The organism is Paracoccus rhizosphaerae, assembly GCF_026162645.1.
Classification (GTDB): domain Bacteria; phylum Pseudomonadota; class Alphaproteobacteria; order Rhodobacterales; family Rhodobacteraceae; genus Paracoccus; species Paracoccus rhizosphaerae.
This window is the reverse complement of sequence record NZ_JAOTBE010000017.1, coordinates 1-54817: the sequence shown is the minus strand read 5'-3', so window position 1 is coordinate 54817 and position 54817 is coordinate 1. Positions and strand designations below refer to the sequence as shown.

Annotated in this window: 57 protein-coding genes (1 of these 57 cut by a window edge); 32 read left to right on the top strand and 25 right to left on the bottom strand. The window is 68.6% G+C overall.

Annotation, left to right across the window (positions count from 1 at the left end):
* The 4 genes from OC184_RS08565 to OC184_RS08550 all read left to right on the top strand — a co-directional run.
* Positions 1-1171 carry the 3' portion of an MFS transporter gene (locus OC184_RS08565; RefSeq protein ID WP_265506786.1) on the top strand. The gene continues 212 nt to the left of window position 1, outside the view, so 1171 of the gene's 1383 nt are visible here — the last part of the coding sequence; its start codon lies beyond the left edge, outside the window; it ends in the stop codon at positions 1169-1171.
* The gene (gene mepA, locus OC184_RS08560) at positions 1168-2031 is read left to right on the top strand and encodes a penicillin-insensitive murein endopeptidase (protein ID WP_265506785.1); all 864 of its coding nucleotides are present in this window, start codon (positions 1168-1170) and stop codon (positions 2029-2031) included. The genes OC184_RS08565 and mepA overlap by 4 nt, the downstream gene beginning before the upstream one ends.
* On the top strand, positions 2004-2921 hold the full coding sequence (locus tag OC184_RS08555; protein WP_265506784.1) for an esterase-like activity of phytase family protein: 918 nt from the start codon (positions 2004-2006) through the stop codon (positions 2919-2921). Before mepA ends, OC184_RS08555 begins: the two co-directional genes overlap by 28 nt.
* An 85-nt stretch (positions 2922-3006) precedes the next feature.
* Positions 3007-3609, top strand: a complete 603-nt coding sequence (locus OC184_RS08550) for a queuosine precursor transporter (RefSeq protein ID WP_265506783.1) — start codon at positions 3007-3009, stop codon at positions 3607-3609.
* Between the two features lie 279 nt (positions 3610-3888).
* Here the strand turns inward: OC184_RS08550 and OC184_RS08545 are convergent, their stop codons facing one another.
* The gene (locus tag OC184_RS08545; RefSeq protein WP_265506782.1) at positions 3889-5067 is read right to left on the bottom strand and encodes an acetyl-CoA C-acyltransferase family protein; all 1179 of its coding nucleotides are present in this window, start codon (positions 5065-5067) and stop codon (positions 3889-3891) included.
* Between the two features lie 138 nt (positions 5068-5205).
* Between OC184_RS08545 and OC184_RS08540 the strand changes: the two genes are divergently transcribed.
* From OC184_RS08540 to OC184_RS08530, 3 genes are all read left to right on the top strand, one after another.
* Positions 5206-5580, top strand: a complete 375-nt coding sequence (locus tag OC184_RS08540) for a winged helix-turn-helix domain-containing protein (protein WP_265506781.1) — start codon at positions 5206-5208, stop codon at positions 5578-5580.
* Positions 5581-5678: 98 nt separating this feature from the next.
* Positions 5679-6260, top strand: a complete 582-nt coding sequence (locus OC184_RS08535; RefSeq protein ID WP_265506780.1) for a transglycosylase SLT domain-containing protein — start codon at positions 5679-5681, stop codon at positions 6258-6260.
* A gap of 52 nt (positions 6261-6312) precedes the next feature.
* Positions 6313-6900 carry a glutathione S-transferase family protein gene (locus tag OC184_RS08530; RefSeq protein ID WP_265506779.1) on the top strand — a complete coding sequence of 196 codons (588 nt, stop codon included), beginning with the start codon at positions 6313-6315 and terminating at the stop codon, positions 6898-6900.
* Here the strand turns inward: OC184_RS08530 and OC184_RS08525 are convergent.
* From OC184_RS08525 to OC184_RS08505, 5 genes are all read right to left on the bottom strand, one after another.
* Positions 6897-8060 (bottom strand): TIGR03862 family flavoprotein, encoded by a 1164-nt coding sequence (locus OC184_RS08525; protein WP_265506778.1) that lies wholly within the window; start codon positions 8058-8060, stop codon positions 6897-6899. The genes OC184_RS08530 and OC184_RS08525 overlap by 4 nt on opposite strands.
* On the bottom strand, positions 8057-9085 hold the full coding sequence (gene holA, locus OC184_RS08520) for a DNA polymerase III subunit delta (protein WP_265506777.1): 1029 nt from the start codon (positions 9083-9085) through the stop codon (positions 8057-8059). Before holA ends, OC184_RS08525 begins: the two co-directional genes overlap by 4 nt.
* Positions 9086-9092: 7 nt before the next feature.
* Positions 9093-9578: an LPS assembly lipoprotein LptE gene (gene lptE, locus OC184_RS08515; protein WP_265506776.1), complete on the bottom strand. Its 486-nt coding sequence runs from the start codon at positions 9576-9578 to the stop codon at positions 9093-9095.
* Positions 9565-12102: a leucine--tRNA ligase gene (leuS, locus tag OC184_RS08510; RefSeq protein ID WP_265506775.1), complete on the bottom strand. Its 2538-nt coding sequence runs from the start codon at positions 12100-12102 to the stop codon at positions 9565-9567. Before leuS ends, lptE begins: the two co-directional genes overlap by 14 nt.
* A gap of 102 nt (positions 12103-12204) precedes the next feature.
* Positions 12205-12669, bottom strand: a complete 465-nt coding sequence (locus OC184_RS08505; RefSeq protein ID WP_265506774.1) for a DUF3576 domain-containing protein — start codon at positions 12667-12669, stop codon at positions 12205-12207.
* 275 nt (positions 12670-12944) lie between these two features.
* Here OC184_RS08505 and OC184_RS08500 point away from each other — a divergent pair, with 275 nt between their 5' ends.
* Together OC184_RS08500 and OC184_RS08495 are read left to right on the top strand one after the other, a co-directional pair.
* Complete coding sequence (locus tag OC184_RS08500; RefSeq protein WP_265506773.1) at positions 12945-13991, top strand: porin; 1047 nt, start codon at positions 12945-12947, stop codon at positions 13989-13991.
* A 69-nt stretch (positions 13992-14060) separates the two neighbouring features.
* Complete coding sequence (locus OC184_RS08495) at positions 14061-14723, top strand: YggS family pyridoxal phosphate-dependent enzyme (protein WP_265506772.1); 663 nt, start codon at positions 14061-14063, stop codon at positions 14721-14723.
* Here the strand turns inward: OC184_RS08495 and OC184_RS08490 are convergent.
* Both OC184_RS08490 and ribA read right to left on the bottom strand, forming a co-directional pair.
* Positions 14720-15208 carry a L,D-transpeptidase family protein gene (locus OC184_RS08490; protein ID WP_265506771.1) on the bottom strand — a complete coding sequence of 163 codons (489 nt, stop codon included), beginning with the start codon at positions 15206-15208 and terminating at the stop codon, positions 14720-14722. The genes OC184_RS08495 and OC184_RS08490 overlap by 4 nt on opposite strands.
* A gap of 11 nt (positions 15209-15219) precedes the next feature.
* Positions 15220-16278 (bottom strand): GTP cyclohydrolase II, encoded by a 1059-nt coding sequence (gene ribA, locus OC184_RS08485; RefSeq protein ID WP_265506770.1) that lies wholly within the window; start codon positions 16276-16278, stop codon positions 15220-15222.
* Positions 16279-16412: 134 nt separating this feature from the next.
* On the opposite strand from ribA, the gene OC184_RS08480 reads away from it, so the two are divergent.
* Positions 16413-17099 carry a response regulator transcription factor gene (locus OC184_RS08480; RefSeq protein ID WP_265506769.1) on the top strand — a complete coding sequence of 229 codons (687 nt, stop codon included), beginning with the start codon at positions 16413-16415 and terminating at the stop codon, positions 17097-17099.
* Positions 17100-17455: 356 nt separating this feature from the next.
* Here OC184_RS08480 and OC184_RS08475 read toward each other — a convergent pair whose 3' ends face one another.
* Both OC184_RS08475 and OC184_RS08470 read right to left on the bottom strand, forming a co-directional pair.
* Positions 17456-18430, bottom strand: a complete 975-nt coding sequence (locus OC184_RS08475) for a glutathione S-transferase family protein (RefSeq protein ID WP_265506768.1) — start codon at positions 18428-18430, stop codon at positions 17456-17458.
* A 65-nt stretch (positions 18431-18495) separates the two neighbouring features.
* Positions 18496-19812: an MFS transporter gene (locus tag OC184_RS08470; RefSeq protein WP_265506767.1), complete on the bottom strand. Its 1317-nt coding sequence runs from the start codon at positions 19810-19812 to the stop codon at positions 18496-18498.
* Positions 19813-19924: 112 nt separating this feature from the next.
* Here OC184_RS08470 and OC184_RS08465 point away from each other — a divergent pair, with 112 nt between their 5' ends.
* The 5 genes from OC184_RS08465 to OC184_RS08445 all read left to right on the top strand — a co-directional run bounded on the left by OC184_RS08465 (position 19925) and on the right by OC184_RS08445 (position 23186).
* Positions 19925-20710, top strand: a complete 786-nt coding sequence (locus OC184_RS08465; RefSeq protein ID WP_265506766.1) for an exodeoxyribonuclease III — start codon at positions 19925-19927, stop codon at positions 20708-20710.
* Between the two features lie 91 nt (positions 20711-20801).
* Complete coding sequence (gene trxA / locus OC184_RS08460) at positions 20802-21707, top strand: thioredoxin (protein WP_378926704.1); 906 nt, start codon at positions 20802-20804, stop codon at positions 21705-21707.
* A gap of 3 nt (positions 21708-21710) precedes the next feature.
* Positions 21711-22337 carry an LON peptidase substrate-binding domain-containing protein gene (locus OC184_RS08455; RefSeq protein WP_265506764.1) on the top strand — a complete coding sequence of 209 codons (627 nt, stop codon included), beginning with the start codon at positions 21711-21713 and terminating at the stop codon, positions 22335-22337.
* Positions 22334-22528 (top strand): Trm112 family protein, encoded by a 195-nt coding sequence (locus OC184_RS08450; protein WP_265506763.1) that lies wholly within the window; start codon positions 22334-22336, stop codon positions 22526-22528. The genes OC184_RS08455 and OC184_RS08450 overlap by 4 nt, the downstream gene beginning before the upstream one ends.
* Positions 22521-23186: a rhomboid family intramembrane serine protease gene (locus tag OC184_RS08445; RefSeq protein ID WP_265506762.1), complete on the top strand. Its 666-nt coding sequence runs from the start codon at positions 22521-22523 to the stop codon at positions 23184-23186. The genes OC184_RS08450 and OC184_RS08445 overlap by 8 nt, the downstream gene beginning before the upstream one ends.
* Positions 23187-23201: 15 nt before the next feature.
* Here OC184_RS08445 and OC184_RS08440 read toward each other — a convergent pair whose 3' ends face one another.
* The 5 genes from OC184_RS08440 to OC184_RS08420 all read right to left on the bottom strand — a co-directional run bounded on the left by OC184_RS08440 (position 23202) and on the right by OC184_RS08420 (position 29350).
* On the bottom strand, positions 23202-23915 hold the full coding sequence (locus OC184_RS08440) for a DUF2268 domain-containing putative Zn-dependent protease (protein ID WP_265506761.1): 714 nt from the start codon (positions 23913-23915) through the stop codon (positions 23202-23204).
* A gap of 38 nt (positions 23916-23953) precedes the next feature.
* A complete protein-coding gene (locus tag OC184_RS08435) occupies positions 23954-26530 on the bottom strand; it encodes a DNA translocase FtsK (RefSeq protein ID WP_265506760.1) in 2577 nt (858 codons plus the stop codon).
* 4 nt (positions 26531-26534) lie between these two features.
* Complete coding sequence (locus tag OC184_RS08430; RefSeq protein WP_265506759.1) at positions 26535-27737, bottom strand: aminotransferase class I/II-fold pyridoxal phosphate-dependent enzyme; 1203 nt, start codon at positions 27735-27737, stop codon at positions 26535-26537.
* 86 nt (positions 27738-27823) lie between these two features.
* Positions 27824-29155 (bottom strand): amidase, encoded by a 1332-nt coding sequence (locus OC184_RS08425; RefSeq protein ID WP_265506758.1) that lies wholly within the window; start codon positions 29153-29155, stop codon positions 27824-27826.
* A gap of 18 nt (positions 29156-29173) precedes the next feature.
* The gene (locus OC184_RS08420; RefSeq protein ID WP_265506757.1) at positions 29174-29350 is read right to left on the bottom strand and encodes a DUF1674 domain-containing protein; all 177 of its coding nucleotides are present in this window, start codon (positions 29348-29350) and stop codon (positions 29174-29176) included.
* A 70-nt stretch (positions 29351-29420) separates the two neighbouring features.
* On the opposite strand from OC184_RS08420, the gene OC184_RS08415 reads away from it, so the two are divergent.
* The 7 genes from OC184_RS08415 to mutL all read left to right on the top strand — a co-directional run bounded on the left by OC184_RS08415 (position 29421) and on the right by mutL (position 38491).
* Positions 29421-30683, top strand: a complete 1263-nt coding sequence (locus OC184_RS08415; RefSeq protein ID WP_265506756.1) for an RsmB/NOP family class I SAM-dependent RNA methyltransferase — start codon at positions 29421-29423, stop codon at positions 30681-30683.
* A 184-nt stretch (positions 30684-30867) separates the two neighbouring features.
* Positions 30868-32469: a bifunctional phosphoribosylaminoimidazolecarboxamide formyltransferase/IMP cyclohydrolase gene (gene purH, locus OC184_RS08410; RefSeq protein WP_265506755.1), complete on the top strand. Its 1602-nt coding sequence runs from the start codon at positions 30868-30870 to the stop codon at positions 32467-32469.
* 80 nt (positions 32470-32549) lie between these two features.
* A complete protein-coding gene (gene lspA / locus OC184_RS08405) occupies positions 32550-33143 on the top strand; it encodes a signal peptidase II (RefSeq protein WP_265506754.1) in 594 nt (197 codons plus the stop codon).
* 29 nt (positions 33144-33172) lie between these two features.
* Positions 33173-33697, top strand: coding sequence for a DUF3035 domain-containing protein (locus OC184_RS08400; protein ID WP_265506753.1), 525 nt, complete (start codon positions 33173-33175; stop codon positions 33695-33697).
* Between the two features lie 102 nt (positions 33698-33799).
* Positions 33800-35221 (top strand): M16 family metallopeptidase, encoded by a 1422-nt coding sequence (locus OC184_RS08395; protein WP_265506752.1) that lies wholly within the window; start codon positions 33800-33802, stop codon positions 35219-35221.
* The gene (locus OC184_RS08390) at positions 35218-36537 is read left to right on the top strand and encodes a M16 family metallopeptidase (protein WP_265506751.1); all 1320 of its coding nucleotides are present in this window, start codon (positions 35218-35220) and stop codon (positions 36535-36537) included. Before OC184_RS08395 ends, OC184_RS08390 begins: the two co-directional genes overlap by 4 nt.
* Before the next feature lie 118 nt (positions 36538-36655).
* Positions 36656-38491, top strand: a complete 1836-nt coding sequence (gene mutL / locus OC184_RS08385; protein WP_265506750.1) for a DNA mismatch repair endonuclease MutL — start codon at positions 36656-36658, stop codon at positions 38489-38491.
* Positions 38492-38535: 44 nt separating this feature from the next.
* On the opposite strand, the gene OC184_RS08380 is transcribed toward mutL, so the two are convergent.
* From OC184_RS08380 to OC184_RS08370, 3 genes are all read right to left on the bottom strand, one after another.
* Positions 38536-39744: a PQQ-dependent sugar dehydrogenase gene (locus OC184_RS08380; protein WP_265506749.1), complete on the bottom strand. Its 1209-nt coding sequence runs from the start codon at positions 39742-39744 to the stop codon at positions 38536-38538.
* A 106-nt stretch (positions 39745-39850) separates the two neighbouring features.
* On the bottom strand, positions 39851-40987 hold the full coding sequence (locus OC184_RS08375; protein ID WP_265506748.1) for a saccharopine dehydrogenase family protein: 1137 nt from the start codon (positions 40985-40987) through the stop codon (positions 39851-39853).
* A gap of 1 nt (position 40988) precedes the next feature.
* Positions 40989-42044: a saccharopine dehydrogenase gene (locus tag OC184_RS08370; protein WP_265506747.1), complete on the bottom strand. Its 1056-nt coding sequence runs from the start codon at positions 42042-42044 to the stop codon at positions 40989-40991.
* Between the two features lie 125 nt (positions 42045-42169).
* Here OC184_RS08370 and OC184_RS08365 point away from each other — a divergent pair, with 125 nt between their 5' ends.
* Both OC184_RS08365 and OC184_RS08360 read left to right on the top strand, forming a co-directional pair.
* Positions 42170-42937, top strand: coding sequence for an MBL fold metallo-hydrolase (locus OC184_RS08365; RefSeq protein ID WP_265506746.1), 768 nt, complete (start codon positions 42170-42172; stop codon positions 42935-42937).
* Positions 42938-42945: 8 nt separating this feature from the next.
* Positions 42946-43650, top strand: coding sequence for a TVP38/TMEM64 family protein (locus tag OC184_RS08360; RefSeq protein ID WP_265506745.1), 705 nt, complete (start codon positions 42946-42948; stop codon positions 43648-43650).
* 9 nt (positions 43651-43659) lie between these two features.
* Here OC184_RS08360 and OC184_RS08355 read toward each other — a convergent pair whose 3' ends face one another.
* The 4 genes from OC184_RS08355 to OC184_RS08340 are packed head-to-tail and all read right to left on the bottom strand — an operon-like array spanning position 43660 to position 45761.
* Positions 43660-44310, bottom strand: a complete 651-nt coding sequence (locus tag OC184_RS08355; protein ID WP_265506744.1) for a pseudouridine synthase — start codon at positions 44308-44310, stop codon at positions 43660-43662.
* Positions 44307-44933, bottom strand: a complete 627-nt coding sequence (locus OC184_RS08350) for a LysE family translocator (RefSeq protein WP_265506743.1) — start codon at positions 44931-44933, stop codon at positions 44307-44309. Before OC184_RS08350 ends, OC184_RS08355 begins: the two co-directional genes overlap by 4 nt.
* Positions 44930-45319, bottom strand: a complete 390-nt coding sequence (locus OC184_RS08345) for a GFA family protein (RefSeq protein WP_265506742.1) — start codon at positions 45317-45319, stop codon at positions 44930-44932. Before OC184_RS08345 ends, OC184_RS08350 begins: the two co-directional genes overlap by 4 nt.
* Positions 45309-45761 (bottom strand): GAF domain-containing protein, encoded by a 453-nt coding sequence (locus tag OC184_RS08340; protein WP_265506741.1) that lies wholly within the window; start codon positions 45759-45761, stop codon positions 45309-45311. Before OC184_RS08340 ends, OC184_RS08345 begins: the two co-directional genes overlap by 11 nt.
* Before the next feature lie 114 nt (positions 45762-45875).
* Here OC184_RS08340 and OC184_RS08335 point away from each other — a divergent pair, with 114 nt between their 5' ends.
* The 6 genes from OC184_RS08335 to OC184_RS08310 are packed head-to-tail and all read left to right on the top strand — an operon-like array spanning position 45876 to position 50583.
* Entirely contained in the window at positions 45876-47216 is a 1341-nt protein-coding gene (locus OC184_RS08335; protein ID WP_265506740.1) for a histidine kinase, read from the top strand.
* On the top strand, positions 47213-47839 hold the full coding sequence (locus OC184_RS08330) for a response regulator (protein WP_265506739.1): 627 nt from the start codon (positions 47213-47215) through the stop codon (positions 47837-47839). The genes OC184_RS08335 and OC184_RS08330 overlap by 4 nt, the downstream gene beginning before the upstream one ends.
* Before the next feature lie 9 nt (positions 47840-47848).
* A complete protein-coding gene (locus OC184_RS08325) occupies positions 47849-48361 on the top strand; it encodes a DUF2478 domain-containing protein (RefSeq protein WP_265506738.1) in 513 nt (170 codons plus the stop codon).
* Positions 48358-48633 (top strand): sulfurtransferase TusA family protein, encoded by a 276-nt coding sequence (locus OC184_RS08320; RefSeq protein WP_265506737.1) that lies wholly within the window; start codon positions 48358-48360, stop codon positions 48631-48633. Before OC184_RS08325 ends, OC184_RS08320 begins: the two co-directional genes overlap by 4 nt.
* Before the next feature lie 15 nt (positions 48634-48648).
* Positions 48649-49623 carry an iron exporter MbfA gene (mbfA, locus tag OC184_RS08315; RefSeq protein ID WP_265506792.1) on the top strand — a complete coding sequence of 325 codons (975 nt, stop codon included), beginning with the start codon at positions 48649-48651 and terminating at the stop codon, positions 49621-49623.
* A gap of 39 nt (positions 49624-49662) precedes the next feature.
* Complete coding sequence (locus OC184_RS08310; RefSeq protein ID WP_265506736.1) at positions 49663-50583, top strand: AEC family transporter; 921 nt, start codon at positions 49663-49665, stop codon at positions 50581-50583.
* A 432-nt stretch (positions 50584-51015) separates the two neighbouring features.
* Here OC184_RS08310 and OC184_RS08305 read toward each other — a convergent pair whose 3' ends face one another.
* Both OC184_RS08305 and dapD read right to left on the bottom strand, forming a co-directional pair.
* Positions 51016-51468, bottom strand: a complete 453-nt coding sequence (locus tag OC184_RS08305; protein ID WP_265506735.1) for a YaiI/YqxD family protein — start codon at positions 51466-51468, stop codon at positions 51016-51018.
* On the bottom strand, positions 51468-52289 hold the full coding sequence (dapD, locus tag OC184_RS08300; RefSeq protein WP_265506734.1) for a 2,3,4,5-tetrahydropyridine-2,6-dicarboxylate N-succinyltransferase: 822 nt from the start codon (positions 52287-52289) through the stop codon (positions 51468-51470). The genes OC184_RS08305 and dapD overlap by 1 nt, the downstream gene beginning before the upstream one ends.
* Before the next feature lie 105 nt (positions 52290-52394).
* Here dapD and OC184_RS08295 point away from each other — a divergent pair, with 105 nt between their 5' ends.
* Positions 52395-53228 (top strand): LOG family protein, encoded by an 834-nt coding sequence (locus OC184_RS08295; protein WP_265506733.1) that lies wholly within the window; start codon positions 52395-52397, stop codon positions 53226-53228.
* Positions 53229-53241: 13 nt separating this feature from the next.
* Here OC184_RS08295 and OC184_RS08290 read toward each other — a convergent pair whose 3' ends face one another.
* Positions 53242-54144 carry a hypothetical protein gene (locus OC184_RS08290; protein WP_265506732.1) on the bottom strand — a complete coding sequence of 301 codons (903 nt, stop codon included), beginning with the start codon at positions 54142-54144 and terminating at the stop codon, positions 53242-53244.
* A 61-nt stretch (positions 54145-54205) separates the two neighbouring features.
* On the opposite strand from OC184_RS08290, the gene OC184_RS08285 reads away from it, so the two are divergent.
* Positions 54206-54694 carry a MarR family winged helix-turn-helix transcriptional regulator gene (locus tag OC184_RS08285; RefSeq protein ID WP_265506731.1) on the top strand — a complete coding sequence of 163 codons (489 nt, stop codon included), beginning with the start codon at positions 54206-54208 and terminating at the stop codon, positions 54692-54694.
* Positions 54695-54817: the final 123 nt, after the last annotated feature.

Genomic DNA, 54817 nt, shown 5'->3' with positions numbered 1-54817 from the left:
GGTCATCGCGGTCTTCGCACCCATCCTCGGCGCCATCGCCGACAGCTCGGGTCGCCGGCTTCCCTGGGTGTGGTTCTTCTCGCTTCTCTATGTCGTCAGCGCGGCGGGACTCTGGTCGCTGATGCCGGACCAGCCCGCGCTTGTGCAGGCGGTGGTCCTGTTCGGCATTGCCCTGATCGGCGTCGAATTCGCGACCATCTTCACCAACGCCATGCTTCCGGGACTGGCCCCTAGGGCCGAGATCGGCCGCATCTCGGGGTCGGGCTATGCCTTCGGCTATCTGGGCGGCGTCGTGGCGCTGGCGGTGATGCTGGCGCTGTTTGCGGAAACCCCGTCGGGCCGCACGCTGGCCGGGATCCCGCCGCTCTTCGGCCTCGACCCGGCGCTGCGCGAAGGGACGCGCTTCGTCGGCCCCTTTTCGGCCATTTGGTATGTTGTCTTCATGGTGCCGTTCTTCCTGTGGGTCAGGGAACCGCGCCAGCAGCGCAGGCCCCTTCGCGTGGGCCGGTCGCTGGCCGAGCTGTGGGCGCTGATCCGCAGCCTGCGGCACCGCCGCAGCCTGGCCTTCTGGCTGGTCTCGTCGATGTTTTCCCGTGATGCGCTGAACGCGCTCTATGGTTTCGGCGGGGTCTATGCCGGCACCGTCCTTGGCTGGCCGGTGTTCCTGGCCGGCGTCTTCGGCGTCGTAACTGCGATCTCGGCGGCGATCATCAGCTGGCTGGGGGGACGGGCCGACCGGGCGTTCGGGCCAAGGGCGGTCATCGCGGCCTGCATTCTGGCGCTGACGACGGTCTGCGTGCTGCTGGTCGGCATGGACCGCGACACGGTCTTCGGCGTCGCCGTACCGGCCGAGCCGCTCTTGGCCGGGCTGCGGCTGCCCGACCTGATCTTCTTCGCCTGCGGCACCGTCATCGGCGGCGCGGGTGGCGCGCTGCAGGCCGCCAGCCGCACCATGATGGTCCGCCACACGACCGAGGAACGCGCCACCGAAGGCTTCGGGCTCTATGCGCTATCCGGCAAGGCAACCGCCTTCCTGACACCATTCCTGATTGCGCTGGTCACCGATCTCAGCGGCAGCCAGCGTATCGGCCTGCTTCCGCTGATCGTGATCTTTCTTGTCGCGCTGGTTCTGCTAGGGTGGGTCGACCCGGAAGGAGAAACCCCGACGTGATCAAGAAGACACTGACCGCCGCCGCCCTGATGCTGGGCCTGGCGCTGCCCGCCGCCGCCGACCCGCTGGCCAAGGACGTGTTCGGCAGCTTCCGCAGCCCATCGCAGGGCCCCGCCGTGTCGATCGGCAACTATTCCCAAGGCTGCGCCCAAGGCCTGGTGCAACTGCCCGAAAGCGGACCCAGCTGGCAGGCGATGCGCCTGTCGCGGAACCGCAACTGGGGCCATCCGGTGATGATCGACTTCCTGGTCGGCCTGTCGCGCGCGGCCCAGCAGGCGGGATGGCAAGGGCTTTACATCGGCGACATCGGCCAGCCGCGCGGCGGTCCCGTCACCTCGGGCCATGCCAGCCACCAGATCGGGCTGGACGCCGACATCTGGATGCTGCCGCCCTCGTCATTGCGCCTGTCGCCCCAGCAGCGGGAGAGCCTTTCGTCGGCCTCCGTCGTGACCGGGCGCGGCACGGCGCTGTCGGGGGCATGGACGCCCCAGCACATGTCGATCCTGCGCGCCGCCGCCCGCGACAGCCGGGTCGAGCGGATCTTCACCGACCCCGTCGTCAAGGTTGCGATGTGCCAGATGGAGACCGGCGACCGCAGCTGGCTGCGCAAGGTCCGGCCGCTGAACAACCACGATTATCACTTCCATGTCCGGCTGAACTGCCCGGCAGGGTCGATCTGCCCGCGCCAGACGCCGATCCCGGCAGGCGACGGCTGTGCCGACGCCGCAGAATGGGTCGCGATCCGCATCGACCCCAGCCGGGCCAAGCCGTCCCGACCCGACCCGAACTATCGCCACCCGCGCACCTACCGGATGAGCGAGATGCCCGCACAATGCTCGACCGTCGCCGCAGCGCCCTGATCGGCGTCGCCATCGCGTTCCTGACTGGCACCGCACCGGCCCATGCCGATGCGGTGCTGGACCATGTGGGCACCTATGTCTGGGAACGGGACGAAGCGCCCTTCGGCGGCTTTTCCGGGATCGAGATCGCCCCTGACGGCGCGTCGTTCCACGCCCTGACCGACCGATCTCATCTTTACTGGGGCAGCGTCCAGCGGGACGATCTGGGCATCGTGCGCGGCATGACCGTTGCCGGACGCGCGCATCTGAAGGACAGTTCCGGCAATCCGCTGCCGCCGGGCTATACCGGCGACAGCGAGGGGCTGGCGGTCGGCGCCGACGGCCGCATCCATGTCAGCTTCGAGGGGCTGGACCGGGTCGTCACCTATGACGACCCCGACACCGCCGGAGCGCCCCTGCCCCGCCCGCCGCAAGTGCCCGGCATGGGCCAGAACGCCGGGCTCGAGGCGCTGGCCATCCGCGACGACGGCACGCTGATCGCGGTTCCCGAACGCTCGGCCAATGAAACCATACCCTTCACGGCGCTTGCCTTCGACGGTGCCTGGACGCAGTTGGCCCGGATCCGCCGCGACCCGCGCTGGCGGGCGGTTGGCGCCGACTTTGGCCCCGACGGCTGGTTCTATCTGCTCGAGCGGGATTTTCGCGGCGTCCTGGGTTTCACCTCTCGGGTGCGGCGGATGCGGCTGACCGCAGACGGCGTGCAGGACGACGAGATCCTGCTGGAAACGCGGCCACTGCAATACGACAACCTTGAAGGCATCTCGGTCTGGCACGACGGGACTGACATCCGGGTGACGCTGATCTCGGACGACAACTTCATCTTCCTGCAGCGGACCGAGATCGTGGAATACCGCCTGCGGCAGACACAGGCGCAGGCGCTGCGGAATTGACAAGGCCGTCCCGGTGGGCGTAAGGCCCGCGCTGCCCCGTCGCGGGGCCGAGTTCTTCCGCCACCTTGTAAAACGGAAAATATCCATGACCCGCTTTCTGCCCGGCATCCTTGCCATGGCCGCCATCGTGGCGGCATCGAACGTCCTTGTGCAGTTCACCGTGGGCGACTGGCTGACCTGGGGCGCCTTCACCTATCCCGTAGCCTTCCTGGTGACGGACGTGATGAACCGCGTCTATGGCGCCCGGGCCGCGCGGCAGGTCGTGCTGGCGGGATTTGTCGCGGGCATCGCCTGTTCGCTGGTCGCGGCGGGCCTGCAGGCCACGACGCTGCGAATCGCCCTGGCCTCGGGGACGGCGTTCCTGGTCGCGCAGATGGCCGATGTCGTGGTGTTTGACGCGCTTCGGGGCGGGCGCTGGTGGCGGGCGCCGCTGGCCTCGACGCTGGTCGGGTCAGCACTGGACACGGCGCTGTTCTTCGGCATCGCCTTTTCCGCCGCCCTTCCCACCGACGCCAACACGGGCTGGGCGAACGAGGCCGTTCCGCTGATTGGTCAGGGTCCGGTCACGGCGCTGTGGGTTTCGTTGGCACTTGCCGACTGGCTGGTCAAACTGTGTCTGGCCCTACTGGCGCTTGTGCCCTTTCGGATGATAGTCCGCAATTTGTTGAGAGGTCGTGCCGAATGCTGATTGACAGATTTCCGATCTGTGTCAGCCTGACCCCATAACGGCAATCTTTTGAAAGGAGGTGGTCCAGTGTCGAGAGTGATAGTGGAGAGAGGTGTCGGAACAGTCAGGGGGGCCGTGACCTGAGGGCAGCCCCGAGGGTCGTAAACCCTGGTTGGGACCGGATCTGATCCGCCCCTAACCGGACCATCTCCTTGGATCTCGCGGGCCGCCTCTATCTGGGCGGCCCGTTCCATTTGTGCCAGGTGGAGGCGATCAGGAGACGCCCCCAAGCGTTCGGCGTCAATCGCGACGGATAGCGATGGCGATGCCCTGGCCGCCGCCAATGCACATGGTGATCAGGGCGGTCCGACCGCCGGTACGTTCCAGCTCGTGAACCGCCTTGACGGTCAGGATGGCGCCGGTCGCCCCCACGGGATGACCCAGTGCGATCGCCCCGCCGTTCGGGTTCACGCGCGCCGGATCGAATCCCAGCCCCTTGTTGACCGCCAGTGCCTGCGCCGCAAAGGCCTCGTTCGATTCGATCACGTCGAAGTCGCCGGCCTTCAGCCCAGTCCGCTCCATCAGCATCTGCACGGCGGGGATCGGGCCGATGCCCATGACCTCGGGGCGGACGCCCGCCACCGCATAGCCGAGGATCCGCGCCCTGGGCGTCAGCCCTGCCTTTTCGGCCGCGTCGGCCCGCGCCAGCACAAGCGCCGCCGCACCGTCGTTGATGCCGCTGGCATTGCCCGCCGTCACGCTGCCGCCCTTCTGGAAGACCGGCTTCAGCCCAGCCAGCTTGTCCAGGCTGGTCTCCTTCGGATGCTCGTCGGTGTCGAAGGCGATCATGCCCTTGCGGGTCTTCACCTCGACCGGGACGATCTGGTCGCGGAAATGCCCCGCCGCGATGGCAGCCGCCGCACGGCGCTGCGATTCCATCGCGAACTCGTCCTGCTGCTCTCGGGTGATGCCATGCTCTGCCGCGACATTCTCGGCGGTGACGCCCATGTGGCCGGTGCCCATCGGGCAGGTCAGGGCGCCGGTCATCATGTCCAGCATCACCTGGTCGCCCATCTTGGCGCCGAAGCGCGCGGACGGCACCGCATAGGGGGCGCGGCTCATGCTCTCGGCGCCGCCGGCGATGGCGAAGTCCGCGTCGCCCAGCATCAGCGCCTGCGCGGCCGAGACGATGGCCTGCGCGCCGGACCCGCACAGGCGGTTCACGTTCATCGCCGGCACGGTGTCGGGAATCCCTGCCTCCAGCATGGCCACGCGGGACAGGTACATGTCGCGCGGCTCGGTGTTGATGACATGGCCGAAGACAACTTGGCCCACGCGCTCCGGCGCAAGGCCCGCACGCTCCAGCGCGGCGCGGGTGACGGTGCTGGCCAGCGCGATGGGCGGGATCGCTGCCAGGCTGCCGCCGAAGGTGCCGATGGCGGTTCGGGCGCCGGACAGGATGACGATATCTGCGGACATGGGTGACCTCCTCTTGCTGCGCGGGAAGAATAGGCCAAGGGCGCGGTCGGGCAACCCAGCTGCCCCTGTGCCGTCGCGGCAAATTGCAGCCACCGGCCGAAGGCGCTATGCTTCCGGGGAATAACGAAAGGCGCCGCCATGACCCAGACCGCCAACGGCCCCCGGCTGCGCATCAAGCTGCGGCTGGAATACGATTCGCCGCTGATCCTGGGACCGGGCAAGGCCGAGCTTCTGGCGCGGATCGACCGGCTGGGCTCGATCTCGGCCGCTGCGCGGGAAATGGGCATGAGCTACAAGCGCGCCTGGACCCTGGTCGAGGAGATGAACGTGGCCTTCGCCGAACCCGTCATCGACAGCGCGCGGGGCGGGCCCGGCGGCGGCGGCGCGCGCGTCACGCCTACCGGCCAGTCGGTGCTGCGCCACTATCGCGCGCTCGAGGCGCTGCTGCGAGAGGCGGGGGCCGAGGATCTGCACGCCCTAAACGCGCTTCTGCGTCCCCAGGGAAGCACCTGAGGGCGGATCGCTGCCATTCTTCCGGCTTTGTGATTTCACCGCCGCGTGAATTTCCGTAAGATGGCCGAAAACAGAAGACCGAGCAGAACGAGGGCAAGATGAACAGGCTTCTCAAGCTGGCGATTGTCGGGCTGGTGGCCTCGTGCGGGGGCGGCAACTACAGCGCCCCGCGCGAGCTGAACAACGCATGCGCCATCGCAGCCGAACGGCCCGCCTACATGCGCGCCATGAAACGGACCGAGCGCAAGTGGGGCGTGCCGGTGCATGTGCAGATGGCGACCATGTACCAGGAGTCGAAGTTCATCGGCGATGCCCGGACCCCGCACCAGTTCGCGCTTGGGGTCATCCCCATCGGCCGGCAGAGCAGCGCCTTCGGCTATTCCCAGGCACTGGACGGCACGTGGGAGGAATACCAGCGCGCCACCCGCAATCGCAGCGCCCGGCGGGACAACATCCGCGACGCGTCGGACTTCATGGGCTGGTACATGCATGGCAGCCAGGAACGGCTGGGCCTGTCCAAGCACGACGCGACCTCCCAGTATCTGGCCTATCATGAAGGTCGCGGCGGCTTCGCCCGCGGCAGCCACCGTCAGAAAGCCTGGCTGATGCGCGTCGCCGCCCAGGTCGGCCAGCGGTCCGAGATGTACCGCCAGCAGCTGATCTCCTGCCGTCGCGGCTGAGGCGCTTGACGCGCCCCGTTGCCTGGGGCCTTCTGGCCGTCAGGAGGACACCATGTATCGCGTCATCGGCACCGCCAAGTCCCGTTCCTTCCGCGTCCTGTGGATGCTGGAGGAGCTGGGCCAGCCCTACGAGCATATCCCCGCCAACCCCCGCAGCGAAGGCGTCGCGCAATTCAACCCGGCCGGCAAGGTGCCCGTCCTGATCGACGACGGCACGCCGATCACGGATTCGACGGCGATCCTGACCTATCTGGCCGACCGCCACGGCGGGCTGACGCACCCCGCAGGCACGCTCGACCGTGCCCGCCAGGACAGCCTGACGCAGTTCCTGCTGGACGAATTCGACGCGGCCCTGTGGCTAGCCGCCCGCCACAGCTTCATTCTGCCCGAAGAGCTGCGCCTCAGCGCGATCAAGAACACCCTGCGATGGGAATTCGAGGCCAGCCAGAGGACCCTGGTCCACCGCATGGGTGAAGGCCCGTTCCTGATGGGCGAGGTGATGACCGTCCCCGACATCATCCTGGCGCACTGCCTGGACTGGGCGCTGATCGCCAGGTTCCCGGTGGTCGAAACGCGCCTGTCCGAATACCTCGACCGGATGCGCCAGCGTCCCGCCTATCGCCGCGCAGCCGCGGGCTAAGCCAGGGCGAGCGCCGCCGCCTGACCGGCCCGCAGGCCCGTCGCCATGCAGGCCGTCAGAAGGTAGCCGCCCGTCGGCGCCTCCCAGTCCAGCATTTCTCCGGCGGCGAAGACACCCGGCAGCGCCCGCAGCTCCAGCGCTTCGGTCAGCGCCTCGGCCGCGATGCCCCCGGCCGACGAAATCGCGCGGTCGAGGCCCATCGGACCTTGGTGCCGCAACGGCAGGGCCTTGGCCAGCGCCGCCCATTCGGCCGCATTAGCAGGGCGCCCGCCCCATTCCAGCAGCAGCGCGACCTTCACCGGGTCGCCCAGCACCCGCCGCAGCCAATTGCCAAGCGAAAGCTTGCCGCGCCCCTGCCCGAACCGCCCGGCCAGCGCCGCATGGGAGAGATCCGGCGCCAAGTCGATCGTGGCGGCGGCGCCGTCCCGCATCGCCGCCGACACGGCATAGATGCCGCCACCCTCGACCCCGTGACGAGAAATCACCCATTCGCCACGGCTGACATGCGTGCCAACATGAATCGCGACGCCTTTGACCGCTTGGCCGAAGAACCGCGACATTGCCGGCGTCCAGGCGATCAGGAACCCCATGTTGGCGGGCCGGAACGGTGCAATCCTGACACCCGCCCGATCAAGGATCGGAACCCAGGCGGCGTCCGATCCCAAGCGTGGCCAACTGGCGCCGCCCAAGGCCAGAACCGTCACCCGCGGGGCCAACTCGACCGCGCCCTGCGGCGTGCTGAACAGGAACGACCGGTCCAGCCCCGTCCACCGCCACCGCGTCCGCAGATCGACGCCGCCCACCCGCAGCCGCGTCAGCCATTCCCGCAGTAGGGGCGAGGCCTTCATGCCCACCGGAAACACCCGACCGGTCGAGCCGGTGAACAGCTCGATGCCCAGCCCCTCAGCCCAGGCCATGACCTCGGCGGGACCGAGCGGTCCCTGCGCCAACGTGGGCCGGTCGTATCGGGTCATGAAGCTGATCAGCGGCTCGTCGCGGGTCAGGTTCAAACCGGACTTGCCCGCCATCAGGAACTTGCGCGCCGGCGTGGGCATCGCCTCGGCCACCACGACCGTCCTGCCGGGCGCCATCAGCGCCTCGGCCGCCATCAGGCCCGTAGGGCCCGCGCCAATCACCAGCGCATCGACGGCTTCGGTCACCGCCGCCCCCGCGGCTTCATGGCAAGGCGCAGAAGCGTGCGTTCGACCAGGGGCATCTGTGGCGCGCGGCTGGTCGAACGCAGCGTCATGTCGGTTTCCAGAAGTTGCGAGACCGCCTCCTCCAGCGGACCCATGCCCCAAGCCTGCGCCTGGCGCGCCATGCGGTCCCGACGCGGACCGAAGACCGGCGGCCGGGCCCGCGCCAGCGCCACGCCCGGCCCCGCCGGGTCGGCGGCGGCCAGATGCAGCGTCCGGAAATGTCGCAGCGCGGCGATGCACAGCGTCACCGGCGCCAGCCCCTGCTGTTCGATCCGCCGCATCAGGGGGCCGAACTCGGCCTCGCGACGCTCGGCCACGACATGGATCAGCTCGTCCAGGTCGGCCTCGATGGTGGCGGGGGCCAGAAGGGCAATTTCCTCGACCGTCAGGGGGGTGGGGTCATCATATTTGTAAAGCCCGATCTTCTCGACCGTCTGGCGCAGGTCGCCCGGGTCCAGCGCCCGCGCCAGGATCGCCAGTTCGCGCATCGCATCGGCCGGAACCTGACGCAGGCCGGCGTCGGACATCCAGCGCGCGATCTCCTCCTCGCCCGGCGGATCGTCATAGATGGGGGCCGTCACGGCCTGCCCATGTGTTTCGAACAGCTTGCGCAGTGCCGAGGATTTCGACAGCGACCCCGCCGTCACCACGATCACCGCATCGCCCTGCCGCCATCCCGACAGCGCCTCGCGGATGGCGTCGGCGGCGGTGTCGGGCGCGTCGTCGACCAGCACCACGCGCTGCCCAGGGAAGAACCCGATCTCTCGCACGGCATCGACCAGCTGGGCAGGGTCCTTCTTCAGGCCCGCGCCGGGCATCCGGGTCAGGCGCATCTCCTCGTCCGCCTTTTCACCAACCAGGGCGCGCACCGCCTCGGCCCGCTTCAGCGACACGCGCATGGCGTCCTGGCCATAGATCAGCAGCGCCGGCCGCGACGGGTCGGGCCGCGACAGGTAACGCGCAATCTCGCCGCCTTTCAGCAGCATCCGCGCCTCATCCCGAAAGCGAGGATGCGGCCGCCAGCAGGCGCGTGACCACCTGATCAGCCAGCATGACGGCCAGCCGTTCGCGGGCGTCACCCTCGGCCGCCAGCGTCGAGATCGTCGTCCCGGTCGTCGAATAGGAGGTGAAGCTGCTGACGCTGCCCTGCGTCACGACCGCGCCGCCGGGGCCGGTCAGCGCGAAGTCCGCAGTGCCGTTCAGCGAATAGCGCGTTGTCACCTCGTCAGTGGTGATCGCCTGCGGCACGACACCGACGTTGATGCGATAGTCGAGGTCATAGAGGGCGCTGTCCTCGGGGCCCAGACGCTCGGTCAAGCGGCGGTTGAAGATGAAGTCGATCGGCGTGTCAGGGTCGCGCGGACGCACCCGGCCCCACAGACGCGACCCCCCGCCCCCCGGCCCATAGACCGGAGTGAGGCCGCAGCCTCCCAGGGCCAGCAGCCCCAGAAGGGCCGCGCGGCGATCAGGCGACCACATTGACGATCCGCCCGGGCACGACGATCAGCTTCTTGGGCGCGGCCCCTTCCAGGAAGCGCTGCACCGTTTCGTCGGCCATGACCATCGCTTCGATCTGGTCCTTGGGCATGTCCTTGGGGACCTGGATCTCGGCCCGGCGCTTGCCGTTGATCTGGATCGGCAGGATGACGCTGTCGTCCTGCAGCAGCGCCGGATCGGCCACGGGCCAGCCCGCGTCGACGACCATTCCCCGACCGCCTGCGGCCGCCCAGACTTCCTCGGACAGATGCGGCACCATCGGCGCCATCAGCTGCGCCATGATGCGCAGAACGGCGCGCCGTGCCTCGCCACCGGCCTGCGACCGGCCGACGGCATTTGCCAGCTCATAGAGCTTGGCGACCGCCTTGTTGAAGGCGAAACCCTCGATGGCTCGGGTGACGTCGGCGATGGCGCGATGGGCGGCACGGGTCAGATCGGGATCGTCGCCGCCCTCTGGTGCATCCTCGGCCAGGCGGAAGACGCGCGCCAGGAACTTGTAGGCGGCCTCGGCCCCCGCGGCGGTCCACTCGACGTCACGCTCGGGCGGGCTGTCGGACAGCATGAACCAGCGCGCGGTATCGGCACCGAAGCTTTCGACGATGTTGACCGGGTCGACGACGTTCTTCTTCGACTTCGACATCTTGGCCGAGGGAATGACCTCCACCACTGTCCCGTCGGCCAGCTTGCCGTCCGTCACATCCTCGGGCAGGTGATAGACGGGGCGCCCGCGTTCGTCACGGGTCATGTAGATCTCGTGCGTGACCATGCCCTGCGTGAACAGCGCGTCGAACGGCTCTTTCGCCTTTTCCGGCAGGTGACCTGTCCTGACCATCGCCCGGGCGAAGAAGCGCGAATACAGCAGGTGCAGGATCGCATGCTCGATGCCGCCGATATACTGGTCGACGTTCATCCAGTAATCCGCATCCGCCTGCACCGTCGGCGTCTCCGCCCACGGAGAGGTGAAGCGGGCATAGTACCAAGAACTGTCCACAAAGGTGTCCATCGTGTCAGTCTCGCGCCGGGCTTCGCCGCCGCATTTCGGACAGACAGCCTGACGCCAGGTCGGGTGGCGGTCCAGCGGGTTGCCCGGCACGTCGAAGGTCACGTCCTGCGGCAGCAGCACGGGCAGGTTCGCCTTGGCCTCGGGGACCGTACCGCAGCTGTCGCAATGAACGACCGGGATCGGACAGCCCCAATAGCGCTGCCGCGAGATGCCCCAGTCGCGCAGGCGGAACTTGGTCACACCTTCGCCATAGCCCTCGGCCTCGGCATGGGCGATGGCGGCGTCCACCGCGGCCTCTCCGGTCTGGTCGGCTGCGCCGCTGAAGCCGCGGACATAGGTCACGGTTTCGGTCTTGGAGGGCACGAAGGGCGCGTCAGCAACCAGCGCATCGGCCTGGGCCAGATCCATGCCCTGCTGCCCGAAAGTCGCGCGGATCGGCAGCCCATATTTCGCGGCGAACTCGTGGTCGCGCTCGTCATGCGCGGGGCTGCCGAAGATCGCGCCGGTGCCGTAGTCCATCAGCACGAAGTTCGCGATCCAGATCGGCAGATGCCAATCGGCGTCCAGCGGGTGCCGCACGGTCAGGCCGGTGTCAAAGCCCAGCTTCGGCGCGGTCTCGATGGCCTCCTCGGTGGTGCCGATGCGGCGGCATTCCTCGCGGAAGGCCTCGATTTCGGGGCGGGTCGCCGCCAGTTCCTTGACCAGCGGATGGTCCGGCGACAACGCGACGAAGCTGGCGCCCATCAGCGTGTCGGGCCGGGTCGTATAGACCTCGATGGTGTCGTGCCCCGCCGGCGCATCGACCGTCTGGAAGCGGAACTGCAAGCCCCGCGACTTGCCAATCCAGTTGGCCTGCATCAGGCGCACCTTCTCGGGCCAGCCCTTGAGGCCATCTAGCGCCTCCAGCAACTCGTCGCTGTAATCGCTGATCTTGAAGAACCACTGCGTCAGCTCGCGCCGCTCGACCGTCGCGCCCGACCGCCATCCCTTGCCGTCGATCACCTGCTCGTTGGCCAGAACGGTCATGTCGACCGGATCCCAGTTCACCTGCGCCGACTTGCGGGTGATCAGGCCCGCGTCCAGCATGTCCAGGAACAGCGCCTGCTGCTGCGCCACATAGGCGTCGTCGCAGGTCGCGAACTCGCGGCTCCAGTCGATCGACAGGCCCAGGGGCTTCAGCTGGTCGCGCATGGTCGCGATGTTGGCATAGGTCCAGTCGCGCGGATGGCCGCCCTCCTGCATCGCGGCGTTTTCGGCCGGCATGCCGAAGGCGTCCCAGCCCATCGGGTGCAGCACGCTGAAGCCCTGCGCGCGCTTGAACCGCGCCACCACGTCGCCCATCGTATAGTTGCGCACATGCCCCATGTGGATGCGCCCCGAGGGATAGGGGAACATCTCCAGCACGTAATACTTCGGGCGGTCGTCGCGGACGGCGGTGAAGCTGCCGGCATCGGCCCAGGCCTTCTGCCAGTGGGCTTCGCTTGTCGCGGGATCATAGGGCATGGGGAACCTCGGGCATGTCAGTTGCCCGCAGGGTTTATACGCCCTGCCGGGGCGGGTCCAGTGCCCGGCCCCACCAGGGGCCGCGCCATCCCGCCGCCGGGATCAGAGACCGCCGTCCCGGATGCGCATCTGCCGGGCGCGGGTCAGGATCGCATCCTCGACCGCGCGAACCGTCCCGGGCTCGACCGCGGCGCCCCCCGGCCCCTGCAGCGACAGCCGCAGGCTGCGGGCGTCCAGTGCGGGGTCGCTGACTTGGATGGTCGCGCGATAGGACCGGCCGCCGCCCGGAGGGGTGCCATAGCCGGTCTGGATGACCCCGGTGAACGGGTCAATCGTCTGGACGGGCAGGAAGTTCAGCACGTCCAGGCTGGCGTTCCAGAGGTACTTGTTGACACCTACGGCCCGGTTCGGATTTTCCGACCGCAGCAGGACGTCCTGAATCCGGGTGGTGCTTTCATCCGGCCGCGTGCGGGAATAGTCGGCGCCGGGATCGGCGTCACCGCAAGCCGCCAGGCCAGCGCAAAGCGTCGCGACGATCGTCAGGCGCGCAGCGCGTGCAAAGTTCATGCCATCCCCCGTGAGTTCCGTCAGCGCCAGCATTAGCGCGAATGCACGCACCGAAACAAGCGCATTGGGCGTCCCGCGGCGGCCGGATCGGCGGCAAGCGACGGCCGCGGCGGCGCCCACGGCGAAACTGTGGCCCAAGTGCATCACGGAAAGAGGCAAAGAAAACAGCCCTCATCTGATTCCGTTGCATCACGAGTTCGAAACGGTGAAACAAATCGGCATACCCAGGGCGGGATCGCCGGCTTGGGCATCAGAGAGACAAGAGGGAAAACCACATGAAAAAGGCTCTTATCGCCTCCACCGCGCTGGTGCTGACCGCCGGCGTGGCTGCTGCCGACGTGACGATCTCGGGTTATGGCCGCACCGGCGTCATCTATTATGAAGACTCGGTCCTGACCGGCACTGATCCTCTCACCCTCTCCGAGGGCAGCGATAGCCAAGTCATCTCGCGCCTGCGGATGAACCTGGACGCGTCGACCTCCACCGACGCTGGCGTCGATTTCGGTGCTCGCTTCCGCCTCCAGTGGGACCAGGGCAGCGGCAGCCGCGGCGATGACGCCTCGACCAATGCTGGCAAGCTGTTCGTGACTGCCAGCGGCCTGACCGTTGAAGTCGGCAACGTCGACACCGCGCTCGACTCGGCTGGCCTGCTCTACGCATCGGAACTGGGTTCGTACGACCGTTCGGTTGGCGGCAACGCTCTCGGCGCCTTCTTTGCCTATGAATCCTCGCCCTACTCGAACGTCGATCGCCTTGGCGTCGCCGTGAAGTATTCGGTCGACAACCTGACGGTTCGCGCTTCGTACGTCGACCCCGACCAGTCTGGTCTCGTTGAAGATACCGCGGTGTTTGGTGACGTGAAGGAAGAGTACAGCGTCTCGGCCGACTACACCTGGAACGACCGTCTGGAACTGTCGGGCGGCGTCGCGCTCAACGGCGCAGGCAACGACGACCACGACGTCTACTTCGTCGGCGCCCGCTACGCAGTGCTCGAGAACGCACGCATCGGTCTGAACTGGATCGACAACGGCGATGCTGGCAGCCCGGTGGGCCTGTCCTCGACCGATGCTGAGTTCGACGGTCTGGTCGATGATCTGGGCAGCACCGTTGCTCTCTACGGCGACTACACCCTGGCTGATGGCCTGACCAACATCGAAGCCTATGTTGCCAACAACAGCGGCGACTGGGCAGCCAAGGAAACCGACAACTCGTTCGGCGTCGGCGTGAACTATGACCTGGGCGGTGCCCGTCTGGGTGCGTCGCTGCAGCGCGACTACCAAGAGCGTGTGACGGCCGACATGGGCGTTCGCTTCAACTTCTGATCCATCCGATCGGAAGCAGACTGGAGAGCGGGCCTTGCGCCCGCTCTTTTCTTTTTGTCAGGTGGCTGCATGGGACTGGATGACATCAGGCGTCGCATCAGCGCGGCAGAACAGGCGGCAGGCCGTGCGGCGGGCAGCGTTACGCTGATTGCCGTCAGCAAGGTTCAACCCGCCGCCAGGGTCGAAGCCGTGCTGGCCGCCGGCCACACCGACTTCGGCGAGAATTATGTGCAAGAGGCGCAAGGCAAGTGGCCGGGTTGGCGTGCCAGCCATCCCGGCGTCAAGGTCCACATGATCGGCCCCGTGCAGTCGAACAAGGCCAAGCCGGCGGTGCAACTGTTCGATGCGATCCACACGCTGGACCGCATGACGCTGGCCCGCAAGCTGGCGCAGCAGATCGACGAACAGGGCCGTACCCCGGATCTGTTCGTGCAGGTGAACACCGGCGACGAGCCGCAGAAGGCTGGCATTTTGACGGATGAGCTGCCGGGCTTCCTGACGTCATGCCACGAGCTGGGGCTGTCCCCGCAGGGCCTGATGTGCATCCCGCCCGAGGGCCAGGACCCGCTGCCGCATTTCCGCCTGCTGCGGCAGCTTGCGCAGGATCACGGGCTGCCCAACCTCTCCATGGGGATGAGCGCTGATTTCGAAGCCGCCATCGCCGAGGGGGCGACCCATGTCCGCGTCGGATCGGCGATCTTCGGCGCGCGGGACTACGGCACCGCCGGCTAGGTCGGGGCGGGCACGATCAGCCGCGTCCCCGGCCGCGCCCGCCGCGCGATCCACAGCAGATGCGGGCGGGCGAAGGCGATGCAGCCCTCGGTCCCAAAGCGCGGCCTGCGCCACTGGTGCAGGAAGATGGCCGAGCCCCGACCGGGCACGGCGCGGGGCCAGTTCCAGTCGGTCGTGATGATCAGATCATATAGCGGGTCGGGACGCCGCAGCCGCTCGTGACTGGCCGCCAAGGGCGTGCGGGCATGGTGGTTATAGGCCGGATGCGCAGGATCGTCGCACCAGAGATCACCCGGTCCGATCGCGCGCGCCCAGGGCGTCGGGCGCGCCAGCCGATCGGGCCGGAACCACAGGCCGGTGATGCGATGCACCCCGGCGGGCGTCGCCCCGTCGCCCTCGCGCTTGGCCGCCGTGACGCGGGACTTGCCGATGCTGCACGGAAAGAGGTGGCCGCGAAAGCGCAGCCCCTGCGGCGTCAGGACCATGTCTTTGGAATTCACAACAGGTGCCCCGACTTGCGCGCCTTGATGTCCAGATAGCCGGTGTTGTGCGGGTTGCGTGCCACGATCAGCGGCACGCGTTCGGCCACGGCGATGCCATGGCCTTCCATCATCGCAACCTTCCGGGGGTTGTTGGTCATCAGCCGGACCGACGCGAAACCCAGCCTGCGCAGCAGCGCCGCACCGATGCGGAAGTCGCGCTCGTCATCCTCAAAGCCCAGGCGGTGGTTCGCCTCGACCGTGTCGAAGCCCTGGTTCTGCAGGTCATAGGCCCGCATCTTGTTGGCCAGGCCGATGCCCCGCCCCTCCTGGTTCAGATAGAGCAGCACCCCCGCACCCTCTTTGCCCATCGCGTCCAGCGCGGCGTTCAGCTGTGGCCCACAGTCGCATTTGAGGCTGCCGAGCACGTCGCCCGTGAAGCAGGCGGAATGCAGCCGCGCCAGGACCGGCTGGTCGCGCGGCGGATCGCCGATCTCGATGGCATAATGCTCCTCGCCGCCGTCGTCGGGACGGAAGATGTGCAGGCGCGACCGCTCGGCCGCCATCAGCGGCAGGCGTGCGGCGGCCACGGGGGCCATCGCCGCCTCGGTCGCCAGCTGCGCCAGCGCGGCCCCGGCCGGCAGGCGGGTCAGCCCATCGGGCGCGGGGGCCGGCACCAGCAGCATTGCCGGCAGCAATTCGGCCGACTTGGCCAGCGCGATGGCCGCCCGGTGGGCGGTGACGTCGCCGCCACGCGCGGTTTCCAGCGGTCCCTTCATCGGCGTCATCAGGTCGCCCGCCGGATCGGCCAGCGCCCGCAGCCAGCGAAGGTCCGCCTCGGCGGGAAGGACGACCCGCGCCAGATCCCCGTCATAAACCCGCGCCTTCAGCGTCTCGGCGCGCCGCCCGGTCAGCACCAGGACCACCGCCCCCAGTTTGCGCAGATCGGCCAGCCGCTCGGGCGAGAGGGTCTCGACCGCGGCGGCCAGATGATCGCCCAGAACCACGGGCAGGCCCATGCGCAGGTCGGCGCGGGCGCGGGCGATGGCTTCGGCAAGTGTCGGGATCAGGCTCATGGCGCCCCGTGATGTGAAACATTCTGAAACATAGCGCGCGATACCGACAACTCCATGTGAGAATTCCGACATGTTGCTGGACGGCCCGCACGGGCGTCCCCACTGATTGCCCCAAGCGAACCGAAGGAGGCAACATGCCCGGACTGAAAAAGATCCTGCTTGTCGATGACGAGGAAGACCTGCGCGAAGCCCTGGCCGAACAGCTGGTCGCCACCGACGACTTCGACGTGACCGAGGCCGGCAGCGGCGCCGAGGCGGTCGAGGCCACCAAGAACGCCATCTTCGACCTCGTCGTGCTGGACGTCGGCCTGCCCGACACCGACGGGCGAGAGCTGTGCAAGAAGCTGCGCAAGCTGAACGTGAAATGCCCCATCGTGATGCTGACGGGACATGACACCGATGCCGACACGATCCTGGGGCTGGACGCTGGCGCGAACGACTATGTGACCAAGCCCTTCAAGTTCCCGGTCCTGCTGGCCCGCCTGCGCGCGCAATTGCGCACCCACGAGCAGTCCGAGGACGCGATTTTCCAGCTTGGGCCCTATACGTTCAAGCCGGCGATGAAGATGCTGATCGACGCCAAGGACCGCAAGGTCCGCCTGACCGAGAAGGAAACCAACATCCTCAAGTTCCTCTATCGGGCGCAGGACGGCGTCGTGCCGCGCGACGTGCTGCTGCACGAGGTCTGGGGCTATAATGCCGGCGTCACGACCCACACGCTGGAGACCCACATCTACCGCCTGCGCCAGAAGATTGAGCCCGACCCCTCGAACGCGCGGCTGCTGGTGACGGAATCGGGCGGTTATCGCCTGGTCGCCTGATCGGCGTTTTCCTGCCGCAACGGCTTGGGCGGGAACCGCCGCCCGCCACGCACGTTGGACATCCGAAGCCCAGTGGTCGGTGGATGCGGCCACACTCCCCCTCCCTCTCTGAAACCCCGGCGTTCCCGCGCCGGGGTTTTTTTACGCGATGTTTCGCAGGAGCCGGCGTCAAGCGGAGCACGCGTCGTGGCGGTCGGCAGAGGACGATCGGCCTACCGTCCGCCTGCCAAGACAGCAGGACGTGCGGATGGATCGCCGGACCCGGACCTGCCGAGAGTTTCCCAGCAACCCGGCGGGCCAGTCGCAGAAGGGCCTTCTTTGGCCCGTCCTGCGGGCCGGAAAGGCGGCCCCTGATCCTAGCCGCGGCCGTGGGGGGCGGACCAATCTTCGTCTGGGCCGATCGGGATGATGCGATGCGGGTTGATCATGTCGTGGCTGAAGTAATAGTGCCGCATGAAGTGATCCGGATGCACGGTCTCGGCCACGCCGGGCCGTTGATAGAGTTCCCGCGCCCAGCCCCACAGGTTCGGATAGTCGACGATGCGCCGGCGGTTGCACTTGAAGTGGGTGTGATAGACCGGGTCAAAGCGCACGATGGTGGTGAACAGCCGCCAGTCGGCCTCGGTCAGGCGGTCGCCGGTCAGATAGCGGTCCTGCGCCAGCAGCCCCTCGATCCAGTCGAGGCTGTCGAAGAGCGGCACGACCGCCTTGTCATAGGCCTCTTGAGAGGTGGCGAAACCGGCCTTGTAGACGCCGTTGTTGACGGTGTCATAGACGCGGGCGTTCACCTCCTCGATCCGGTCGCGCAGGTCGACCGGCCAATAGTCGTCGGTGTTGCCGGTGACCCCGTCGAAGGCGCTGTTGAACATCCGGATGATGTCGGCGCTTTCATTGGACACGATCTGCCCGCTTTCGCGGTCCCACAGCACCGGCACCGTCACGCGGCCCGAGGCATCAGGCTTGGCCTTTAGATAGACCTGCCGGAGGTAGTCCAGCCCGAACTGACGGTCGCCGGTCGCACCGGGAAAGTCGGTCCGGAATTCCCACCCGTCCTTCAGCATCTCCGGATGGACGACCGACACCTCGATATGGCCGCGAAGGTCCTTCAGGGTGCGGAAGATCATCGTGCGATGCGCCCAGGGGCAGGCATGGCTGATATAGAGGTGATAGCGCCCGCTTTCCGCCTTGAAGCCACCCTCGCCCGTGGGGCCGGGGCTGCCGTCGGCGGTCGCCCAGTTGCGGAACTTCGAGGTGTCGCGCTTGAATTCGCCACCGGTGCTGTCGGTGTCATACCATTCGTCCTTCCAGACGCCGTCGACCAACTGGCCCATGCCCTGTCCTTTCGATGATGCTGCCGGGAAAACGGGCGGAACGGCGGCTTGTTCCGCCCCCCCCTTCAGCCGATGGCGCGGTCGCGGGTTTCCGTCCCGACCAGCAGCAGCGCGGCGGCAGCCAGCAGCAGCAGGATGGCAAAGCTGCCGATGGCCAGCCCGAAGCCCTGGACGAAGACCACCGCCAGCAGGCTGGGCGCCAAGATGCCGCCAAGCCGCGCCACGGCGCTGGCCGTGCCCATGCCGGTGCCGCGCAGGTGGGTCGGATAGATCTCGGGCGTGAAGGCGTAAAGCGCGCCCCAAGTGCCCAGCAGTGCAAAGCTCATGACGATCAGGGCGGTCGCGACGGCAACTGCGCCGCTGGCCCATGCAAACAGCCCGCAGCCCAGGGCCGAAAGGACCAGGAACCCCGCCAGCGTCGCGCGCCGGCCGATCGCCTCGACCCCCCAGGCGGCCAGCGCATATCCCGGCAACTGCGCCAGCGCCAGGATGACCAGGAAGCCGTATCCGCGCACGAAGCCGAATCCTTCCGTCGCCAGCTGCCCCGGCACCCAGACGAAGACGCCGTAATAGGACAGCGACACCAGGAACCAGACCGCCAGGACGCCGAGCGTCGCCCGCCGCAGCGTCGGCGCCAGGATCGTGCGCGCGGCGCCGGTCGGGACGGGCGCGGGCTTCAGATGCGCCTGCGGCGGCAGCTGCTCGGCCCCGTTGATGCGCAGGATGCGGTCGATCACGTCGCGCGCCTCGGCCTGCCGGCCCTTGCGGACCAGGTACATGGGGGATTCCGGGATCCACAGCCGCAGCCCGAACCCGATCAGCGCCGGCAGCGCCGCCACCAGGAAGATCCAGCGCCAGGGTGCCTCGGCGCCCAGGGATGCCGCGGCCCAGGCGGTCAGCGCCACGACGATGGTGCCCACGGCCCAGAACCCCTCCAGCCAGACCAGCCAGCGGCCACGGTTCTTCGGCGGCAGGAATTCGGCCATCATCGCGTAATCGACAGGCAGCGTGCCGCCCACCGCGACACCTGTCAGGAAGCGCAGTACCAGAAGCCAGGTGAAGTCGCCCGCCACGACCGAGGCCAGTCCAAAGACCGCGTCCATTGCGACGGTGCCGACCAGCACCCACTTGCGCCCAATCCGGTCGGCCAGCCGGCCGAAGAGGAACGCGCCCACGAACATGCCAAGGAAGAACGCCGTTCCGATCTGCAGCGCGGTCACCCGCTCCAGCCCGAAGGTGGCGGCGACGGACGGCGCGGCGAAACCCACGGCGATCACCTGCATCGCATCGGCGGCCCAGACGAGGCCGAAGATCCCCAGCAGCCGCCACTGGAAGCGGCCCGTCCCGCCGCGCGTCAGCGCCTCGTCGATGGTCATCCTCATCTGTACCCCCCACGGATTTTTCCCTTGCATAGCGCCCCTGCCCCGTATGGCAAGCCCGCCGCTCGACAGGCCCGGCCCCCGCCGCTAGGGTCCGCGCCCAAAGGAGAGCCCCATGTTCACCATTGCCACCTGGAACATCAATTCCGTCCGCCTGCGCGAGGGGCTGGTCGCCCGCCTGCTGGAGGAAGAGGCCCCCGACGTGCTGTGCCTGCAGGAGTGCAAGTCGCCGGTGGACAAGATCCCGCTGACGAAGTTCCGCGACCTGGGATACCACCACATCGTCGCGCGCGGGCAGAAGGGCTATAACGGCGTGGCGATCCTGTCGCGCCTGCCGCTGGAGGATGCGGGCGACCGCGACTATGCACGCCTCGGCCATGCCCGGCACGTGTCGGCGCGGCTGGAAAACGGTGTCGTGATCCACAACATGTATGTGCCCGCCGGCGGCGATGTTCCCGACCGCAGCGTGAACGAGAAGTTCGGCCAGAAGCTGGATTTCGTGGCCGAGATGCGCGACGTCTTCCACGCCGACAAGCCGAAGAGGTCGATCCTGGTGGGCGATCTGAACATCGCCCCGCGCGAGGACGACGTCTGGTCGCACAAGCAGCTGCTGAAGATCGTCAGCCACACGCCGATCGAGGTCGAGCACCTTCTGGCTGCCCAGGATGCGGGCAACTGGGTGGACGTGACGCGCCAGGACATCCCCTCGGGGCTTCTCTACAGCTGGTGGAGCTATCGCGCCCGCGACTGGGACGCGGCCGACAAGGGGCGGCGCCTGGACCACATCTGGGCCAGCCCCGACATCGCGAATGCCGCCCACGGCAGCCGCATCCTGCGCCCCTGCCGCGGATGGGAAAGCCCAAGCGACCACGTTCCGGTGATGGCCAGCTTCGACCTGTGACCGGGCGCGCAATCGGCTCTTTCGCCCGGCCGCCCGACCCCCCATATTGGGGCCAAACGCCACGAACCGAAGATCCGGGGACGACATGACCATGCTTTTCGATGGCGCCGCCGCGCCCAAGACCGACGACTTCATCAAGGACGTGACCGAGGCCAACTTCATGGCCGAGGTCGTCGAGGCCTCGATGGAGGTGCCCGTCATCGTCGATTTCTGGGCCCCCTGGTGCGGCCCCTGCAAGACGCTCGGGCCCGCGCTGGAAGCCGAGGTCGCCCGCCACAAGGGCCGCGTGCGCATGGCCAAGGTGGATGTCGACCAGAACCAGATGATCGCGTCGCAGCTGCGTGTGCAGTCGATCCCGACGGTCTATGCCTTCTTCAAGGGCCAGCCGGTCGATGCCTTTCAGGGCGCGCTGCCGGCAAGCCAGATCAAGCAGTTCGTGGACAAGCTGGCCGCCATGTCGGGCGACGACGGCGGCTTGGCCGACGCGCTGGCCGCGGCCGAGCAGATGATCGAGGATGGCGAGGCCGCCGACGCGATCGAAACCTTCACCGCCATCATCGGCGAGATGCCCGACAGCGCAGAGGCCTGGGGCGGGCTGATCCGCGCCCACCTGGCGGCTGGCGACCACGCCGCGGCGGCATCGACGCTGACGCAAGTTCCCGACCCCATCGCCGGCGCCGCCCCGGTCGAGGCCGCGCGCGCTCAACTGCAACTGGCCCAGCAGGCCAGCAGCGCCGGGCCGCTGGACGACCTGCAGGCGCGCGTCGATGCGGACCCTGCAGACCAGCAGGCGCGGCTGGAATACGCCCAGGCGCTTCATGCCGCCGGCCGGGTCGAGGAGGCCATCGACGTCCTTCTGGACAGCTTCCGCCGCGACCGCGAATGGAACGACGGCGCCGCGAAGGCCCAGCTGATCACCATCTTCGACAGCCTCAAGCCGAACGACCCCGTCGCCCAGAAGGGCCGCCGCCGCCTGTCGTCGCTGATCTTCGCCTAATCCATGCCGCGCCGTTTCGACCTTCCTGACCGCATCGCCCTCTTCCCGCTGCCGGGGGCGGTGCTGATGCCCCGCGCCCGCCTGCCGCTGCACATCTTCGAACCCCGCTACCTGCAGATGCTGGAAGACACGCTCAAGACCGACCACCGCTTGATCGGCATGATCCAGCCCGAGGGCGAGGGCCTGTCCGCCATCGGCTGCGCCGGGCGTGTCATCGCATTTTCGGAAACCGAGGACGGCCGGATGATGATCTCGCTCGGCGCCGTCTCGCGGTTCCGCCTGCTGGAACCGCAGGAGGGGTTTGCCCCCTATCTGCAGGGCCGCGTGGACTGGTCGTCCTTCCCGCGCGACACTGCCGGGTCGGAACAGGACCCCGACCTCGACCGCAAGGCGCTGTTCGATCTGCTGGCCCGCTACATGGAGACGCAGGAGCTGTCGACCGACTGGGACGCCGCCTCGCAGGCCGAGGATGAACTGCTGATCAATTCTTTGTCGATGATGCTGCCCTTCAGCCCCGGCGACAAACAGGCGCTGCTGGAATCCCCCACCTTGGCGGACCGGCGCGAGCTGCTGGTCGGCCTGATCGAATTCGCGCTCCACGGCGGCGAGAACGAGGAACGACTGCAATGACCGATACCGCCCCCGCCCTCGACCGCCACATGCTCGAGGCACTGGTCTGCCCCGTCACCCATGCCGCGCTGCATTACGACGCCGTCCGGCAAGAGCTGGTGTCGCGCCCGGCTGGCCTCGCCTTCCCGATCCGGTCGGGCATCCCGATCATGCTCATCGACGAGGCCCGCCAGATCAAGGCCGATGACTGACGCTCCGCGCCCGACCGCGATCCCGCGCGTCACGTCACGCAGGCTCGACCCGCCCCGCATGCCGGGTTGGCTGCGCCTCCTCATCGTCGTCTGCTGCCTGGTCGAGGCCGCGCTGCTCGTCGCAGGCCTCGTGGGCTATCCCGGTGTCCGGCAGCTGACCTTCATGGCAGGGGCCTTCTGGTCGATGCTCTTCTGGGAAGGCGCGGGCCTCTATTCGGGCCAATGGCTCCTGATGTTTCTCACCTATGGCCTCTTGCACGCGGGGCCGATCCATCTCGCCATGAACATGATCTCGCTGGCCGCCGTCGGCCGGGAACTTGGTCGCATGATCGGGCCGGGGCAAATGGCGCTGATCTACCTGGCCAGCCAGATCGGCGGCGCGCTGGCCTTCGCGCTGATGCAGCCCCTGGCCGGACCGATGATCGGCGCTTCGGGTGCCGTCTTCGGCGTCGCCGCAGCGCTCGTGGGACATGCCGCCGTCACCCTGCGCCGCCGTCAGCGGTCGATGGCACCACTGGCGCGCGCCGTCGTCCTGCTTCTTGCGCTCAACATCGGCCTGACCCTGCTGATGCCGTCGATCGCTTGGCAGGCGCATCTGGGCGGGGCAGTGACAGGCCTGATCCTCGGCTTGGCCTTCGCCCTCGCCCGGCACCGCTGAGCCAGGCTTCGGTCGTCAAATATCCCGGGGGGTCCGGGGGGCTGGCCCCCCGGCGTCGCGGGACGCAATCTCGCTTTCCTCCGGCTCCTCACCGCCCTCGCCGGCGATCAGGCGCCGCAGCGCGGGCCGGAATGCGTCTGCCGGCACCCCGGTCAGGCTGGCGGCGCTCTCATCAGCCATCTGCGCCAGATGCTCGGCCACCAGCATGTGCCCAACGCCATAGCCTGTCCACCTGCGGATCTTGCCGCGCCCCAGGAACCACTCTGCAAAATCAAACTCGTGCCGCGCCCACAGGTTGCCCGCCTGCCGCAGCATTCCCGGCCCCGGCCGCACGGCGTCCCACGGATCAGCGGCGCCGCCCAGGACCCGCAGCACGAAATGCCCGGCCAAACCTTCGCTCACCAGCGCGTCACCCAGGGAGAGGCCAAAGCCGGGCCCGTCCCGCCGCAGCAGGTGGTGCAGTTCGCGAACGACAGCCCGCCGCAGATGCCCTGCATCGAACCGGTCAGGCATCAGCGTGATCTCGATCTGGCCGGGGGCGGGCACCTGCCCGCCGACGCACCGGTCCGACATCGTCGCATCGCCAGCCCGCACGACAAGGTCGAAGCGCGGCAGCGTCGCGTGATCCTCGGCCAGCGCCACGGCCTCGCGCACCGCGGCACGGATCTCGGACATGGATCCTGTCAGCGCATTGCGCGCGTTCAGCAGGTGAAGGTGCCAGATCGTCATGTCCTGGATATACCGTGCCCCTTGGCGACGCGCCAGCTTCAGACCTCGGGGACCAGGACCTCGCGCTTGCCGACATGATTGGCCGCGCTGACCACGCCCTGATCCTCCATCTGCTCGACCAGACGCGCGGCCTTGTTATAGCCGATGGCCAGCTTGCGCTGGATATAGCTGGTCGAGCATTTGCGATCCTTGGCCACGATCATCACCGCCTGGTCGTAAAGCGCGTCGTCGCCACCGTCGCCGCCGCCAAGGCCCAGGACGGCATCAATGTCGTCGGCCTTGTCGTCCTCTGGGCCTTCGACCACGCCCGACTTGTAGCTGGGCGGCCCGAAGGACTTCAGGTGGTTCACCACCTCCTCGACCTCCTCGTCGCTGACGAAGGGGCCGTGGACGCGGGTGATCCGCGTGCCGTTGCCCATATACAGCATGTCGCCCTGGCCCAGAAGCTGCTCGGCCCCCTGCTCGCCCAGGATGGTGCGGCTGTCGATCTTGGACGTCACTTGGAAGCTGATCCGCGTCGGGAAGTTCGCCTTGATCGTGCCGGTGATGACATCGACCGAGGGACGCTGCGTCGCCATGATCAGGTGGATGCCCGATGCCCGCGCCATCTGCGCCAGCCGCTGGATGCAGGCCTCGATCTCTTTCCCCGCCACCATCATCAAGTCGGCCATCTCGTCGACGATCACGACGATATAGGGGAAGGTCTCGGGCTGGAACTCCTCGGTTTCCCAGATCGCGTCGCCCGTGTCCTCGTCGAAGCCGGTCTGGACGGTGCGCTTGAACATCTCGCCCTTCTTCAGGGCCTCGCGGACGCGGCCGTTATAACCCTCGATGTTGCGGACGCCCATCTTGGACATCTTGCGATAGCGGTCCTCCATCTCGCCCACGACCCATTTCAGCGCGACAACGGCCTTCTTGGGGTCGGTGACGACGGGGGAGAGCAGGTGCGGGATCCCGTCATAGACCGACAGTTCCAGCATCTTGGGGTCGATCATGATCAGCCGGCACTCGTCCGGCGTCAGCTTATAGAGCAAGCTCAGGATCATCGTGTTGATTGCTACCGACTTGCCCGAGCCCGTAGTCCCGGCGATCAGCAGGTGGGGCATCTTGGCCAGGTTCGCCACGACCGGATCGCCGCCGATGTCCTTGCCAAGCGCCAGCGGCAGCGGCTGCGTACCGTCGCCGAAGGCGCGGCTGGCAAAGATCTCTCGCAGCAGGACCTTTTCGCGCCGGGCATTCGGCAATTCGATCCCGATGACCGACCGGCCCGGCACCGTGCTGACGCGCGCCGACAGGGCCGACATGGACCGCGCGATGTCGTCGGCCAGGCCGATCACCCGGCTGGCCTTCAGCCCTGGCGCCGGTTCCAATTCGTAGAGCGTGACGACGGGGCCGGGGCGCACCTCGGTGATCTGGCCCTTGACGCCATAATCGTCCAGCACCGCTTCCAGCGAGCGCGCGTTCTCCATCAGCACCTCTTGCGAGACGGGCTGCTGGTCGCCCTCTTGCGGCGCCGACAGCAGGTCCAGCGGCGGACGCTCATAGCCGTTCTGCGACTCCTCCGGAAGGGGGGCGGGGACCGGCGTGCGCGCGGGTTCGGGCCTGCGGGCGGGGGCCACGATGCGCAGCGGCGACGCCTCTGCCTCTGGCTCGTCATCCTCCTCGGCCTCCGGCTCGGGGGCTGCGGGGATCCCGTCACGCGTCAGCCGCGAGGTCACCGCCTTCAGGACCGAGGTCTTGGCCGTGCTGGTGCGGATCGCGTCGCTGATGCGGCCGCGCACCTCGTCGTCCGAGGGGCCGTCGCCGTCCCAGTCGGTGTCGCGCTCGATCAGTTCGGGCTCGGGCAGCTCCTCCTCCAGCTCGAAGGCGGGGGGCGGGGCAGCCCGGCGGCGGGGCGCGGCCACGACAGGCGCGGCGCGCGGTTCATCAGGGGTGCCACGCGACCGGCGCAGGCGCTGCGAGGCGGCTACGCCCGTCGCCGCCGCCCCTGCCGCCAGGTGGCGCGCCGTCGCCAGCCCTTCGGTGAAGCGCCGCCACAGGGCGGTCAGCTCGGCCCGGTCGAAGCCGAAGACGAAGGCGCTGGCCGCGACCACGGCCACGGCCATCAGCAGCGCCGCGACGCGAATGCCCAACTGCGCCTTCATCGGCAGCAGGTTCAGCAGCGCGCCCATGACCATGTCGCCGAAATGCCCGCCCAGGCCATAGGTCTGCTGCCATTCCGGCCCCGGCACCAGCGTGCTAGCATAGACGGAGACCAGCGCTACGCCCAAGGGCGTGAAGATGCCGCGCATCACGCGGTCTTCGCCCTTGTGCAGCATCAGGCGCAGGCCCCAGACCCAGGCGGCGGCGACTAGCATCCAAGACCCCAGCCCCGCGATCATGATCAGCGCGGATGCGACATAGGCCCCGAAGGTGCCCAGCATGTTCTGCGCTGGGGCGTCGGTGGCCGAGCGGAAGCTGGGGTCGTCGGCGGTCCAGCTGGCCAGCATCATCGCAATCACGATGCCCAGGACGATCAGGCCCGCGCCCGCCAGCTCCTTGCCGCGACGCTCCAGCGCCGCGCGGGTGGACTGGTCGAACAGCGGATCGCGGTGTTTCGCCTGCCAGCTTGCCATGATCTCACCCCTCAGCGTTGTCGTCGTAAAGCACCGCGCGCAGGCGCGTCAGCGCCGCCTCGGTCTGGTCCGCATCGGCGACAAGCGCCACGCGGACGAAGCCCTGCCCCGGATTGTGGCCGTCCACGTCCCGCGACAGATAGGCGCCCGGCAGCACCTGGATGCCGGCGCGGGCCCACAGCTTGCGGGCCGCGGCCTCTCCGTCATCGACGGGCAGCCACAGGAAGAACCCGCCCTCGACCGGGCGATAGCCGGGGACGTTGCCCAGCACCCGGTCGGCGATGCGGTATTTCTGCTGGTAAAGCGCCCGGCTGGCGTCCACATGCGCCTCGTCGGCCCAGGCGCGTTCGCTGACGCGCTGCACCGGCAGCGACAGAGGCGCTCCGGCATAGCTGCGCAGGCGGCGCAATTCCCGGATCTGGGCCACGCCACCTGCGGCGAAGCCCGATCGCAACCCCGGCAGGTTCGAGCGTTTCGACAGCGAGTTGAACATCACCACCCGGTCTGGCAGCCCCATGTCGGTCGCGACCTTCAGCGCACCGGGCGGCGGCGTGTCGCGCCAGATCTCGGAATAGCATTCGTCGGCCAGGATCAGGAAATCGTGACGCTCGGCCAGGGCCACCAGACGTTCCAGATAGTCGCACCCGGCCACCGCGCCCTGCGGATTGGCGGGCGAACACACATAGGCCAACGCGACGCGGTCCAGCAGCGCCGGGTCCAGCGCCGCGTAATCGGGCAGGTTGCCGGTATCGGGCGTGGCGGGGACGAAGATCGGGTCGGCCTGAACCGCGGCGGCGGCCACGGCATAGACCTGATAGAACGGGTTCGGGATCAGGATCGCAGGGCGCCGGCCGTTCTTCACCTCGGGGCAGAGCGCAAGGGCTGCGTTGAACAACCCCTCGCGCGTGCCGTTCAGGACCATCAGCCGATCAGGCGCGACATTCAGGTCATAGCGCCGCCCCAGCCAGCCGCCGATCGCCGCCAGCAGTTCGGGCGTGCCTTCGTTGATCGGGTATTTCGCCAGCTCACCGATGCTGTCGGCCATGACGTCTGCCACGAAATCCGGCATCGGGTGGCGCGGCTCGCCGATGGTCAGGACCACGGGGGATTCGCCCGCGGACAACCCAGGGGTGATGTCCGCCAGCAGCGCCCGCAGACGCGGAAACGCGTATTCCGGCAGGTTCGAGAACCGCTCGGGGAATGCCATCTGTGCCTCGCTTCTTCGGGGTCTTCGCCCCGTTCTTGGCGGAAACATTAGCGTGAAGACACCCCTGCGTCCAGCCGGGACAGGGCCTATGCGGCCAGCGCGGCCTCGGCCCCGGCGGCGACGCGCAGCAGGTGGCGGTCCAGACCCGCATGCCCCATGAGCGATATCCCGCAGCAGGGATGCCCGGTCGGCAAGGTGATCGAGGGCAGGCCCAACAGGTTCGCGATTCGCGTATTGCGCAGCGTCAGAAGGTTGGCGCGCACGAACTCGGCCTCGTCATTCATCAGCCGGTCAGTGGCGGGGGGCATGATCGGCACCGTCGGCACCAGAACCGCGTCATAGCCGCCGACGACATCCTTGATCCACTTGCGGCGAATGCGGGACAGCTGCTCCCACGCGGCGACGTAATCCGGGCCGCTGACCTCGGCCCCGCCACGGAAACGGTCCAGGATGGGCTTCCACATCAGCTCGGGCGCATCCTCGATCTGCGCCCGCCAGATGCCATAGGCCTCTGGCGCAAAGAGCTGCGGCGACAGCGCCATTGCCCGGTCCAGCCAGTCGGTGGTGACGTGGGCGACACTTGCCCCGGCATTCGCCAGCCGCGCCACGGCATCCTCGAAGGCCGCGACCGGCCCGGCCTCGGCCCCATCGAAGGGCAGACCGTCCAGCACCATCAGGCGCAGGCCGCGGACGGTCGCCTGGTCCAGGTCCGGGGCGCGCTGGTCGGCCATGATGGCAAACAGCTCGGCGCAATCCTCAACCGTGCGGGCGATGGGACCGGCGATGTCGAAGCGGCGGGCCAGCGGCACCACGCCTTTCTCGGGCAGCGCGTCATGCGTCGGCTTGAAGCCCACCAGCCCGTTCCAAGCCGCCGGCACCCTGACCGAGCCGCCGGTATCCGTCCCGATCGCCGCAGCCGCCAGCCCCAAGGCCACCGACACCGCCGCACCCGACGACGACCCGCCGGGCGCCAGCGCCGGGTCCAGCGCATTCGGCGGCGTGGCCGTCACCGGATTCAGGCCCAGGCCCGAGAACGCCAGCTCGGTCATGTGCGTCTTGCCCAGACAGACCGTGCCGCGCCGCGCCGCGCGCGACAGGATATTGGCATCCTTGCGCGGCACGCGGCCCTCAAGCAGCTTCGATCCCGCCTCGGTCACGGTGCCGCCGCTGTCGATATTGTCCTTCCAGCTGATCGCAACGCCGTCCAGCAGGCTGTGGCGGCGTTCCTGCTTGGCCCGGTCATGGGCGGCCACGGCCTCGGAGCGGGCGCGGGCGGGCGTCAGGCGGGCATAGATGCGGGCGCAGTCGAGATGGGACTTTGCGGCCTCCAGATAGGCCTCGGTCTGGTTGATCGGGTCCAGAAGGCCCGCCAGGATGGCGCGCCCCTGCTGCGTGGCCGAGGCCTTCAGCCAGTCCATTCAGTTGCCCCCGGCCATTCAGAAATCCACCGCGATGCCGTTCTTTTCGTAATCGCCATAGCGCACGGGTTCCGGCCCGTCGCGGCCGCCGTATTCCTTGGGCAGGATCTGCGCGGATTGCGCCCGGCGGCGTTCCTCGGCCTCGGCCAGGGCGCGCTGCGCGGCGGACGGCAGGTCGGGGGTGTCATCGCTCATGGAAAGATCCTCCGGATGGGCGTATGGGTGACGGTCAGTCTTGACGAACATGTAGGCAAAGGAAAGCGATTTGGCAAAGCCGGGCGGCGATGTGGCGCGCAGGGGCGCCTTGCGATTGATCCAGGGCGTGCGCGAGGGACGGTCCCTGTCGGACCAGTCCGGCGCGCTGCGGTCGCTGCCGGTGGCAGACCAGGCCCGCGCGGCGCGGCTGGCGGCCGAGACCCTGCGACACCAGGGCCGCGCCGACCGGGTGATCGAGCCGCTGGTCGCCCGCAAGCCCGCGCCCCAGATCGCCGACGTCCTGCGTCTGGCCGTGGTCGAGATGCTGGAGCTGGGCGCCCCGGCGCACGGAGTCGTCGGCGCTGCGGTCGATCTGACGCGCACGCTTGGCAAGCGCGGGCAGGCTGCAGCCGGCATGGTGAACGCGGTGCTGCGCAAGGCCAGCGCCTTCGCAGGCTGGGCGGACCTGCCGCCGCAGCGGCTGCCCGAATGGCTGCGGGGTCCGCTGGTGGACGCCTATGGCGAGAACGTCATGGCCGCCATCGAGGCCGCCCATCAGCGCGGCGCGCCCCTGGACCTGACGCCCCGCCCCGGCGCGGCGGCGGTGCCCGGCGCCGATCCGTTGCCCACCGGGTCGTGGCGCATCCACGGCCCGGCGCAGGTGACGGCGCTGCCTGGCTATGACGTGGGCGACTGGTGGGTGCAGGACGCCGCCGCCGCCCTGCCCGTGCGTCTTCTGAACCCGCAGGCGGGGGAACGCATAGCGGATCTTTGCGCCGCGCCCGGCGGCAAGACGCTGCAGCTGGCCGCCGCCAAGGCCGAGGTGATCGCCGTCGACGTCAACGACCAGCGCCTGAAGCGCGTGGCCGAGAACCTGGCCCGCTGCGGCCTGACCGCACGGCTGGTGGCCGCCGATGCGCTGGCATGGCGCCCAGACATCCAGTTCGACGCGATCCTGCTGGACGCGCCCTGTTCGGCCACCGGCACGATCCGACGCCACCCGGACCTGCCCTTCATCCGCGACGGCCACGGCATCGCCGAGCTGATCGAGCTGCAGTCAGCGCTGCTGGACCACGCGCTGTCGCTGCTGCGCCCCGGCGGACGGCTGGTCTTTGCGACCTGCTCCCTCATCCCCGACGAGGGCGAGGTGCAGATCGACGAGGCGCTGGCCCGCCACCCTGGCCTGATGGTTGAGCGTTTCGACCTGCCGGGCATCGACCCCGAATGGATTACCGAGGAAGGCGGCCTGCGCCTGCGCCCCGACTTCTGGCCCGACAAGGGCGGGATGGACGGCTTCTACATGGCACGGCTGCGAAAGCCGGTGGACGCCTAGACGCCGGCGTTCTGGCTCGGCAGGGCAGTCCGAAAGATGAGTTCAGGCGGTTGGAGACCCTCCGCAACCAGCATGGCAGCAACGTGCCGGACAGTCGCCGGCGGGGCATCCATCGGCATCCGGCGCTGGACTGTCTGGACCGGCTTCGCTAATCGGGCGTGGAACCAGACACGAGGCCCCTTCCATGCCTGCAAACGCAGCCTCCGCCCCCGTCGCCATCAAGCGTGCGCTGATTTCGGTTTCCGACAAGACCGGCCTGATCGAATTCGCCCGTGCCCTGCACGCGCGCGGGGTCGAGATCCTGTCCACCGGCGGCAGCGCCAAAGCCCTGCGCGACACCGGGATGGCGGTGACCGACGTTGCCGATGTCACCGGCTTTCCTGAAATGATGGACGGCCGCGTGAAGACGCTGCACCCGGTGGTGCATGGCGGCCTTCTGGCGCTGCGCGACAACCCCGACCACGTCGCCGCGATGGAGAACCACGGCATCGGCGCGATCGACCTTCTGGTGGTGAACCTCTATCCGTTCGAAGAAACGGTCGCCCGCGGCGCCGCCTATGACGACTGCATCGAAAATATCGACATCGGCGGGCCGGCGATGATCCGGGCGGCGGCCAAGAACCACGGCTTCGTCACCGTGGTTGTGGATGTGCAGGATTACGATGCCGTCCTGGCCGAGCTTGACGCGAACGGCGGCACCACCCTGCCCTTCCGCCAGCGAATGGCGCAGACCGCCTATGCCCGCACCGCCGCCTATGACGCGGCGGTCAGCACCTGGATGGCCGATGCCATCGGGGAGGCCACGCCCCGCCGCCGCGCCTTTGCCGGCACGCTGGCCCAGGGCCTGCGCTATGGCGAGAACCCGCACCAGCAGGCGGCCTTCTACGTCACCGGCCAAACGCGGCCCGGCGTGGCGACCGCGCAGCAGCACCAGGGCAAGGAGCTGTCCTACAACAACATCAACGACACCGACGCCGCCTTCGAACTGGTGGCCGAGTTCGACCCGGCGAAAGGCCCCGCCTGCGCGATCATCAAGCACGCCAACCCCTGCGGCGTGGCGCAGGGCGCGACCGCGCTGGAGGCCTACAAGCGGGCCTTCGACTGTGACCGCACCTCGGCCTTCGGCGGGATCATCGCGCTGAACCAGCCGCTGGACGGCGCGACCGCCGAGGAGATCGTCAAGATCTTTACCGAGGTCGTCATCGCCCCCGATGCCGACGAGGACGCGAAGCGCATCTTCGCCGCCAAGAAGAACCTGCGCCTGCTGACCACGGGTGGGCTGCCCGATCCGCGTGCGGGCGGGCTGGCCTTCCGGCAGGTTGCGGGCGGGCTCTTGGTGCAGGGCCGCGACAACGGCCACGTGGCCCGGGCCGACCTGAAGATCGTGACCGAACGTCAGCCGTCCGAGGACGAGCTGGCCGACCTTCTGTTCGCCTGGACCGTCGCCAAGCACGTCAAGTCGAACGCCATCGTCTATGCCAAGGACCGGGCGACCGTCGGCATCGGCGCCGGGCAGATGAGCCGCGTGGACAGCACTCGCATCGGACGCCGCAAGTCCGAGGACATGGCCGAGGCGCTTGGCCTGTCCGAGCCTCTGACCACTGGCGCGGCGGTCGCGTCCGACGCATTCTTCCCCTTCGCCGACGGCATCGAGGCGCTGGCCGAGGCCGGCGCGAAGGCCGTGATCCAGCCCGGCGGCTCGATGCGCGACGACGAGGTGATCGCGGCCGCCAACCGCCTTGGGCTTGCGATGGTCCTGACCGGCCAGCGCCACTTCCGCCACTGATGTCCGCGCCCGCCAAACCCGCCGCCAAGGCCCCGCGGCCGCGCAAGCCGCGCACGCCCCCGCCGCCCGCACGAAGCGACATGCGGCTGGTGGCGTGGGTCGCGGCAGGCATCTTCCTGCTGGACCAGGCGCTGAAGTACCTTGTGGTCCACGTGATGCAGCTGGACCGGGTGCGCGAGATCGACGTCCTGCCGCCCTGGCTGAACCTGCGCATGGCCTGGAACCAGGGCGTGAACTTCGGCCTGATGTCGTCCGAACAGGACGTGATGCGGTGGGTGCTGATCGGCATTGCGCTGGCCATCTGCCTGTGGGTCTGGATCTGGGTGTGGCGGTCAGCAATGGGCCGGTTCGGCAGGGTTGCGGCGGGCCTTCTGATCGGTGGGGCGGTTGGGAACGTGATCGACCGCCTTCTTTATGGCGCGGTGGCCGATTTCCTCAACATGTCGCTGCCCGGCTGGCAGAACCCCTACAGCTTCAACGTGGCCGACATCTCGATCTTTGCCGGTGCGATCGGGCTGGTGCTGATGCCGCAGAAGGCCGCGCCGGACGCTGCCGCGCCCAAACCCGCACCGAAATCCGCCCCAAAGGCGCCCAGGACGCCGCCGCGCCCCTTGCAGCCCGACCTGTTCGACCAATCTGACGAGACGCGTGACGGGCGCGGAAAATCCGGCTAAGCAGGGCCAACGAACCAAGGGGACAGGGCATGCGGAAAAGCGCGCTGGTGATCGGATTGGCGGCAGCGTCGGTCGTGGCAGGCTGCAGCGGCGGCGGGCAGCTGAACAACTTCAACGCGGGCCGCACCGGACCGGACGAATTCGCCATCCTGCCCACGCGGTCGCTGACCATGCCGCCCGACCTGTCGGTGCTGCCCGCCCCGACGCCGGGCGGCGCGAACATCACCGACCCGAACCCGATGGGAGAAGCGGTCGCCGCCCTCGGCGGCAACCCCGAACGCCTGCAGGATCGCGGCATTGCGGCCAGCGACCAGGCGCTGGTGGCCTATGCCGCCCGCACCGGCGGCACCGATCCGCAGATCCGCGAGACGCTGGCCGCCTCGGATGCGGCATGGCGCGCCCGCAACGGCCGCCGCCCGCTGGAGCGGATCTTCGGCAGCTCGGTCTACCAGCGCGCCTATGATCCGATGGCGCTGGACGCGCGGCAGGAGCAGCTGCGCTGGCAGCGCGCCGGGGCGATCACCTCGACGGCGCCCGCGCCGGCCGAGGATTGACCGGGCGCGGCATCACGCCCGCCGCACAATCGCGAGAGTAAGCTTGCGCCAACCCCCTTTGCGGTCCAAGTTTCGCCGCAGCAAGAGGAGGTTGCACCACCCATGCGTCGCCCCGCATTCCGTCCCGTCCTGGCCGCCACACTGGCGGCGACCACATTCCTGACCGCCCTGCCCGGCTGGGCCGAGATGCCCGAGGGCGTCAGCCATTTCACCCTGCCGAACGGACTGGAGACCGTGGTGATCGAGGATCACCGCGCCCCCGTCGTTGTGCAGATGGTCTGGTACCAGATCGGCGCCGCCGACGAGGTGCCCGGCAAGTCCGGCATCGCCCACTATCTGGAACACCTGATGTTCAAGGGCACCGACAAGCTGGACGCCGGAGAGCTGTCGAAGACCGTCACCGCCAATGGCGGCAGCGACAACGCCTTCACGTCCTGGGACTACACCGCCTATTTCCAGCGCATCGCCAGCGACCGGCTGCCGCTGATCATGGAGATGGAGTCGGACCGGATGGAAAACCTGTCGATCTCGGAAGACGACTGGCAGGCCGAGCGTCAGGTGGTGCTCGAGGAACGCGCTCAGCGCGTGGACAGCGACCCGGCCGCGCTGTTCGCCGAGGAGATGAACGCCGTCGTCTATGACAACCACCCCTATGGCCGTCCGATCATCGGCTGGCGGGACGAGATCGCGGCCCTGACGCGCGAGGATGCGATCGACTGGTACGACACGCATTACGGACCCGACGACGCGGTGCTGATCCTGGCCGGCGACGTCACCCCCGAAGAGGCCCGCCGCCTGGCCGAGGAATATTACGGTGACATCCCCGCCAAGGGCGACGATGCGCCGCGCCTGCGCCCGCAGGAGCCGGTGAAGCAGACCGCCCGCCGGGTCGAGATGACCGACCCGCGCGTGGCCCAGCCGCGCATGACCCGGACCACCCTGGCCCCCGAACGCGACCCCGGAGAGCAGCGGCAGGCGGCGGCGTTGACGGTGCTGGCGGACCTGCTGGGCGGCTCGACCCAGACCTCGGTCCTGGGCCGGGCGCTGGTGCTGCCGGGCAAGGCGCTGTGGGCGGGCGCGTCCTACAGCGGCCTGTCGCTGGACCGGACCGAGTTCACACTGTCGCTGGTGCCTTCGGCCGGTGTCACCCCCGAGGAGGCCGAGGCGGCGCTGGACGAGGCGCTGGCGACGTTCTTGAAGGATGGACCGGACGATGCCGATCTTGAGCGGGTCAAGACCCGCATCCGGGCCGCTCAGATCTATGCCCGCGATTCGGCGCATGGCCGTGCCTATGACTATGGCCAGGGCCTATCCACCGGCCTGACGGTCGAGGACGTGAACGACTGGCCTGACATCTTGGCCGCCGTCACCGCCGAGGACGTCATGGAGGCCGCGCGCCTTGTCCTGACGGATCAGGGCAGCGTCACCGGCTGGCTTCTGCCCGAGGACGTCGAGACCGCCGCCGCCGCGCCGCAGCCGACCGCCAACGACAATCCCGCCAACGCCCAGGAGGTGCAGCCATGATCCGCGCTGCCGCAGCCGCCGTCTTCGTCCTGCTGGCCCTGCCCGCGCAGGCCATCGAGATCCAGGAAGTCACCTCGCCTGGCGGAATCGAGGCGTGGCTGGTCGAGGACGAGAGCATCCCCTTCGTCGCGCTGGACATCCAGTTCCGCGGCGGCGCCAGCCTGGACGCCGAGGGCAAGCGCGGGGCCATCAACCTGATGACCGGGCTGCTGGAGGAAGGTGCTGCCAAGCGCAACGCCACGGAATACGCGCAGGCGGTCGAGGATCTGGGCGCACGGCTGTCATTCGACGCGGGCGACGACACGGTGTCGGTCGGCTTCCAGGCGCTGAGCGAGAACCGCGATGAGGCCGCCGACCTGCTGGCCCAGGCCCTGACGCAGCCGCGCTTCGACGACGACGCCATCGAGCGCGTCCGCGCCCAGGTTCAGGCCATCATCCGGTCCGAGGCCACAGACCCGAACAGCATCGCCGCCAAGGAGATGGCGGCGCAGGCCTGGGGCGACCACCCCTATGCGACCTCTGTCAACGGCACGCTGGAGAGCGTCGCCAAGCTGGGGCGGCAGGATCTTGTCGCGGCCAAGAACCGCGTTCTGGCGCGCGACCGGGTGGTCGTTGGCGCGGCGGGCGACATCTCGGCCGATGAGCTTGGGATCCTTCTGGACCGCATCCTGGGCGGATTGCCGGAAACCGGCACTGCCCCCCTGCCCGAGGATGCCGAGCTGCAGCTGACCGGCGGAACGACCGTGATCGACTGGAACAGCCCGCAGACGGTCGTGGCCTTCGCCGGGCCGGGCCTGCCAATCGACGATCCGGATTATTTCGCGGCCTATGTGGCGAACCACATCCTGGGCGGCGGTGGCTTCAGCTCGCGTCTGATGGAAGAGATCCGCGAGAAGCGCGGCCTGACCTATGGCGTCGGCACCGGCCTGGCGACCGGGCTTTACGGCCAGACCTGGCAGGGTGGCATGTCCGGGTCGAACGCGACGACGGCCGAGGCGGTCGACCTGATCCGCCAGGAATGGGGCAGGATGGCCCAGGGCGTGACCGAGCAGGAGCTGACCGACGCCAAGACCTATCTGACCGGCGAATACCCGCTGCGGTTCGACGGCAACGGGCGCATCGCGGGCATCCTGTCAGGCATGCAGCTGATCGGGCTGCCGGTCGATTACATCGACGAGCGGAATGCGAAGGTCGAGGCGGTGACATCCGAGGACGTCACCCGCGTCGCCGAACGCCTGCTGGACCCCGAGCAGCTGCGATTCGTCCTGGTCGGCCAACCCGAAGGGATCGAAGCCGAAACCGCCGCCACAAACTGAAGCCGGGAAAAGGCCTCTCCACGCGCCGCACCCCGATGGGGCGCGGCGCGGTCGTTCGGGTTGGCAGCCGACCGCGACACACTGGCGGCGCGGCCCTTGGGCTGCTAGATTTGGGGCGATGAACAGCCACGCCCGCAACATAAGCCCGGTGATCCGCCAGCTGGACGAGGATACCGCCAACCGCATCGCGGCGGGCGAGGTGGTCGAGCGCCCTGCCTCGGCCGTCAAGGAACTGGTCGAGAACGCGCTGGATGCCGGCGCCAGCCGCATCGACATCGCAATCGAGGAAGGCGGCAAGCGCCTGATCCGGGTCATCGACGACGGCTGCGGGATGCTGCCGGCAGAGCTGCCGCTGGCCCTGTCGCGCCACGCGACCAGCAAGATCGACGGCAGCGACCTGCTGGCGATCAGCAGCTTCGGCTTTCGGGGCGAGGCGCTGCCCTCGCTCGGAGCGGTGGGGCGGCTGACGATCACCTCGCGCCGGCGCGGCTCTGACGGCGCGGTCATCACGGTGGCCGGCGGACGTCTGGCCGACCCCCGCCCGGCCGCGGCGAATTGCGGCACGGTCGTGGAACTGCGCGACCTGTTCTTCGCCACGCCCGCCCGCTTGAAGTTCCTGCGCACCGAGCGCGCCGAGACGCAGGCCGTGGCCGAGGCGGTTCGCCGCCTGGCTATGGCCGAACCCTATGTCGGCTTCTGCCTGACCTCGGACGGGCGCGAGATCTTTCGCGCCGATGCCGAGCAGGGCGAACTGTTCGGCGCGCTGACGATGCGCCTGACCCGGATCATGGGTGTCGAGTTCACCGACAACGCCCTGCCCATCGATGCCGAGCGCGACGGCATTGCGCTGACCGGATTCGCGGCGCTGCCGACCTATTCACGCGGCGCGGCGGTCGCCCAGCATCTTTATGTGAACGGCCGACCGGTCCGCGACAAGCTGCTGACAGGTGCGCTGCGGGCGGGATACATGGACGTTCTGGCGCCGGGGCGGCACCCTGCGGCGGTACTGTTCTTGACCTGCGATCCGCAGTTGGTGGACGTGAACGTCCATCCCGCCAAGGCCGAGGTGCGGTTCCGCGACCCCCAGGCGGCCCGTGGACTGGTGGTCAGCGCCCTGCGTCACGCGATGGTGGGGGCCGGGCACCGCGCCTCGTCGACCGTGGGCGCGGCGACGCTGCAGGCAATGCAACCGCGGGTGTCGCACGGCCCGGTGCGGCATTCGGCAGCGGCCATCAGGGCAGGGCTGGACCTGCAGGCGCCGCACCCGCCCGCATCCGCCACCACGGCGCCGGCACCGCAGCCCGGCTTTGCCGAGGCCCCCTCTGCTCGGTTCGAACCCGTGGAGGACCTGCGCCCAGACCCCGCCGACGATGCACCCCTGGGGGCGGCTCGGGCGCAGATCCACGAAAACTACATCATCGCGCAAACCGCCGACGGGCTGGTCATCGTCGATCAGCATGCCGCGCACGAACGCCTGGTCTATGAGCGGCTGAAGTCGCAGGCCGAGGCGAACGGCATCGCGGCCCAGGCCCTGTTGATCCCCGAGATCGTGGAACTTTCAGATGCCGATGCCGCACGCATCTTGTCCGTGGGCAAGGATCTGGCGGCCCTCGGCCTGGTGATCGAGCCCTTCGGCGGCGGCGCGGTCGCCGTGCGCGAGGTGCCGGCGATGCTGGCGCGGCTGGATGCCAAGGCGCTGATCCGCGACATCCTGGACGATCTGGCCGATCAGGGCGCATCGGACCGGCTGCGGGCGCGGATCGATGCGGTGCTGTCGTCCATGGCTTGCCACGGGTCGGTTCGCTCGGGGCGGCGCATGACCGCCGACGAGATGAACGCCCTGCTGCGCGAGATGGAGCGCACGCCGAAATCCGGCCAGTGCAACCACGGGCGCCCGACCTGGGTCAAGCTGCCGCTGTCGGATATCGAGCGCCTGTTCGGCCGCCGCGACTGATCGGCTGCCGGCCGCCTGCGCAGCCGACGACCGATCATCGGCGGTCAGGCGTCGCCCGAACCTTCGGGCGTGACGCGGATCATCTGGCCGTTCTCGTGGTCGGTGATCAGCATCAGCGCGCCGTCCTGCGCGACCTCGATGTCGCGGACGCGGCCGATGCCCTGCAGGTGGCGGTCCTCTCCGGCGACACGGCCGTCCCGGATGTCCAGGCGGATCAGCTCCTGCGACTTGAGGGCGCCGACCAGCGCCTGGCCCTGCCATTCGGGGAACATCTCTCCGTCATAGAAGGTCATGCCGCTGATCGCCGGCGACGGGTCCCAGTAATAGACGGGCTGCTGCATGCCCTCCATCTCCTCCACCCCCTGCTGGGAGCCGTCATAATCGGTGCCGTAGCTGACCTCGGGCCAGCCATAGTTCACGCCGGGCTGGATCAGGTTCAGCTCGTCGCCGCCCTTGGGGCCGTGCTCCGCCATCCACAGTTGGCCGTCGGGTCCCATCGCCCCGGCCTGGATGTTGCGGTGTCCCATCGACCAGATCTCGGGCAGGGCGCCCTCGATGTCGGCGCCGGCGGGCGCCCCGGTCATGGCGTCGATGCGGACGATCTTGCCAAGCGTTGACTCCGGGTTCTGTGCATACTGCCGCGGCTCAGGGTCGGATCGTTCGCCCAGGCCTACGAAGATATGCCCCTCGCCGTCATGGACGATCCGCGCGCCGAAATGCTTGGTCGAGGCCCAGGCCGGCTGCTGCTGGAAGATCCGCTCGACGTTCTCCATCGTCGTGCCGTCTTCCGAAAGCGTGCCGGTGGCCACGGCGGTGGCATTCTCGCCGTCCCCGCGGGGTTCGGCATAGGTCCACCAGACGCGGCGGGTCTCGGCGAAGTCATCGGCGACGGATACGTCATGCAACCCGCCCTGTTCGCGGTTGTCGACCTCGGGCAGGCCCGAGATCGGGTCGGACACCTCGCCCTCGGCGGTGACGATACGCATGCGCCCAGGGCGTTCCGTTACCAGCCAGCTGCCGTCCGGCAACTGGTCCAGTCCCCAGGGATGAACCAACCCCTCGGCCACGACCTCCTGCGCCAGTTCAACGTCGCTCTCCAGTTCAGGAGCGCGGGTCTGGTTCTCGAAGGCAGAGGTCTGGTCATAGGCGGCGCCGTTGGGCGCGGCCTCGTTGAATTCCTGCGCGCATCCTGCACCGGCCAGGATGGCGGTGGCAGCAAGGGCGGTCAGGCTGGTCGTCGTGCGGCGAGTCATGGCGGTCCTCCGGATGTCAGCGTATCGCCACCAATGTCTTCCGAAGACGCGCGTTCCGCCGCCGCCGATCACGACTTGTCACGATCCGGTCAGCGGCGGGAACAACTTAGCCGAGGTGATCGACCTTCGCCATGTGCTGGGCGATGCCCGCCACCTGATCCAGCCATTCGCCGACCAGGGCCGGATCATGTGGCGCGGTCTGCACCCCGGTCACCATCCGGCCGTCGCGGACAGCCTCGACCGCCATGGCCACGGGGATCGACACCAGCTGCGCCATCGCGCTGCCCTCGTCGTTGCCCCGCGCATCCAGCACCCATTCCTTGTGCCAGACGACGCGGCCCTCTCGTTCGGCCTTCAGCGCCACGAACAGGACGACGCGGTCCGGTTCGCCCGGATTATAGGCGTTGTCGCGCCAGAAGCCGTCGGCCATCTCGCGCAGGCGCGTCTCTCCGGCAGCACCCTCCAGCGTCTCGATCTCGGTGAAGACCGGGGTCCAGGCCTCTTGCCAGCCCTCCAGACGCAGGGTGCCGCGCACGAAGTCCTGCACATCCCAGGCCGGATCGAACCGGTACTGCTGCACGAAGGGCAGGCTGTCGCGGTTCGGATAGACCTCGAAGCGTTCAGGGGTTGGCAGCGGCGCGTCGTAGGGCTCGATCGCATGCCACGGCCGCGCGACGTCCCGCACCGCCCCGTCCCGCAGCGATTTCGACGGCGAGCGCAGGGCGCGCAGAACGCCCAGCGGCGACCAGCTGAACTTGTAGCGGAACGGGTTCGGATGCGCCGGAACGCCGCCGCAATAGGAGGTAAAGCTGATCCTGTCGCCGGGCCGGGCCGCGGCGCGATAGTCCTCGACCAGGTCATGGGCCATCAGGTGGTCGATGCCCGGATCGAGGCCGACCTCGTTCACCAGCGCCACGCCGGCGGCCCTGGCCTCGTCGTCCAGCGCGGCCATCTCGGGCGAGACATAGCTGGAGCTAACGAAATGCGCGCCCTTGGCGATGGCCATGCGGGCCAGCGCCACGTGCTGGTCAGCGGGCAGCATCGACACCACGACGTCGCCTTGGCGGACCATCGCCTCCAGCGCCTCGGGCGTGTATTCGCGGATCTCCTGCGTCAGGTCGCCGACCTGCTCTTGCGCCTTTTCGACCGTGCGGTTCCAGACATAGACGGCGGCGCCCGACCCGATCAGCCGGCGCAGCCCCGGAATTGCGCTGAGGCCCGTGCCGACCCAGTGGATTCTCATCTCAGACCTCTTTGACGTGTTCGTGGTAAAGCCGCCCGGCGCGACCCCATGGACCGGCATCGGGGGCGTCCAGCCCCTCCAGCACCGGCAGAAGCTGGGCCGCGTAATCCTCCGAACTTTCGCGCGGCAGCATCGACGGCAGGTTGTCGATCGCCATCACGTCCAGCGGCGGGTGGTCGGCGACGCGCAGCACCGGCGCGCCCCAGCTGGTGGTGCGGTCATAGACCTTGATCGGGGAAAAGTCGCTGGTCGGGTCGCAGGCCACGTCGCCGATCACGGTCAGCGTGCGGGCGGCGCCAGTGGCATCGGCGGGAACAAAGACCGGGGCGCCCGGCTGCGCCAGAATCGCGTTGATGAAGACGTCGTGCATCAGCACCTCGGGGAAGGGGCCGCCATGCGCGGTCTCGGCCATGTCCCATGCGGTGACGGGGACGCCTAGGTCGGTCAGCAGGTCGGATGCCCCGCGCCCGACACGGCCCTTGGCGCCGATGACGATGGCCCGCGGCCGCGGAAGCCCGGTTGCGTCCATCCGCGCGCGCAGGTCCTGCAGCAGGTGGTCGCGGCTGGCGTGGACATGGACCGGGCCGCAGATGCCGCCATGCGCCTGCGCGACCCAGGCCATCAGCGACACCGCCGCACCGGCATATCCCGCCCAATAGCCAAAGGCCGCCAGCCGCCGCCCGTCATCGTCCGTCAGGTATTCCAGGTCGTAAAGCGTTCCGCCGCCCGCCTTGAAACGCTGCAGCAGGACGCGCCCGGCCGGCTGGCCCTTGAAGGCATGGCCGAACATGATGTGGCGGTGGCGCAGGGGCGTGCCGTCCTCGGGCAGTTCCTTCAGGCCGAAGACGATGGCGTCGTCCGGGGCATCGACCCAGCCGCCTTCGGGGGCGATGGTCGCACCGGCTTTGGCGTAATCATCAGTCGGGATGATGCGGCGGGCACTGTCCTCGACGGTGACGGTCATGCCGCGGTCGATCAGCCGGGCGACGCCGTCGGGGGTGATGCCCACGCGGTCTTCGTTCGGCCGGCTCTCTGCCCTGACCCACAGATGTGTCATCGCCAACCCCTTGTTCCGTGACCGATCTGCCCGCAAACTAGGCCAGGCGCGCCCTGGCCGCAAGAACGGGGAACCGGGACGCGCGACGCGATGTTTTCCACGGACCCCCGTCGAAGGATAAGACAATGCGCCTGACCCGTCGAACCGGACTGAAGCTTGCCGCCGCCCTGGCCGGAAGCGCCTTGATCCCTGCGCTGGCCCATGCCCAGGATGCCCCCTACCGCCACCAGGTCGACGGCGGCGAGGTGGTGATCCACCCTGTCAGCCACGCCTCGATGGTTTGGGAAACGCCGGGCGGGGTGATCTATATTGACCCGGTCGGCGGGGCCGAGGCCTATGCCGACCTGCCCGACCCCGACCTGATCCTGATCACCCACGAACACGGCGACCACTACGACCAGTCGACCCTGGACGCCCTGCCGGAGGTGCCGATCATCGCCAACCAGGCCGTGGCCGACATGCTGCCCGAGGCTATGGCCAGCCGCACGACCGCGATGGCCAACGGCGACGAGGGCCAGGCGCTGGACATGCCAATCATGGCCATCCCCGCCTATAACACCACCGAGGATCGGCTGCAGTACCACCCCGAGGGGCGCGACAACGGCTATGTCCTGACCATCGGGGGCAAGCGGTTCCTGATCGCCGGCGATACCGAGGACACGCCCGAACTGCGCGACCTGCAGGACATCTTCGTGGCCTTTCTGCCGATGAACCTGCCCTACACGATGACTGTCGAACAGGCGGCCGAGGCGGTGGCGGCCTTCCAGCCGCAGGTGGTCTATCCCTATCACCACCGCGGCAGCGACGTGCAGGAGTTCCAGCGGCTGGTCGGCAATTCCAGCCCCGACACCAAAGTGGTCATCGCCGAATGGTACCCGGACGGCGAAGCCTGACAGGCATCATGCGCCGCCGGTCCCTGCGGATCATCCTTCTGTGGCTTGCAGCCCTGGGCGGCGTGGCGCTGGTCCTCTGGCTCTGGCCGTCGCTTCCGGCGCTGCAGTCGGACCTGACGCGGCTGCAGGCAGTGCTGGAACACGGCCAGGGCTGGCGGGACAGGAACCCCCGACTGGCCGCGCTGGCCTATCTGGGAAGCTTCGCGCTGGCGGGGGCCCTGCCGGTGCCGGTCATCGTGGCGCTGACACTGGCGGGGGGCGCCTTCTTCGGCTTCTGGCTGGGACTGGCCTTGTCACTGGCAGGGACGATCGCCGCAGCGCTCCTGACTTTCATGGCCGCTCGCCACCTTCTCGCGCGGCCTGTCAGGCGTCTGCTGGGCGGCCGCGTCGGCCAGCTGGACCGGATGGTCGAGGCGAACGGCGCGCTGGCGCTTCTTAGCCTGAGGATGACGCCGGGCCTGCCGTTCTTCGTGCTGAACATGGCCTGCGGCGTCAGCATCATGTCGGCACGTGTCTTCGCGGTGGTCACGCTGCTGGGGGTGCTGCCCAACAAGCTGATCCTGACCGCCGCCGGCACCCAGCTGGCCGAGATCGACTATATCACGGACATCGCGGGGCCGCGGGTGATCGCGGTCGTGGCGCTGCTGGCGGTGTTTCCCTGGTTCGCCCGCTGGCTGTCGCGCCGCATGCGGAGCCGTCTGGCGGAAACTTGAAGCCGGGACCTAGAACGGCACCGCCGCTGAAAAGCCCTGCACGACGCCGCTGTCAGGGTGGCGGAAGCGCAGGCTTTCGGCATGCAGCATCAGCCGGGGATGATCCGCCGCCGCCCTCGTCGCATAAAGCGGATCGCCCAGGATCGGGTGGCCGGTCTGGGCCATGTGGACGCGCAGCTGGTGGCTGCGGCCGGTCACCGGCATCAGCCTGACGCGGGTTTCGTCATCGGTCGCACGCATCACCCGCCAATCGGTCTGCGCGGGGCGGCCTTCGATGTGGTCGACTTTCTGCCGCGGGCGATTTGGCCAATCCACGATCAGCGGCAGGTCCACACGGCCGGTCTTAGGCTCCAGCCGACCCGAAAGGCGGGCGACATAGACCTTGCGTGTCTGGCGTTCCTCGAACTGCTTGGACAGGTGGCGCTGCGCATGGGGCGTCAGCGCGAAGACCATCACGCCCGAGGTGTCTAGGTCCAGCCGATGCACCAGAAGCACCGTCGGAAAGGCCGCCCGCAGCCGCGCGATCAGGCAGTCGGCCCGATCCTCGCCCCGCCCCGGCACCGACAGAAGGCCGGCAGGCTTGTCCACCACCAGGACCTCGTGGTCGGCATGGATGACGACCGGCGCGTCAGGCGGCGGCGCATAGACGAAATCGCTCATTTCGCGACAAGGCGCACCGCAAGGCCCGCGAACATGACGGCGGCGATCTTGTTGACCAGCCCCAGTCGCTTGCCGATCACATTGCCGGCCAAGCCGCCGACGATGCCGTAACCGATCGTCACCAGCGTGCCGGTGAAGGCAAAGATCAGCCCCAGGCCCAGGATCTGCTGCCAGATGGGACCCCAGGCCATGTTCGTGAACTGCGGCAGAAAGGCCAGCATGAACAGCACCGGCTTGGGGTTCAGCGCGTTAGACAGAAAGCCCCGGCGGACGATGTTCCAGACCCGCACGCTGCCGCGGGCCGAGGGGTCGATCTCTCCAGCGCGCCAGCTTTTCCAGGCCAGCCACAGCAGGTAGGCGGCGCCCGCATACTTGATCGCGCGCAGCGCCTCGGGGTGGGCGGCGACGACCGCGCCCAGGCCGATGGTGGCCAGCGTCACATGCATCAGCACGCCCAAGCCCACGCCGATGCCTGCCCAGGCCCCGGCGCGCGGTCCGCCCTGGATGCCGCAGGCGCTGGCGAAGAAGACGTCCTGACCCGGCGCGAAGTTCAGGACCAGCCCTCCCGCAATGAACGTCATCAGCTGCGCCGCGGGAATGTTGGCCAGCGTCTCCCAGATCATTCGGGCGCCTCTTGCGGGAACTGCGGCAGCCCGTCGGCGATGTCGTAATAGTCACCCTTGTCCGCCACGAAGATATGCCCCTGCAGGCGCATGCCCGTCGGCTGGTCCAGCGCGCCAGGCGCGACATCGACCTCGGCCCCGTCGCGGCGCTTCCAGAACAGCGCGCTGCCGCATTCGGTGCAGAAGCCCCGCTCGGCCGCCTCCGAGGATGCGAACCAGCGCACCGGCCCCTCGACCGTCAGGTTCCTGACGCCGACGGCGGCCCAGACATGGCCCGACCAGCGCCGGCACTGCCCGCAATGGCAGGCCCGCAGCACGTCATCGGACGACTGCGCCCGGAACCGGACCGCGCCGCAAAGGCAATGTCCCGCCAGATCATGTTCCACCGAAAACCTCCTCCAGGATGGCGGCAAGCGCCTTGGCATCATTTTCATCAAAGGCATCGGGGCGGTCGCTGTCGATGTCCAGCACCCCGATGAGGCGGCCGCCCGCGCCGAAGACCGGCAGGACGATTTCGGACCGCGTGCTGCTGGAACATGCGATGTGGCCGGGGAAGGCCTCGACATCCGGGACGATCTGCACCTGCCCCGTCCGCGCCGCCGCCCCGCAGACCCCGCGGGCGAAGGGGATCACCAGGCAGCCATGCCCGCCCTGATAAGGCCCGATCTTCAGAAGTTCGGGGCCGACCACGCGATAGAAGCCGGTCCAGTCGAACCGGTCGTCGGAATGGTGCAGTTCGCAGGCCACGGTGGCCATCAGCGCGACCTCGTCGGTCTCGCCCTCGCACAGGGCCCTGATGCGGGCTGCCAGATCGTCATAATCGCTCATCCCCTTCTGATACGCCCGACCGCGGGAACAGGAAAGCCCACCGCACCGCCCGTACCCGAATATCCGCGCCCGACCCCATTGCCCCGGCCAAGCGTTACGCCCAATCTGCGCGCCATGACGCTGCGAAGCCGCATCCTTCTGGTGATCCTTGCCACGCAGCTGGCGCTGGCCTTCGTGCTGGCCCTGGGCAGCCTGGACAGGCTGCGCCGCGACATCGCGACCGAAACGCGGATGGGCGCGGAAACGGCGCGCAACCTGGTGCTGGCCACCATCGGCACGATGCAAGGGGCGGTGCCGCCCGACCGGATCATGGCCCTGCTGCCCGAACGCCTGACCGAGCCGCGCCACGCCCGCATCGGCATCATGGACGCGTTGGACGGCACGCTGCGCCAGCCGCCCGGACCCGCCGATCCCGACCTGCGGGCGCCACGCTGGTTCGCGGGCTTGGTCGCCCCCGACCCGCAGGAGACCCGCCTGCCGGTTGTCATCGGGGGGCGTCCAAGGGGCTATGTCCTGATCACAGGCGACCCGGCCGAGGAGATCGCCCGCGCCTGGCGCGACATGCGCGACCTGATGGCGCTGACGCTGGCCCTGGCGCTGCTGCAGGCGCTGCTGATCGCGCGGGCCCTATCGCAGGGCCTGCGGCCGCTGGACCTGATCTCGGCCCGGCTGTCCGACCTGACCCTAGGGGAGCTTGAATCCCGCATCGGCCCCCTGCCCCAACCCGAGCTTGCGCCGCTGGCCCGCCATGCCGACGATCTGGCGCAGGCGCTCGAGCAAGCCCGCGCCGACCGCCACCGCCTGCAGCACCAGATCGTCGCCCGCGCCGATGCCGAGAGAAAGGCCATCGCCCGCGACCTGCATGACGAGATGGGGCCCTGCCTCTTCGGCTTGCGGGTCGAAGCTGATGCACTGCGCGACGCCGCCCCAGACCGGGCAACCCGCCAGATCGCCGACCAGATCGGCACCATCGCCGACCAGATCGCCAGCGTGAACCGCGCGCTGCTGAACGACCTGCGGCCGATGGCCGTGGGGGAGTTGCCGCTGGCGACGGTGCTGGCCGATTATGTCGCCGACCTGAATCGCCGCTTCCCCGACACGCGTTTCGTGCTGGACATCGCGGCAGGCCTGTCCGAGCCCGACGAGGCGACCGCGCTGACGCTGTTCCGCATCCTGCAGGAGGGGTCGACCAACGCCCTGCGTCACGCGCGGGCGAGGCGCGTGGTCATCCGCCTCTGGACCGATCCGGCGCATTGGCGCATGATCCTGGCCGATGACGGTACCGGCATCCCCTCCGGCCGGCGCGAGGGCACCGGCCTGACCGGGATGCGCGAACGCATCACGCTGCTGGGGGGCGATCTGCGGCTGGACACCGGACCCGAGGGCACGCAGATTTCGACCCGGCTGCCCCGGCAGGACAGGAACAGGCCCGGCAGGACAGGAACAGTGACGTGACGAAACGCGCTTTGGTCATCGACGACCACCCGATCACCCATCTGGGCGCCAGCCGCCTGCTTCGTGACCTGGGCTATGACCCGGTCGGCCAGGCCATGTCAGGCGAGGATGCTCTGCAGCAGCTGGCCGTGGACGCCGCGCCCGACCTGATCGTTCTGGACATCAGCCTGCCCGGCGCGGGGGGCCTGGATTTGGTCACGCCGCTGCGCGAGGCGGCGCCGCAGACGCGGATCCTGGTCTTCTCGATGAACGACCAGACGGGGTTCGCGGCGCGCGCGCTTCAGGCGGGGGCGCAGGGGTTCCTCTCGAAGAACGCGCCCCCCGCGGATTTCCGCGACGCCGTACGGACCATCGAATCGGGCGAGTTCTACCTGGCCCCCAAGCAGGCCATGGCGCTGGCTACGTTGAGGGCCGGCGCCAGCGGCGATCCCCTGGGCGCGCTGTCGGATCGCGAACGACAGGTGCTGACGCTGATCGGACAGGGTCACGGGCTGCAGGCCATCGCTGACAGACTTGGGGTCAGCTACAAGACCGCGGCCAACACCTCGTCCGTGCTCAAGAAGAAGCTGGGGGTGGACGGGATCAACGGGCTGATGAAGTTCGCTTTGGACAGCGGCGTGTAAGGGGGCGGGATGCTGGGATGGTTCACCACCGATGCAGATGCGTCGCCCGGCGCGGCGGATCGTCTGCTGGCGGATCTGGCGCGCGATTTGCAGGCGCGGGGACTGGCTGTCGCGGGCGCGGTGCAGGTGAACCACGACCTGGGACCGGATGTCGCCTGTGACATGGACATGATCGTGCTGGGCGATCCCGGTACGCCGATCCGCATCTCCCAGTCCCTGGGGCCGGGGGCCGAGGGGTGCCGCCTGGACACCGCCGCGCTCGAGGATGCGGTGGCCCGCACCGCGCCGCACCTGGCGGGCGCGGGCATCGTCGTCATACCCAAGTTCGGCCGGCAAGAGGCGATGGGACGCGGCTTTCGCGACCTGATCGGGCAGGCGGTGGCGGCGGGCCAGCCGGTCGTGACCTATGTCCCCCGCCAGCAGCAGGCGGCCTTCCTGCAGTTCGCGGACGGCCTCGATGAACGGCTGGACCCGCGCGACCTGGCCCGCTGGTGCCTGGCCCGATTTGCCGAGGCGTCTTGAGCGGGGGCAAGGTGATCGACGCGCGGGGCCTTCTCTGCCCGCTGCCGGTTCTGCGCCTTCGCAAGGTCCTGCTGGCGCTGCCAGAGGGGACCGTGGTGCGGATGCTGGCGACCGACCGGATGGCGGCGGTCGATGTGCCGCATTTCTGCGGGCAGGCAGGGCATGTCATGATGGGCATGCGCGATCTGGACGATGGTGCGATGGAATTCACGGTAAGGCGGGGGCCGTCCGCCCCGTTGGCTGCGGGCGGCCTTGCCCCGAAGGATATTTGAGCACAGAAGATGACCATGCCGTTCATGTCTGCCCGCAAGCGCCTGTCGGAGCTGTCCGAGCGCGAGATCGTGGCGCTGGCCATCGCCTCCGAGGAGGACGACGCCCGCATCTATCGCAACTGGGCCGAGTTCCTGCGCAAGGACTATCCGGCCACAGCGGCGATCTTCGACGGGATGAGCGCCGAGGAGGACAGCCACCGGCGCCTGCTGCTGGACACCTATCACCTGCGTTGGGGCGACGCGATCCCGGTCATCCGACGAGAACATGTCGCGGGCTACGTCACCCGCCGCCCCGCCTGGATGATGGGCAATCTGTCGCTTGAGACGATCCGCGCCGAAGCCGCCGGGATGGAGCGTGACGCGGCCGAATTCTATGCCCATGCCGCGCAGGTCAGCCAGGACGCCCGCACCCGCAAGCTGCTGGGTGATCTGGCCGCCGCCGAGCGCGGGCACGAGAACCGCGCCGCCGAGCTGACGGCCGAGCATCTGGATGCCGACAGCCGCGCTGACGAAGACAGAGTCGCCCATCGCGATTTCGTGCTGACCTGGGTGCAGCCGGGCCTGGCGGGGCTGATGGACGGCAGCGTCTCGACCCTGGCGCCGATCTTCGCCACCGCCTTTGCCACGCAGGACCCCTGGACGACCTTCCTTGTTGGGTTGGCCGCCAGCATCGGCGCGGGCATCAGCATGGGCTTTACCGAGGCCGCATCGGACGATGGCGTCGTGTCAGGGCGCGGCTCTCCGATCAAGCGCGGCCTATCCTCGGGCGTGATGACCGCTGTGGGTGGGCTGGGCCACGCGCTGCCCTATCTGATCCCGGACTTCTGGACGGCGACGACGCTGGCGATCATGGTCGTCTTCGTCGAGCTGTGGGTCATCGCCTGGATCCAGAACCGCTGGATGCAGACGCCCTTCTGGCGGGCCACCTTGCAAGTGGTCGTGGGCGGTGCTTTGGTGCTAGCCGTTGGGGTGCTGATCGGGTCGGGATAACGTGCCCGGAAGGGGGCGACGTGCACGACCGGTTCCGGCATGGCTGAGGTCTTTCTGAAGACCCTGCCCTTCTTCGCGCTGATCGGCCTGGGCTGGATCGCCGCCGCCACGCGGTTCTTTCCGCAGGCGGGCGCGGCCTGGCTGACGCGCTTTGTGTTCTATTTCGCGCTGTCGGCGATGCTGTTCCGCTTCGCCTCCGGGCTTGACCTGGCCGCACTCTTTGACGGGCGTTTCGTGCTGGCGTACCTGGCAGGATCGTCGCTGGTCTGGGCCGTCGGCATGGCCGTCGCCCGCGCCCGAGGCCTGCCCACCGCCGAAGCCGCGATGGAGGCGCAGTGCTGCATGACCGGCAACACCGGCTTCCTGGGTGTGCCGATGCTCGTCGTCTTGCTCGGCGAGCGTGCGGTTGGTCCGATCCTGATGGTGCTGACCATCGACATGCTGGTCTTTTCGACGCTGATCACGCTGATCGTGCATGCCTCTCGGAACGGCGGCCTACGGCTGGCGGCCGTGATACCGGTCCTGCGCGGGATCGCGGCGAACCCGATGATCCTGTCGATGGTGGCGGGCCTTGGCTGGTCGTGGTTCCATCTGCCGATGCCGGCGCCCGCGGCCGAGTTCCTGCTGCTGCTGGGCGCCGCAGCGACGCCCGGCGCGCTCTTCGCCATCGGCGCCAGCCTGGCCGGACGGCGCCTGAAGCGGATGGCGGCCTCGGGCTGGCTGAGCCTTGCCAAGCTGGTGCTGCACCCCGCCGCCGTCGGCGTCGCAGCCTGGGCCTTCGCGGTCCAACCCTTTGCCGCCGGCGTCATGGTCGCTGCCGCGGCGCTGCCGGTGGCTGGCAACGTCTATATCCTGGCCGAGCACTTCAACGTGGCGCAGCAGCGCGTGTCGACGACGATCCTCATCTCGACCGCCGTCAGCATCCTGACAATCCCGCTGGTGATGGTCCTGATCGCCTGACGCCGCAGGATGGACGGAAAACGATCGCCCGCTTAAAGCCGACAGACTTTCTCGCACTCATCCCATGCGGGAAGCAATCCCGTGGCCCATTCCCTCCGGCCCCGCCTGCCACGGCCGTTCCTGCAGAACTGCCTGCGCCGGTACGCAAGCAGCCACGGGATGCTGCCTGCGGCAGTCGGCTGCTTAGCCTCGGCAGGCATAGCCCTACTGCTGAATCCTGGTCTTCTCTACCATCAATGCAATCCAGAGCCTGGCCGCCTTGATCCAAGCCATTGCCAGGTGCTTCACATGGGCGCGGATTGTCGACAGCCACAGGCCATCGACTTCACCGCCGAAAATCAAACCCCACGCAAAAGGGTCGCGCCATGGCGCGTCGCCGGCGCCGCGGCAGCGCGCGGGCGGGCCTCAATGGCCCGGCCGGGCGCTCACCGCTCAGCGTTTCAGCGCCCGCCCCAGTTCACGGTCCAGTGCCTGCAGGAACCGGGCCCGGTCGGCCTTGCCGAAGGCTGCGCCACCGCCCTGCCGGAACGGATCGGCGCTGCGCAGGTCAGCCATCAGGTCGCGCGTCGCCAGCCGGGGCCCGATGTTCGCCGCGTCCAGAACCTCGCCCCCGTGGGTCAGCACCGCCCCACCGGCCTTGATGCAGCGATCCGCCAGCGGCAGATCGCCGGTCACCACCACATCGCCCGGCCCGCAGTTGTCGGCGATCCACTTGTCGGCCTCGTCAGGCCCCTCGGCCACGATCTGCAGCCGCACCAGCGGATGCGTCGGCATCCGCAGCCCGCCATTGCAGACCAGCACCATCGGCACACCCATGCGGACGGCCACCCGCTCGGCCTCGGACTTGACCGGGCAGGCATCCGCATCGATGAAGAGCGTGGTCATCAGTCGCGCAGAAGCTCGTTGATCGAGGTCTTGGCCCGCGTCTTCGCGTCCACCCGCTTGACGATGACCGCGCAGTACAGGTTCACGCCGTTCTTCGACGGCATCGACCCCGACACGACCACTGATCCCGCCGGAACTTCGCCATACATGACCTCGCCAGTCTCGCGGTCGACGATCTTGGTGGACTGGCCGATATAGACCCCCATCCCCAGCACGGACCCTTCGCGCACGATGCAGCCCTCGACCACCTCCGACCGGGCGCCGATGAAGCAATCGTCCTCGATGATCGTCGGTCCCGCCTGCAGCGGCTCCAGCACGCCGCCGATGCCGACGCCGCCTGACAGGTGCACGTTCCGCCCGATCTGCGCGCAGCTGCCCACCGTGGCCCAGGTGTCGACCATCGCGCCCTCGCCCACATGGGCGCCCAGGTTGACGAAGGATGGCATCAGCACCGCCCCTTTGCCGATGAAAGCCGACCGGCGCACGATCGCTCCGGGCACGGCACGGAACCCCGCCTCGCGCCACTGATTGTCGCCCCAGCCGTGGAACTTCGACGGCACCTTGTCCCACCAGTTCGACCCCTGCGGACCGCCCGACATCTCCTCCATGTCGTTCAGCCGGAAGGACAGCAGCACCGCCTTCTTCGCCCATTGGTTCACGTGCCAGTCCGCGCCGCGCTTCTCCGCCACGCGCAGCGTGCCGTTGTCCAGCTGGCGCAGGGTTTCCTCGACCGCCTCGCGCGTCTCGCCGCCTGTGGCGCTGGTGATCTCGGCGCGGTTCTCCCACGCGGCTTCGATGGCGGATTCCAGGGCTTGGGTCATGGCGGCCTCTCCTCGGGCAGGCGGGTGGGTGGAAAATCTCTGCACCGGGCTATATGCGTCGGGAAAGGCCCGCGCAATCCGCGCAAGGGCGCAGACGAGGCTTCGATGACCGACACGCCCCACCCGGACCGCATCCACCCCCTGCCCCACAGCGACCAGGATGCGGATCGCGCCGAACGCATTCCCGACACGCCCCAGACACGCGCGCCCAGCTATCGCCTGGCCTTCACCGACCGCGATTTCCTGCTGCGCGACGAATTGCGCCCCGTCCGTCTGCAGCTGGAGCTGCTGAAGCCGCAGATGGTCATGGATGAACGCGGCATCGAATCGACAGTTGTGATGTTCGGCGGCGCGCGCATCCCGGCGCCCGATGCCGTAGGGCAGGCCAGCACCAAGGGCCTGGCCGCGCTGTCGAAATACTACGAGGAGGCCCGCGTCTTCGCGCAGCGCATGACCGAGCGCAGCCTGGCGGCTGGCGGCGGCGAGTTCGTGATCTGCACCGGCGGCGGCCCCGGCGTCATGGAGGCAGGAAACATGGGCGCGGCCGAGGCCGGCGGCCAATCCATCGGCCTCGGCATCGTGCTGCCGCATGAGCAGGCGCCGAACGTTCATGTCACGCCGGACCTGTGCTTCAACTTCCATTATTTCGCGATCCGGAAGATGCACTTCCTGATGCGCGCCCGCGCCATCACGGTCTTCCCCGGCGGCTTCGGCACCCTGGACGAGCTGTTCGAGTCTCTGACCCTGATCCAGACCGGCCGCATGGCGCAAGTCCCGGTCCTGCTGTTCGGGGCCGAGTTCTGGGACGGCATCATCAACTGGCAAGCGCTGGCCGATGCCGGTACAATCAGCGCCAGCGACCTGCAGCTGATCCGCTATGTCGAAACCGCCGAAGAGGCGGTAGAGATCATCGACAGCTGGCCCCGCCCCGACTGCTAGGCTGGACGGACTGTCAGGCGGGACGGGCCGCCGGGCTGGGCCGCATCAGCATCAGCGCCGTGCCAGCGCCGACCAGCGCAGCCGCCAGCGCAAAGTTCTGCGGCAGCGGCTCGGCGAACAGCCACAAGGCGCCGCCCGCGCCGGTGACTGCCGCGACCGGTCCCAGCAGCGACAGCGTCACCGGCCCGCCAAGCCGCTGCAGCTGGAAGAAGGCGACGTACTGGACCACGAAGACCGCCACATCGACGCCCACCAGCCCGCGCAACCCCGCATCGCGCCACAGCCCCGTGGCGCTACCGTCCAGCACCATCGCCAGCGGCACGCAGGCCAGCCCGCCCATCAGCAGCGTCAGCGCCGACAGCGCCACGGGCCGCGCGCCCGTGGGCCAGTACCGCGAGCGATAGATGTTGCCCCCTGCGATCACCACCGGCATGGCCGTCGCGGCGACCAGCCAGCCCGTGGCGCCCGCCGGCAGGTCGCTCAGCTTGGCCAGCGCCAGCGTGACGCCTCCGGCCAGGCCAAGTCCCACGGCCAGCGCACGGCGGGGGTCCGCACGCTCCAGCCCCATCAGGCGGGCCAGCGCCCAGGTCAGCAGGATCGGAAAGGCGAAGGTCAGCGCGATGTATCCCGCCCCCACATGCGCCACCGCCAGATAGCCGAGCGCCATCGGCCCCGCCAGAAGCAACCCCGCCCCGGCAGCGAAAGGCAGCATCCGCAGCGTCCCGCCCAGCTGCCCCAAGGCCGCCGCCAGCGCCAGCTGCACTGCGCCGCCGCCCGCCATGACGGCGGCCAGAAACCAGATCATCGGAGCTCCGGCATCGGATGCCATCCGCGAGATCAGGATGGTGACGGCCAAGGCTGCCCCTGCCGTCACCAGGCATCCCAGGATCGCCAGACGGCCCTGCGCATCGGTCATTGTCATCCCCTTGCTGTCGCAGCTATCATCTTGCCGAAGACTATCTTGATGGCAAGATATCATGCTTCCTGACCGCGCAACCCGCGCAGTGGCCGCCTGGCGCCGCGAAAGACCCGAATTGGACGTCGAGGCGATGGAGATCATCGGCCGGCTGAACGAGTTGTCGTCGCTGCTGACCCGTGCGCTGCAACCGGTTTTCGCGGCGCACGGCCTGCAGGGCGGCGAATTCGACGTGCTGGCTACGCTGCGGCGGGCGGGCGCACCATTCCGCCTGACGCCGACCGCCCTTTACGAGGCGACGATGCTGACCTCCGGCGGGATGACCGCGCGGCTCGACCGGCTCGAGTCGCGGTCGCTGATCCGCCGCCTGCCGAACCCGCAGGACCGTCGTGGAACGCTGATCGAGTTGACCGACCAGGGCCTCGAGCTGATCGACTCGGCCATCGGCCCGCATGCAGAAAACGAAACCCGCCTGCTGGCGGGTCTGCCGCCCGATGATCGGGCGGCGCTGAACGACCTTCTGGCGAGGCTGCTGGCAGCTTTGCCCTAGTTGTTTGATCCCAGGGTTTGATGGTGCGATCCTTTTTCAGGAATGGAAGGAAGCATTATGGGCCAGGTTCGTCACGGGAGCGCCACGACCACGCACGCCGTCAGAGCTGCAATAATGAGGGCT

Excerpts from the sequence above, each read along its gene's own strand:
- OC184_RS08555 (WP_265506784.1), top strand. The coding sequence starts at position 2,004 with ATGCTCGACCGTCGCCGCAGCGCCCTGATCGGCGTCGCCATCGCGTTC.
- OC184_RS08550 (WP_265506783.1), top strand. The coding sequence starts at position 3,007 with ATGACCCGCTTTCTGCCCGGCATCCTTGCCATGGCCGCCATCGTGGCG.
- OC184_RS08545 (WP_265506782.1), bottom strand. The coding sequence starts at position 5,067 with ATGTCCGCAGATATCGTCATCCTGTCCGGCGCCCGAACCGCCATCGGC.
- OC184_RS08540 (WP_265506781.1), top strand. The coding sequence starts at position 5,206 with ATGACCCAGACCGCCAACGGCCCCCGGCTGCGCATCAAGCTGCGGCTG.
- OC184_RS08535 (WP_265506780.1), top strand. The coding sequence starts at position 5,679 with ATGAACAGGCTTCTCAAGCTGGCGATTGTCGGGCTGGTGGCCTCGTGC.
- OC184_RS08530 (WP_265506779.1), top strand. The coding sequence starts at position 6,313 with ATGTATCGCGTCATCGGCACCGCCAAGTCCCGTTCCTTCCGCGTCCTG.
- holA (WP_265506777.1), bottom strand. The coding sequence starts at position 9,085 with ATGCTGCTGAAAGGCGGCGAGATTGCGCGTTACCTGTCGCGGCCCGAC.
- lptE (WP_265506776.1), bottom strand. The coding sequence starts at position 9,578 with ATGTGGTCGCCTGATCGCCGCGCGGCCCTTCTGGGGCTGCTGGCCCTG.
- leuS (WP_265506775.1), bottom strand. The coding sequence starts at position 12,102 with ATGCCCTATGATCCCGCGACAAGCGAAGCCCACTGGCAGAAGGCCTGG.
- OC184_RS08505 (WP_265506774.1), bottom strand. The coding sequence starts at position 12,669 with ATGAACTTTGCACGCGCTGCGCGCCTGACGATCGTCGCGACGCTTTGC.
- OC184_RS08500 (WP_265506773.1), top strand. The coding sequence starts at position 12,945 with ATGAAAAAGGCTCTTATCGCCTCCACCGCGCTGGTGCTGACCGCCGGC.
- OC184_RS08495 (WP_265506772.1), top strand. The coding sequence starts at position 14,061 with ATGGGACTGGATGACATCAGGCGTCGCATCAGCGCGGCAGAACAGGCG.
- OC184_RS08490 (WP_265506771.1), bottom strand. The coding sequence starts at position 15,208 with ATGGTCCTGACGCCGCAGGGGCTGCGCTTTCGCGGCCACCTCTTTCCG.
- ribA (WP_265506770.1), bottom strand. The coding sequence starts at position 16,278 with ATGAGCCTGATCCCGACACTTGCCGAAGCCATCGCCCGCGCCCGCGCC.
- OC184_RS08480 (WP_265506769.1), top strand. The coding sequence starts at position 16,413 with ATGCCCGGACTGAAAAAGATCCTGCTTGTCGATGACGAGGAAGACCTG.
- OC184_RS08475 (WP_265506768.1), bottom strand. The coding sequence starts at position 18,430 with ATGGGCCAGTTGGTCGACGGCGTCTGGAAGGACGAATGGTATGACACC.
- OC184_RS08470 (WP_265506767.1), bottom strand. The coding sequence starts at position 19,812 with ATGAGGATGACCATCGACGAGGCGCTGACGCGCGGCGGGACGGGCCGC.
- OC184_RS08465 (WP_265506766.1), top strand. The coding sequence starts at position 19,925 with ATGTTCACCATTGCCACCTGGAACATCAATTCCGTCCGCCTGCGCGAG.
- trxA (WP_378926704.1), top strand. The coding sequence starts at position 20,802 with ATGCTTTTCGATGGCGCCGCCGCGCCCAAGACCGACGACTTCATCAAG.
- OC184_RS08455 (WP_265506764.1), top strand. The coding sequence starts at position 21,711 with ATGCCGCGCCGTTTCGACCTTCCTGACCGCATCGCCCTCTTCCCGCTG.
- OC184_RS08450 (WP_265506763.1), top strand. The coding sequence starts at position 22,334 with ATGACCGATACCGCCCCCGCCCTCGACCGCCACATGCTCGAGGCACTG.
- OC184_RS08445 (WP_265506762.1), top strand. The coding sequence starts at position 22,521 with ATGACTGACGCTCCGCGCCCGACCGCGATCCCGCGCGTCACGTCACGC.
- OC184_RS08440 (WP_265506761.1), bottom strand. The coding sequence starts at position 23,915 with ATGACGATCTGGCACCTTCACCTGCTGAACGCGCGCAATGCGCTGACA.
- OC184_RS08435 (WP_265506760.1), bottom strand. The coding sequence starts at position 26,530 with ATGGCAAGCTGGCAGGCGAAACACCGCGATCCGCTGTTCGACCAGTCC.
- OC184_RS08430 (WP_265506759.1), bottom strand. The coding sequence starts at position 27,737 with ATGGCATTCCCCGAGCGGTTCTCGAACCTGCCGGAATACGCGTTTCCG.
- OC184_RS08425 (WP_265506758.1), bottom strand. The coding sequence starts at position 29,155 with ATGGACTGGCTGAAGGCCTCGGCCACGCAGCAGGGGCGCGCCATCCTG.
- OC184_RS08420 (WP_265506757.1), bottom strand. The coding sequence starts at position 29,350 with ATGAGCGATGACACCCCCGACCTGCCGTCCGCCGCGCAGCGCGCCCTG.
- purH (WP_265506755.1), top strand. The coding sequence starts at position 30,868 with ATGCCTGCAAACGCAGCCTCCGCCCCCGTCGCCATCAAGCGTGCGCTG.
- lspA (WP_265506754.1), top strand. The coding sequence starts at position 32,550 with ATGCGGCTGGTGGCGTGGGTCGCGGCAGGCATCTTCCTGCTGGACCAG.
- OC184_RS08400 (WP_265506753.1), top strand. The coding sequence starts at position 33,173 with ATGCGGAAAAGCGCGCTGGTGATCGGATTGGCGGCAGCGTCGGTCGTG.
- OC184_RS08395 (WP_265506752.1), top strand. The coding sequence starts at position 33,800 with ATGCGTCGCCCCGCATTCCGTCCCGTCCTGGCCGCCACACTGGCGGCG.
- OC184_RS08390 (WP_265506751.1), top strand. The coding sequence starts at position 35,218 with ATGATCCGCGCTGCCGCAGCCGCCGTCTTCGTCCTGCTGGCCCTGCCC.
- mutL (WP_265506750.1), top strand. The coding sequence starts at position 36,656 with ATGAACAGCCACGCCCGCAACATAAGCCCGGTGATCCGCCAGCTGGAC.
- OC184_RS08380 (WP_265506749.1), bottom strand. The coding sequence starts at position 39,744 with ATGACTCGCCGCACGACGACCAGCCTGACCGCCCTTGCTGCCACCGCC.
- OC184_RS08375 (WP_265506748.1), bottom strand. The coding sequence starts at position 40,987 with ATGAGAATCCACTGGGTCGGCACGGGCCTCAGCGCAATTCCGGGGCTG.
- OC184_RS08370 (WP_265506747.1), bottom strand. The coding sequence starts at position 42,044 with ATGACACATCTGTGGGTCAGGGCAGAGAGCCGGCCGAACGAAGACCGC.
- OC184_RS08365 (WP_265506746.1), top strand. The coding sequence starts at position 42,170 with ATGCGCCTGACCCGTCGAACCGGACTGAAGCTTGCCGCCGCCCTGGCC.
- OC184_RS08360 (WP_265506745.1), top strand. The coding sequence starts at position 42,946 with ATGCGCCGCCGGTCCCTGCGGATCATCCTTCTGTGGCTTGCAGCCCTG.
- OC184_RS08355 (WP_265506744.1), bottom strand. The coding sequence starts at position 44,310 with ATGAGCGATTTCGTCTATGCGCCGCCGCCTGACGCGCCGGTCGTCATC.
- OC184_RS08350 (WP_265506743.1), bottom strand. The coding sequence starts at position 44,933 with ATGATCTGGGAGACGCTGGCCAACATTCCCGCGGCGCAGCTGATGACG.
- OC184_RS08340 (WP_265506741.1), bottom strand. The coding sequence starts at position 45,761 with ATGAGCGATTATGACGATCTGGCAGCCCGCATCAGGGCCCTGTGCGAG.
- OC184_RS08335 (WP_265506740.1), top strand. The coding sequence starts at position 45,876 with ATGACGCTGCGAAGCCGCATCCTTCTGGTGATCCTTGCCACGCAGCTG.
- OC184_RS08325 (WP_265506738.1), top strand. The coding sequence starts at position 47,849 with ATGCTGGGATGGTTCACCACCGATGCAGATGCGTCGCCCGGCGCGGCG.
- mbfA (WP_265506792.1), top strand. The coding sequence starts at position 48,649 with ATGCCGTTCATGTCTGCCCGCAAGCGCCTGTCGGAGCTGTCCGAGCGC.
- OC184_RS08310 (WP_265506736.1), top strand. The coding sequence starts at position 49,663 with ATGGCTGAGGTCTTTCTGAAGACCCTGCCCTTCTTCGCGCTGATCGGC.
- OC184_RS08305 (WP_265506735.1), bottom strand. The coding sequence starts at position 51,468 with ATGACCACGCTCTTCATCGATGCGGATGCCTGCCCGGTCAAGTCCGAG.
- dapD (WP_265506734.1), bottom strand. The coding sequence starts at position 52,289 with ATGACCCAAGCCCTGGAATCCGCCATCGAAGCCGCGTGGGAGAACCGC.
- OC184_RS08295 (WP_265506733.1), top strand. The coding sequence starts at position 52,395 with ATGACCGACACGCCCCACCCGGACCGCATCCACCCCCTGCCCCACAGC.
- OC184_RS08290 (WP_265506732.1), bottom strand. The coding sequence starts at position 54,144 with ATGACCGATGCGCAGGGCCGTCTGGCGATCCTGGGATGCCTGGTGACG.
- OC184_RS08285 (WP_265506731.1), top strand. The coding sequence starts at position 54,206 with ATGCTTCCTGACCGCGCAACCCGCGCAGTGGCCGCCTGGCGCCGCGAA.